Genomic DNA, 57,671 nt, shown 5'->3' with positions numbered 1-57,671 from the left:
TGCTCGTCGTGAACAAGAGCGAGGGCATGAAGTACACGTCCGTCACCGCCGAGTTCTACGAGCTGGGCATGGGCGACCCGTACGTGATCTCCGCCGCCCACGGCGATGGCGTGCTGGACCTCGTCAACGAGGCCATCGACGAAGCCGTGCAGCAGCGTCCGGAGGAAGCCGAGGAGCTGGAGCCGGCCGACCACGGCGTGAAGATCGCCCTCGTGGGCCGTCCGAACGTGGGCAAGTCGACCCTCATCAACACCTTGGTCGGCGAGCAGCGCGTGATCGCGTTCGACATGCCGGGCACCACGCGCGATTCGATCGAGGTCCCGTTCGAGAAGGGCGGCAAGGCCTACACGCTGATCGACACGGCCGGCATCCGCCGCCGCGGCAAGGTGTTCGAGGCCATCGAAAAATTCTCGGTCGTGAAGACGCTGCAGTCGATCTCGGAAGCGAACGTCGTCGTGCTGATGCTGGACGCGCAGCAGGACATCTCCGAGCAGGACGCGCACATCGCCGGCTTCATCCTGGAGACGGGCCGCGCGCTCGTCGTCGCCGTCAACAAGTGGGACGGCCTGACGTCCGACCAGCGCGACCAGGTGAAGAACGACATCGACCGCAAGCTGAACTTCCTCGATTTCGCGGAGACCAAGTTCATCTCGGCGCTGAAGGGTACCGGCATCAACCACCTGATGAAGTCGATCGACACGGCATATGCCGCGGCGACCGCGAAGCTGTCGACGCCGCGCCTGACGCGCGCGCTGCAGGAAGCCGTCGAGAAGCAGGAACCGAAGCGCAAGGGCAGCACACGTCCGAAAATGCGCTACGCCCACCAGGGCGGCCAGAACCCGCCCATCATCGTCATCCACGGCAATGCGCTGGATGGCATCACGGAACCGTACAAGCGTTACCTGGAAAAGCATTTCCGCGATACGTTCGACCTCATCGGCACGCCGTTGCGGATCGAGCTCAAGAGCGGCAAGAACCCGTTCGACAAGAGTCGCGAATGACCGTAAGGATGCGTGCCCGTTTACCGTAGGGTGGGCACCCCCGTGCCCACCAAATGCATGCGTCACGTCGATGCATGGTGGGCACGGGGTGCCCACCCTACGAATGCATTTGAGGTAAATGTTTTTCGTGCGCCGCAGGACACTTTTTAAGCCAGGTTTAACCATAGCAGTACGACAAAAAAGAGCAAAACAGGTTACAGTTAGCTTGGGCGAACATTCACAGCTTGAGAATGTTGGCGCAGCCACTTGAAATCCGGCATCCCGCCACAATTTTTATACGACAACAACATCACGGAGCTGTCATGAGCAACAAAGGGCAACTGTTACAAGACCCATTCCTCAACGCCTTGCGCAAAGAGCACGTCCCAGTCTCGATCTACCTGGTCAACGGGATCAAGCTCCAGGGCCATATCGAATCCTTCGACCAGTACGTGGTCCTGCTGCGTAACACGGTCACCCAGATGGTTTACAAGCACGCCATTTCCACCGTCGTCCCGGCCCGCGCCGTCAACCTCAACCTCGAACAAGACGCCGAGTGAGGTCGATGGCTGACGTTTCCGGCAACTCCATGCGCGCCGCGTTGGTCGGTATCGATTTCGGCGCTGGCGACTTCAAAGCCAGCCTGGAAGAACTGGCCCTGCTGGCACGCTCGGCAGGGGCCGAACCGATCACCACGATCACCGCGAAGCGCAACAGTCCCGATCCTGCGCATTTCGTCGGCAGCGGCAAGGCCGACGAGATCGCGCAGGCCGTTCTCGCCGACAAGGTCGAGATCGTCATTTTCAACCACGCCCTGTCGCCCGCCCAGCAGCGCAACCTGGAGCGGCGGCTCAATGTGCGCGTGGTCGACCGCACCAGCCTGATCCTCGACATCTTCGCCCAGCGCGCCCAGAGCCACGAGGGCAAGTTGCAGGTCGAGCTGGCCCAGCTGCAGCACCTGGCCACGCGCCTGATCCGCGGCTGGACCCACCTCGAGCGCCAGAAGGGCGGTATCGGCCTGCGCGGTCCCGGCGAAACCCAGCTCGAGACCGACCGCCGCCTCATCGGCGAGCGCGTCAAGATGCTGCGCACCCGCCTGACCAAGCTGCGCAAGCAGCACGAGACCCAGCGCCGTTCGCGCGGGCGCAACCAGACGTTTTCCGTGTCGCTCGTCGGCTATACCAACGCCGGCAAGTCGACCTTGTTCAATACCCTGACGAAGGCGGGCGTGTACGTCGCGAACCAGCTGTTCGCGACGCTGGACACCACGTCGCGCCGCCTGTACCTCGGTGCGGACGTCGGCAACGTGGTCGTGTCCGACACCGTCGGCTTCGTGCGCGAACTGCCGCACCAACTGGTCGCCGCGTTCCGCGCCACCCTCGAAGAAACCATCCACGCCGACTTGCTGCTGCACGTCGTCGACGGCGCGTCGTCCGTGCGGATGGAGCAGATCGAGCAGGTCAACGACGTCCTGCGCGAGATCGGCGCCGACCATATTCCCCAGATCCTGGTCTGGAACAAGATCGATGCGGCGGGCCTCGAGCCCGGGATCGAGCGTGACGAATATGGTAAGATCAGCCGCGTTTTCATCAGCGCCAGGAGCGGAGCCGGTCTCGACCTGCTGCGCGACGCGATCGTCGAGGCGGCCGGCAGCCGGACCGCCGCGCCCGACGCCGTCGAGCTCGAAGGCGAGGAAGCCGGCTTCGCGCATGCCGACCTCGTGCCCGCGACTCCCCATCCCGGACCACACTAGTCTATGCTTGTTTCTCTGATCAAACGGATCGGCGCGCGGCTGGCGCCGGCCGGTCGTCCCGTCTTGTCCCTCAACGATCCACGCTGGGGCCACAAGCCGAAATCGAACGAAGGCCGCCGCCCGAACAACAAGAACGACGGCGACGGCCCGCCCGACCTCGACCAGTTGTGGCGCGATTTCAATCAACGCCTGAACCGCCTGTTCGGCGGCAAGCGCGGCGGCGACGGCGGCTCGTTCCGTCCGGACGCGCGCGGCATCGGGCTGACGGCCACCGTCGTCGGCGCCATCGTTGCCCTCATCTGGCTGGCCAGCGGCGCGTTCATCGTGCAGGAAGGGCAGGTCGGCATCGTGACGACGTTCGGCAAGCTGTCGCACGTGACGGGTGCCGGCTTCAACTGGCGCTGGCCGGCGCCGTTCCAGTCGCACGAGATCGTCAACACGGCCCAGGTGCAGGTCGCCGAGATCGGCTACCGCGCCAACATCCGCAACAAGCAGCCGAGCGAGGCGCTGATGCTGACGGGCGACGAGAACATTCTCGACGTCCAGTTCTCCGTGCAGTACAAGATCAAGGACCCGGTCGCCTGGGTGTTCAACAACCGCGACCAGGTCGAGACCGTCCGCGACGCCGCCGAGACCGTCGTGCGTGAACTCGTCGGCCAGAACCGCATGGAGACCGTCCTGTACGACGGCCGCGACAAGCTGGCGGCCGAGGCCCGCGAATCGATCCAGCGCATGGTCGACCGCTACAAGCTGGGTGCGTCCATCGTCGGCGTGACGATGCAATCCGTGCAGCCGCCGGACCAGGTCGCCGCCGCGTTCGAGGATGCCGGCAAGGCGCAGGAAGAGCGGGCCCGCGCGCGCAGCGAAGCGCAGGCCTTCGCCGACGACATCCTCCCGCAGGCCAAGGGCCGCGCCGCCCAGATGCTGCAGGATGCGCAGGCGTACCGCGCCAGCGTCGTCAGCGTCGCGACCGGCCACGCCGCCCGCTTCGACAAGATCGTGGCCGAGTACGCCAAAGCCCCGGCCGTCACGCGCGACCGCATGTATATCGAGACGATGCAGCAAATCCTTTCCAGCACCAGCAAGGTCATGATCGACGCCAAGACCGGCACCAACCAGATCTACCTGCCGCTCGACCGCCTGCTGGCCCAGTCGACGGCCAACGAGGCGGCGCGCGGCGCCAATTCCGGCCCGGTGATGGTGCCGCCGCAGGCCCCGGCCCAGCCGGCGCAGCAAACGCAGCCGCAGCCGCAGCAGCCGGCCGCCCAGGCCCAGCCGGATGCGTCGGGCGAGTCCGCGCGCACGCGCGACCTGCGCAGCCGCGACACCGGCCGCGAACGGGAGAGCCGCTGATGGGCCGCCTGCTCGCCACCCTGATCGGGGCCGCCGTCGTCGTCGCGCTCGCGTCGTCGTCCGTGTTCGTCGTCGACCAGCACCGTTACGCCGTCGTGTACGCGCTCGGCGAACTGCGCGAGGTCATCCAGCAACCGGGCCTGAACTTCAAGGCGCCGCCGCCGTTCCAGAACGTCGTCTACCTCGACAAGCGCATGCAGACGCTCGACACGCCGGACGGCGAGCGCTTCATGACGGCGGAAAAGAAGGATCTTCTCGTCGACGCCTTCGTCAAATGGCGCATCGTGAATCCGCGCCAGTACGTGATCGCCATCGGCCGCAACGCCGACCGCGGCGGCGAACGCCTGGACCAGCTCGTGCACACCGCCCTCACGGACGAGATCGGCAAACGCAACCTGGCGGACGTGCTCACCGGCGGCAAGCGCGCGGACGTCGCCGCCGCCGTGCGGTCCGACCTGGCCGGCGAGGCGCGCGACCTGGGCGTGGAGATCGTCGACGTGCACCTGAAGCGCATCGGCTTCGTCGACCAGGTCAACAATGCCGTGTACGAACGCATGAAGGCCGACCGCGTGCGCGTGGCGAACGAATTGCGCGCGACGGGCGTGGCCGAGGCGGAAACGATCCGCGCCGACGCCGAGCGCCAGCGCAGCGTGCTCCTGGCCGACGCCCAGCGCGACGCCGAGACGATCAAGGGCGAGGGCGACGCCAAGGCGGCGCAGATCTATGCCCAGTCGTTCGGCAAGAATCCGGAGTTCTACCGGTTCTATCGCTCGATGGAAGCCTACAAGGCCACGTTCAAGGGGCGCAACGACGTGCTCGTGCTGGACTCGAATTCCGAGTTCTTCAAGTATTTCAAGGGGCCCGGCGCCGGCAAATAATCGGCGCTGCGGTTGGTGGGCGGAGGCCGCCCACCCTACGGTAGGGTGGGCACCCCGTGCCCACCATCGCCCACCGACGGCGCATCTTACGTGGAATATCGACAACGTCGGCACCCGTTTCATCGCCAACCGACCCGCGTTTTCGGTTAAAATCGTCGATTCGGCGCAGTGGACGCGTGCAAAGCCGCGTTCATGCCGCCCGAATGTTGTCCGACCTTTAACAACCCGACCCGCTTTGCCCATGCCCACCTGGCTCCTGCCCGAGAATATCGCCGACGTCCTGCCGTCCGAAGCGCGCAAGATCGAAGAGCTGCGCCGCCTGATGCTCGACACCTTCCGAACCTACGGCTACGAACTCGTGATGCCGCCGCTGCTCGAATACGTCGATTCGCTGCTGGCCGGCGCCGGACAGGACACCGACCTGAAGACCTTCAAGCTGGTCGACTCGATGAGCGGCCGCCTGCTCGGCCTGCGCGCCGACATGACGACGCAGGTCGCCCGCATCGACGCCCACCTGCTGAACCGCGACACCGTCACCCGCCTGTGCTATGCCGGCAGCGTGCTGCACACGCAGCCCTCCGGCCTGCACGCCACGCGCGAGCCGCTGCAGATCGGCGCCGAGATCTACGGCCACGCCGGCCTCGAGGCGGACGCCGAGATCCAGGAATTGGCCCTCGCGTCGCTCGCGCTGGCCGGCTTCGACCAGCCGCGCCTCGACCTGTCGCACGTGGGCGTGCTGCGCGCCATCCTGGCGGAGGATGCCGTCGCCAAGCGCGACGAGCAGCTGCTGTATGGCCTGCTGCGCTCGAAGGACGTGCCGGGCCTGGAGGAAGCGACGGCGAACTACGCGGCGCAGACCCGCGCCGCGCTGCTGGCGCTGCCCAATCTGTACGGCGACATCGACGTGCTGGCCCGCGCGAAGGACGTGCTGCCGGCGCTGCCGGGCATCGCCCGCGCGCTGGCGGAACTGGCCGCGCTGGCCGGGTCCGCGCTGGGCCGCGCGCAGATCGCCATCGACCTGGCCGACCTGCGCGGCTACCAGTACGAAAGCGGCGCCATGTTCGCGCTGTACGTGCCGGGCCTGCCGAACGCCGTCGCGCGCGGCGGGCGCTACGACCACGTGGGCGAAGCCTTCGGGCGCGCGCGTCCGGCGACCGGGTTCTCGCTCGACCTGCGCGAGCTGGCCCGCCTGCTGCCGACGGCCGAACGCAAGCATTCCATTCGGGCCCCCTGGGGCAACGCGCCCGAGCTGCGCGAAAAAATCGCCGAACTGCGCAAGAGCGGCGAAACGGTGATCCAGTCCATGCCGGGTCACGACAATGTACAGGACGAGTTCGAGTGCGACCGCGTGCTCGTCCTCGAACAAGGAAATTGGATTCTCAAAAACTTAGGTTAATGATGTCAAATACTGCAAAGAACGTCGTTGTCATCGGCACCCAGTGGGGCGATGAGGGCAAGGGTAAGATCGTCGACTGGCTGACCGACCATGCCGCCGGCGTGGTGCGTTTCCAGGGCGGCCACAACGCCGGCCACACGCTGGTGATCAAGGGCCAGAAGACGGCACTCCAACTGATCCCGTCGGGCATCATGCGCGCGGGCGTGGCCTGCTACATCGGCAACGGAGTCGTCGTCTCCGTGCCGGACGTCATGCGCGAGATCGACAAGCTGGAAGCGGCCGGCATCGAAGTCGCGTCGCGCCTCAAGATTTCGGAAGCCTGCCCGGTCATCCTGCCTTACCACGTCGCCATCGACGTCGCCCGCGAAGCGAAGCGCGGCGTCAACAAGATCGGCACGACGGGCAAGGGCATCGGCCCGGCCTACGAAGACAAGGTCGCGCGCCGCGCGATCCGCATCGCCGACCTGTTGAATGAAGCTCGATTTGCCGAGAAACTGCGCGAGAACCTGGAGTACCACAACTTCGTGCTGACCGGCTTCCTCGGCGGCCAGGCGCTGGACTTCCAGAAGGTGTACGACGACGCGATGGCCCTCGTGCCGCGCCTGCGTCCGATGGTGGGCGACGTGTCGTCCGCGCTGTACGCGACGCACAAGGCCGGCGGCCACCTGCTGTTCGAAGGCGCGCAAGGCTCGCTGCTGGACGTCGACCACGGCACCTACCCGTTCGTCACCTCGTCGAACTGCGTGGCCGGCAACGCCGCCGCCGGTTCGGGCGTCGGCCCTGGCATGCTGCACTACGTCATGGGCATCACCAAGGCCTACACGACCCGCGTGGGTTCGGGCCCGTTCCCGTCCGAGCTACCGACGGATGCCGGCGTCGGCGAACACCTGTCGCGCATCGGCCACGAGTTCGGCACCGTGACGGGCCGCGCCCGCCGCTGCGGCTGGTTCGACGCCGCGCTGCTGCGCCGCTCCGTGCAGATCAACGGCGTGACCGGCATGTGCCTGACCAAGCTGGACGTGCTGGACGGCCTGGAGTCGCTCAAGCTGTGCACGGGCTACAAGATCGACGGCCGCGACGTGGACATCTTCCCGGTCGGCGCGGAAGAAGCGGCGGCCTGCGTGCCGGTGTACGAAGAGATGCCGGGCTGGAAGGACAGCACCGTCGGCGCCAAGTCGATGGACGACCTGCCGGCCAATGCGCGCGCCTACATCAAGCGCATCGAAGAACTGGTCGGCATTCCGGTGGACATGGTGTCGACCGGTCCGGACCGCGAAGAAACCATCGTGCTGCGCCACCCGTTCGCAGCCTGATATCGAAGTCGAAGCACACAGTCCCTGCCGCGCCACCCGCAAGGCAGGGACGTCAGCCACAAGCAGAAACTAGGAACAATCCAAAATGACGACGCCTCCATCGACCGACAAGGACCTGTGGGTCTCCTGGGATGAATACAACCGCCTGATCGAGCGCCTGGCGCTCGAGGTGTACGAATCGAACTGGAAGTTCGACATGGTGCTGTGCCTCGCGCGCGGCGGCGTGCGCCCGGGCGACGCGATCTCGCGCATCTTCGACGTGCCGCTGGCGATCCTGTCGACCAGCTCGTACCGCGAAGAGGCGGGCACCAAGCAGGGCGACCTGGACATCGCCAAGTACATGACGATGACCAAGGGCCCGCTGGCCGGCCGCATCCTGCTGGTCGACGACCTGGCCGATTCGGGCGTCACCCTGATGCGCGTGCGCGCGCACCTCCAGGAAAACTACCCGGACGTGACGGAAGTGCGTTCGGCCGTCCTGTGGGTCAAGGGCACGTCGTCGATCAAGCCGGATTACCACCTGGTCGACCTGCCGCATAATCCGTGGATCCACCAGCCGTTCGAGGATTACGATGGGCTACGTCCGCATCAGTTGCAGGCGTGGCTGAAGAAGTTCGAATAGAACTAAGTTAGCTAACTTTGCATCACATAAATCGGGGCATGCGCCCCGATTTTTTTATCTATAAATTTGGTTTTAACTTATCAAAATTCAGCGGGGTGCCTCATTCAAGAATCTTCACAAACCTTGTTGAAAGCAATGCGTGGCAGGAAGCAAAGGCCAAAGGTGGGCGTAGCGCAAAAAAATGAGGGTGGCATTTCAGCTATTTTCGCGCTGATCTGTTTAAGCAAGAATTAAGACTGACTTTTCCTTTGCTGCTGTCTCACTTTCTTTTGTTTGTAATAATCTTAACGGTATGGCTACATACTGCTCGCAATATAACATGACTTCATTTCCTGATGAAAAAGCGTCCGCTAGGTCTGTTTCAATGTAATCGCTATCATTTAAATATCCCTCGATCGTTATTTTATTTTCTGAGGCTTTAAAGAAGAGCAGATCGCTGCACTTTTTGGACCAGCAATAACGATAGGGGCCGATTGGTATAACGCGCACAACATTCTCTGGTGTTGTTGCGTAATTAGTCGCAATAAACATCGAGCTTGTGACAAAAAGAGCTTGGCTGCGATATCTAACGCCAAATTTTTCATTAAACCATGCGTCGGCGCGATCATGTATTTCTTGCGGCATATTGCGCGGAATTCGGTCTTTTCTAACATTCCGCACACTCGGATGCTCGATGCTAGTTTGCGAAGAAATCCCTCTGTAAAACGCCAGAGTTTCAAAAGAATTAATCATTTAATTTGCTTCGCGATATATTTAGTATTCTCGAGACTTCTTGCGGCTACGTTTGGCGACGTTGCTATTTTCATCAGAATTTAAATCGATATTAAAAAAGCGCGCGAGTTCATTTGCAGTTGAAACCAGTCGTTTAAATTTCTCAGTCTGCACTTCGTCCAGTGTGCTCGGTCTCTGCGGTGTATCGTAAATTGTGGTGTCAAATAGTGAAACCTGTTTTGCTTGCGAAGGTTGAAATCGGAAGCTACATGTCACCAAGGGAATGACCTCAACTTCGATTTCATTCGAATGCCCGAGGCGTTTGGAAATTCCTTCTAACCCTGCTCGAGCAAGCACACGCAATTCTCGCAACGATATATCGCCCACTGGGCCGTCTAAAAGACTTTCGATTCTATTTACGTCTCGTAGCAAACGACTTCCCAAGCCACCATTAAAACCTAGTAAACCGCGCGGCTGTTGTAGCCCGGCCATAAACATATACCATATGGCGAGTTGCCGGTCGCGCGAGCTCAATATGGAAAAATGTTCAAATGAACTGGGTGATATTTGAGTTGCGAGGAAGGCACTAAGGGCGGAACTATAGCCTGTTAAGTCTAAATTTGCACTCAGCCGGTTTAGCGAATTTTGAAATAGCGCCATGCGTTCTTCTCTAGTTGAAGCCTCAAATTCTTTTAGAGAGAACTGCTGCGACCAATCTCTGGTAAGCCGATCCCAAGAATTTTCCGTAAGCATCGGTTTGTCTTCTATTAACGCTTCACTAAGCGAGGAAATGGGATTTGACGAATGCGTCCCGTAGAATAGATGGCTCGCAAGATGTAATAGTTCAGTAAGTAGCCCTTTTTGCTGGCGCATTAAATCCAGTCGAGCACCAGAGTTCGTTAACGAAACAGTTTCTAGCCAAGAGTCTACAAAATTTTGTACATGCTCAACGGGAACGCCGTTTGCTAAAGCTTTTGCCCACCCATACGCCAAGGTACGTTTACATATTGCTGGGGTAAGCTCGGTAGGCTGAATTCTGCCGCCAGCATAATGTATTGCCTCTGCAAAAGATAATGAGATTAGGCCTTGTAAAGCCTTTTGCTCCCCTTTTTCCCGCCGAACTTGAGAGTAAAGTCTTGCTTCAGCCGTTGTAATAACCCGTGAGAACGCAGTAAATGGAGATGGCCCATTTGTGCCCGAGTTTATCGCGGCCAAAAAATTCGTTACTTCATCGTCATGTATGATAATTAGCGCAGGTAGTAACTGTTCTTTTGATGGGTCGGTTTTCCAGCAGACCAAACTAGAGAGGTGATCTTGTGGAATGTGATAAAGAATATCTTTATCATTTGCCCTTGCGCACGCCGGCGTACGACCGGTAAGAATAAGATCAAAAAGCTCGCGCCGAAGCAGCTCCGAATGCCACATATTAGTCCTTCCCGAAAATGTTTGCTTTTGTCACAGCTTTTGGCGGCGCAATCTTTCGCAAGGCCGATTCAAGATATCCTGGAATTGATTTCTCGTAATATATCGAGAGCGCCGTCTTGGCGCGTGTAATCGAGGTAAATGCTAACCGTCGTTGAGCGCCTCCGGTGCGGTGTAGCATATCAAGCCCTGCAATATGCGCTGCTCGGAACTCTAAACCTTTCGCGGACGAGATAGTAGTGAGCCATACCGGACGACTTGGATCAAACGTTTTCGAGTTACAATGGGTGATTTCCGAACCTAACGGCGTTAGCTTAAGGTATTCCAGTATGGAAGCGACCTCCTCATTGCGCGGACACATTATACCGATAAGCTCGTCAGGATAGGTCAAACGTTGTGTTGTTATCTGGTCAGCAATGGCTGCGGCTTGTTGTTCTATGGTAAGGCCACGACGTTCAGTGACACGCGATGGATATGCTTTTTCGTCGTAACTTGAATACGTTATTAACGGAACATGATCAGGTTTTCCCTGCATCACACCATCAGCTAATCGGCAAATCTCACGCCCATTCCTGAAGTGATAATTCAGTTCGTAAATATTGTCCACAGATTTTTGTAGTTCGGAGGAGCAGTCATCAACCGTAAATACCTTTTGTCTTAGATCCGCCGCGGCTATTAACGTTTTAGAAATCGCTTTAAATACCCGAATCTCGTCGGGGAAATAATCTTGTGCTTCGTCAAGCAAAAGTGCATCGTAAATAGCACCTAGTTCATTGTCATGGGCGAGGTGTAGAAGAGCAGAGGCTTTGACCTTGCGTGCATCCATAAGCGACATGCCATTGGTATCTAGTTCTACATCGTATTCGTTCAAAATCTGATTAAAAAGCTGCGTATGCGTGATAATTTTATTCGACGGGAATTTATATTGTCCACCGCCTATCTTTATAAAATTCCGCAAAACAGAACCAAAAACGACAACATAAAGGTTCGGTTTGTCACCAAGAAAAAGATGATTGGCTCGCAGTAATAATAGATTTGTTTTGCCGCTACCCGGTGGCCCTTTGATTAGTAGGTTTTCGTCAACTGGTAGATCTAAGATTTTGGTTTGCTCACCAATTAACTCAGAGGGGTCTTTCCACCAAGTATTCGACATTGTTGTTCCTTATTTAATTGTATCTAAAACTACCTGCGAACTTTCGATCTCACTTCCGGATTTGTCTAGCTGTTGGTAAGCTGCTTCAAGACATTTCAAAAAAAATGCCTCAAGCAGAGAATGATTAATTACCTCATTGGCATCTCCGGTGATTAGTTTTTTGCTAATATCAAATTGGTGAAGACTTAATTCATCTTTGGCTAGACTTGAGCATGCCTTTAATGTGTAGATGGGTTTTCCATTATTTTGATCTTCTAGAGTCAGACTGAAGCCAACATGCAGGTGCTGGTGTAAACCGATTTCGCTGGACTTCTCAAAAAATATTAGTAGCCTGCAACTGCACCCGTCATAGCTTGATTCTTCAAGGGATTTTCTAAGCGGGAAACATTGAAGATCGTTTAACGCAATGGCTATTGCCGCGCCCAGTCGACTGCATAGATCTTGAAGTTCCTTCCGCTGTAATCTCAGTAATTCGGCGGCGCCAATTGATGCTGTAACAGATGTGTCATTGAAATGAAGCTGACGTCCTTTAATTCTATTGCGCAGAATTTCCACGGTAAGATTCGCGTCTGTACTTGTCGTAAAATCGTTCCATGACACAAGCTCAAGTCTAGTGCCTGGATTTTTTGTTAAACAATGACGGCAAAGCCGGACTAGGTCTGGGTCCTCACCGTAAACGTCCGGTGTTTCTTTTAAAACTGCTTCTACCAATACTGAATACGGAGAGGAGAACTCTGAGAAAATTTCTCTCTTCATAAGTAAATCATACAGGACTGCGCCAATCTGATAAACTGTTAATGCCCTCCATCCCTCTAATGAATGTTCTTCTTTTCTTTGCAAAAACTCTGGGGAGCTGTACCGTAGCGTGCCGATGAATGGGCGTTGATCGATATCAGTTAAATTTGATTCCGCGAACGGGCGCAAAACTCCTAGGTCTAGAAGTTTGATGGACTCGTAATTCTCTGAAATTGCTATATTTTCCGGTTTGATATCACGATGCACAAGGCCTCGTTCTTCAAGAAATATTGCTGCGGAAGCTAGTTGTTCTATAATGGAGCGTATCGATGTGGTTGGTATATCCTTGATCGACGATTTTAGATTGCGATAAGGAACGAGCTCCATTACTACAAATAGATGTCCCGTTTCTGAACATTTTCCGCCTGCATATATTTCCACAAGATTTGGATGTTTTGAGCCAATTAAACCGGTCTCACGTGAAATACGCGCAATCTGTTTTTCCTCCCCATATCGTTCAACGAGTTCGGGATGAAAGACCTTCAGGGCGCCCGTACGTTCGCCGGAGGTTGCGCGCATCACCACAGCAGACTTTCCGTAGCCCAACTCCTCCTCGACCAACCATCCTCCGACAGATTTGCCTAGAAGGCTAACGATTAACATCTTTGCTTGTGTAGAGTCCATTAAGCCGTCCGCAAGTTTGCTGCCTGAAAGCAAGCGTTGTCTATGAGTAATGAAAGAGTAGCACCAACGGAGGATTCTTACAAAGAAAAACGATGTCCCTGTGGCAATAGTCGAAAACTCTCGGTTGGGATCGTCAAAGCGCAGTGCCAATCACTCAGCGACAGTCGCCTTATGGCACGCGTCATATTGGTGTGGCTTCATCTCCACTCATCTTCTTAGTGTGCCAATCGCGCACGCATTTTCCGTACGGACGGAGTGCTGTGTTATCGGTCAGGACGCGCACTCCCCTTGATAGATCGGATCGGTTAAGATCACACCTGCCATAACAATAACAACACCAAATGACCCAGAGCTTCTTCCAGACCTTCATCCTGCTGCTGCTGGTCACGGACCCCTTCGGCAACGTCCCCCTGTTCGTGACGGCGCTGAAGGAGGTCGACCCGGCCCGCCGCCCGCGCATCGTCGTGCGCGAATGCGCCATCGCCTTTCTCCTGCTGCTCCTGTTCATGTTCTTCGGCCGCCACTTCCTGGCCGCGCTGAACCTCACCGACATCTCGCTGCGCATCGGCGGCAGCGTCATCCTCCTGATCATCGCCATCCGCATGATCTTCCCGCACCCGGACGGCGTGCTCGGTCGCAGCGAGGGCGGTGAGCCGTTCATCGTGCCGCTGGCGATTCCCGCGCTGGCCGGACCGTCCGCGCTGGCCACCGTGCTGCTGTTCACGGCCGGCTCGGTCGAGGAGGTGATGGTGCACGTGGCGGCGCTGGCGGCGGTCGCCGCGGTCTGGCTGGCCGTGTTCCTCGGCGCCGAGCGCCTGCAGAAGGTGCTCGGGCCCCAGGTCATGACGGCGTTCGAACGCCTGATGGGCCTGATCCTCACCGCGATGTCGATCGAGATGCTGCTGGGCGGCGTGCGCGCCTTCGTCAAGACCCTCTGAACCCACAAGGAATCCCCATGAACATGCTCCGTCTCGCCTCCATCGGCCTCGCCCTCACGCTGACGCTCGCGCTGGCCGCCTGCAAGCGTTCCAGCGACACGGCCGCGCCCGCGCCGGCCGAGGTCAAGGTCGACACGTCCCCCGTCGCGTTCCAGAAAATCGATACGACGGTGGGCACGGGCGCCGTCGCCACGGCCGGCAAGATCGTCACCGTCAATTACACCGGCTGGTTCTACCTGCCGGACGCGCCCCAGCGCCACGGTGCCCAGTTCGACAGCTCCGTCGGCCGCAAGCCGTTCACGTTCCGCCTCGGCAGCGGCGGCGTCATCCCCGGCTGGGATCAGGGCGTCGAGGGCATGAAGGTGGGCGGCAAGCGCACGCTCGTCATTCCCGCGTCGCTGGGCTATGGCGCGGACGGCGCCGGCCCGATTCCGCCCAACGCCAACCTGATCTTCGACGTCGAACTGCTCGACGTGCAATAAGCGCCGCGCCGGCCATGCAAGCCTGGATGCACACGCCGCGGGGCGAGCTGGCCGAGGCCGTGCATGGCATCGGCTTCATCTCGACCGTGGACGACCCGTGGCCGCCGGCGCAGCCGCAGCTGAACCGCTTTCCGGCGATGGTGTACTGCAGCCTGAACTTCTTCACGGCCGGCGCCGTCGCGCTACCCGGCGACGACGGCGCGCTGCACGCGTTGCCGGACTGGGTCGTCGCCGGACCGCGCACGCGGCCCATCGCGTCGCTGACCCTGGCGCCGCTGCGCACGCTCGGCGTCGTGCTGTATCCAGACGCCTTCGCCCTGTTGACGGGGCTCGCACCGGCCGCGCTGCAGGACCGCAACGACCCGGCGGCGCACCTGCTCGATGCCTCCTGGGCCGACTGGCCGCGGGCGCTGCGCGCCTGCGCCGACGAGGCCGCGCAACTGGTCTGGATCGAGGCGCGGCTGGGCGAGCGCTGGCAGGCCGTGCGCCATCGCTGGGATGCGGAGCTGGGCGCCAGCCTGCGCCGCATCGCCGCGCCGGACGGCGCCGCCACCGTGCCGGAACTGGGCGCCGCGCTGGGCGTCGGCGAACGCCAGGCGCAGCGCCAGTACCGGGCCCGCGTCGGCCTCTCTCCCGCGCAGGCGCGCCGGCTGCAGCGCATGAATGCGGCCGTGTACGCGCTGCGCGATCCCGCCGCGCCGGCGCGCACCCTGGCCGACCTCGCGGCCGAGCTGGGCTACGCCGACCAGGCCCATATGGCGCGCGAGCTGCGCCAGCTCGCCGGCCTGCCGCCGTCGCGGCTGGAAACGCACATCGACACCGATCGCGAGTACTGGCCGTACCGGTTGTGATGTCGGGTTTATTCAAGCCGCCGCACGCCCCGGCGGCCACAATCGTGCCTTCTCGAACGAGGCACGACCATGAAGATCACGTTTCTCACCTACGGCACCGACGGCGATACCCGCCCGCTGCTGGCGCTCGCCCGTGAAGTCGGCGCGCGCGGCCACGCGGCGCACGTGCTGGCCGACGTGGCGGGCGCGCCGCTCGCTCACGCGTTCGGCATTCCCTTCACGCTACTTTCCGGCGACATGCGCGCCGCGTTCCAACCCGGCGGCGCGTTCGGCGCGCTGCTGAAGGACGGCGCCAGCATGACGCGCCTCATGCGCGCCTGTGCGGCCCTCGCGCGCGACAACACGCGGCCGTGGATGGAAGCGGCGCGCGCCGCCGCGCAGGGGAGCGACGCGCTGGTGTATTCGGGCCTGGCCGGCTTCGTCGGCCTGGCGGTGGCGGACGCGCTCGGCATCCCGTGCATCGGCGCCGCGATGTGGCCGATGACGCCCACGCGCGCCTTCGCGCCGCCGTTCCTGCCGGTGCATCGCCTGCCGGGCTGGGCGAATCTGCTGGCCCACCGCGCGTTCGATCGCATGGCCTGGTCCATGTTCGGTCCCGAGTTGAACCGTGCGCGCCGGGAGGTATTCGGCGCGCCGCCGCGGCGCCGGCCATGGCGCGACGTGCCCATGCTGTACGGCTGCTCGCCCACGCTGCTGGCGCGTCCGGTCGACTGGCCGGCGAACGTCGAGCTCACCGGCGCCTGGGCGTTGCCGGTGCGGCCCGATTGGCGGCCGTCCCCGGCCCTGTCGGCGTTCCTGGAGGCCGGTCCCGCACCCGTCTATATCGGCTTCGGCAGCATGGCGGGCATAGCCCAGGCGAGCTTGATCGATGCCGTCCAGGCCGTCGCGGCGCGGCGGCGCGTGCTGTTCCATCCGGGCTGGAGCGGCATCGATCCGGCCCGCCTGCCGCCCGATGTGTTCGTGCTGGGCGACACGCCGCACGACTGGCTGTTCCCGCGCACGGCCCTCGTCGTGCACCATGGCGGCGCCGGCACCAGCCACGCCGTCGCGCGCGCGGGCGTGCCGTCCGTCGTGGTGCCGTTTGCCGGCGACCAGTTCTTCTGGGCGCGGCGCATGGCGCAGCAGGGGATCGCCGTGACCTGTCCGGCGGCCGGGTTCGACGGCACCAGCCTGGCGCAGGCCGTGTCTGCCGCGTCGGCGCCCGCGCTGCGCGACAACGCGCGCCGCGTGGGGCAGGCGATGGCGGCCGAAGACGGCGTGCGCACGGCCGTCGATCGGTTGCTGGGCGGCGCCGCGCGCCGGCTGGACGATTGAATCGGGCGCCTGCGGGCGGACCAGGCGCGGAGTTCTCGGGTATATACTGGGCCATCGTTGCCCCATGCCCAGTCCAGGAATCCTTGCGTCCACCCATGAACCAGTCGCTCTCCCGCCCGACGACGATCAGCTATGCCCTTCTCATCTTCTTGCTGCTGGCGACGCCCGCCCTGCTGGTCTGGCAGCGCTACGGGATGATCCGCACCATCGAGATCTCGCCCAGCCAGCCTCACGGCGCGCGGATCACGGACGACCGCTTGGAGTTGCACGGGAATTCGGTGGGCACGCTGGTGCGCACGCGGGACGCCATCACCATGCGGTGCGCGCTGGGCACCGCCGCGACTTACCGGTTCTGCAAGATGCAATTCCTGCTGGGCAGGCCGGGCACCGGCATCGACTTGTCCCGGTTCGACAGGATCGAGTTCGACCTGCGCTATTCGGGCCGGCCCCCGCGCCTGGTCAAGCTGCACCTGATGAACTTCGAACCGGAGTTCTCCAAACCCGGCGACTGGAACTCGCAGCGCTTCAACGAAGCCGTGATCGACCTGCCGCCGCAGAGCCCCTTCACGATTCCGATGAACGTACTGCGCACGGCGGACTGGTGGAGCAGCACGCACAACATCCCGCTGTCCAAGAGCTATGCCCGGCTCGACCGCGTGACGGCCGTGGAACTGTCGACGGGGCCCGTGTCGCCGGGGCAAACGATCACAGTCGAGGTGCGCTCGATCCGGTTCCGCGGCAAATGGATGTCGAAGACGACGCTGCTGATGGGACTCGTGTCGGCGTGGATCGGGTGCGGCATCCTCGGCCTGTCGCTGGGGCTGCGGCACTACCGCGCCAGCCTGTCGGCCACCCATTCGCGCCTGGAACGCCTGGCCGCCGTCGACCGTGAACGCAAGACGGCCGAGGCGGCGCGCGAGGCGGCGCTGGCCGAGGCTATCGGCCTCGCGCGCCAGCGCAGCAATTTTCTCGCGCAGATGAGCCATGAATTGCGCACCCCGCTCAACGCCATCATCGGCTATGCCCAGCTGCTGAAGCGCGACCGGCACCAGCTGACCGAACGGCAGGCCGCCGGCCTGGCCACCATCCACGAGAGCGGCCAGCACCTGCTCACGCTCATCAACGACATCCTCGACCTGGCGCGGGTCGAGGCCGGCAGGATGGTGCTGTATCCGGCCGCCGTCCACCTCGGCGCTTTCCTGCAGGTGGTCGTCGACATCATGCGCGTGAAGGCCGAGGAGAAAGGCCTGGCGTTCCACTACGCGCTCGCGCCCGACCTGCCGGCCGCCGTGACGGTCGACGAGACGCGCCTGCGCCAGGTGCTGCTCAACCTGCTGGGCAACGCGGTGAAATTCACCGACCGCGGCACGGTCTCGCTGCGGGTGCTGAAGGCGGCGGGCGGCGCGGACGGCGCGTCCGTCACGCTGCGCTTCGAGGTGGCCGACACCGGCATCGGCATGAGCGCGCAACAACTCGGGCGCATCTTCCGGCCGTTCGAACAGGTGGCCGACATGCCGTGGCGCGAGGGCGGCACCGGCCTGGGCCTGGCCATCAGCCAGCAACTGGCGCGCCTGATGGGCGGCAGCATCGCCGTCGCCAGCGAACCGGGGCAGGGCAGCACGTTCTCGTGCGAACTCGCGGTGCCGGTCGCCGACAGCCCGGCCAACCGGCCGCCCGCGCCCGCCATCGTCGGCTATACAGGCGAGCGCAAGCGCTTGCTGATCGTCGACGACGTGCCGCAGAACCGCGCGATGCTCGTGGATGCGCTGCAGGCGGTCGGCTTCGTCGTGGCCGCGGCCGAGGACGGCCTGGCATGCATGGCCCTGCTCGACACCTTCAAGCCCGACCTGATCGTGATGGACGTCATGATGCCGGTCATCGACGGCAACGAGACGACCCGGCGCATTCGCCGCACGCCGGCCTGGAGCGGGGTTCCGGTCATCGCCGTCACCGCCAGTGCCAGCCAGGAGGACGAAGCGCGCTGCCGCGCCGCGGGCGCCGACGCCTTTCTCGCCAAGCCGGTCGAACTCGATGGCCTGCTGCGCGCCGTCGGCACGCAGCTGTCGCTCGACTGGATCACCGCCGAACCGGCGGCGGAGGCGGCGCAACCGGACGACGGGGAAGCGGCCGCCCTGGTCGCGCCGCCGGCGGCGGAGATCGAGGTGCTCTGGCAACTGGCACGGATCGGGGACATGCGCAAGATCCGGGAACGCGCCACCTACCTGCGGGCGCTCGATCCGGCGTACGCCCCGTTCGCAGCACACCTGGACTCGCTGGCGCAGGGCTACCACTCGAAGGGGCTGACGGCCTTCGTTGCGCGCTACCGGACCGAAAGCGCGGTACCGCCCGCTTGAATCGGTAGCACAGGCCAGACCAGGTATTTTGATTGTAATCAAGAAACTATGTGTCGAAAAAATTTACATTAAGACAAAAAATCAGACACAAACTTTATGACGAGGTGATGACAAGTTTTTGATTAATTGGGGAAATAACTCTTGGTTAAAGAAAATGGCATACGGCTTGCTTGCGTGACAAATGCTCTGCCGCGAATCGGCAGGTCCCTCAACAATCATCAGGGAGTCCGCATTGAAAACGCTCACCGCAATTACCGTTGCCATCGGGGTGTTGACTACGTCGCTGGCTTACGGTGCCACGACCTCCACCCAGTTCCACATCGAGAAGGATGCGCGCATCGCCGATCTCGGCCTCGCGCCCCAGACGGAAGTCCGGCAGATCACGCTGTCGCTGGCCGTCAAGAACCGCGCCGCCATGGAAACCCATGCGGCCGCCGTCGTCGACCCGGCCAGTCCGAACTACCGTAAATTCCTGACGCCGGCGCAGTTCGGCAGCCTGTACGGCCAGGACGCGACGGCCATCGCCCAGGTGGTCAATTTCCTCCAGGCGCAGGGGCTGACGGTGACGAAGGTCTATGCGAACAACCTGCTGATTTCCGCGAAGGGCACGAATGCGCAGCTCGCGGCCGTGTTCGGCAGCCCGATCCACGCGTACCGGATGCTGGGCCGCACCTACGAGGCCCCGGCGGGCGCCACCGCGATTCCCGCCAACCTGGCCGGCATCGTGACGTCCGTGCATGGCCTGAGCGGCCGCCCCCTGTTCCACAGCAATATCGTGCGCCAGCCGGCATCGGGCGTGGCGACGGGCGAATCGAAGCTGCAGCCGAGCCGCATCCCGACCCCGAACGCCGCGGCCGCATCGCTGCCGGGCGAGTACACGGTGCTGGACCTCGCCGCCAAATACGACGTCACGCCGCTGTACGCGGCCGGCGTGACGGGCGCCGGCAAGACCATCGGCATCGCCACGCTGGCCGGCTATCGCCAGTCCGACGCGTACGGCTACTGGAATGCGCTGGGCCTCTCCGTCGCGCCGAACCGCATCACCGACGTGCTCGTGGACGGCGGCCCGCTGCCGGCCGACGGTCCGGGCAGCGGCGGCGCGGGCGAGACGACCCTCGACGTCGAACAGTCGGGTGGCGTGGCGCCGGGCGCCAATGTCCGCGTCTACCTGGCGCCCAATCAGGGCAATGGCTTCCTGGACATGTTCGCCACGGCCGTCGACGAGAACATCGTCGACACGCTGTCCGTGAGCTGGGGCGCGGCCGAGGTCTTCAATGGCCCCGAAGACCTGGACGCCTTCCACGCCGTGTTCGTCCAGGCCGCGCTGCAGGGCATCCCCGTGATCGCCGCCGCAGGCGATGCCGGCGCCTTCGACATCAACAGCGTGTTCCCGTATCCGAGCTGCACGACGCTGCTGACGGCCGACCACCCGGCGTCCGACTCGGCCGTCCTGGCCGCCGGCGGCACGACCTTGCCGCATACGCAGGTCCACAAATACGGCAGCATCACGATCCCGACCGAGCGCGCCTGGGCGTGGGACTACCTGCGCGGCTACATCGTGAAGTATTACGGCCAGACCCTGTACTACACGGATTACTTCCCGGTGGGCGGCGGCGGCGGCGTCAGCGTGGACTTCCCCCGGCCGTCGTACCAGGACAATCTGGCCGGCGCGGCAACGAGCGCGGCGGCGCAGAGCCTGTACTGCAAGGCGTCCGTGGTGGGCGATCCGGGCACGGGCTACGAAGACCTGATCGACCTGCCGCCGGCGGTTGCCGGCCGCAACCTGCCGGACGTGTCGCTCAACGCCGACCCGTACAGCGGCTACCTCATCTATTTCGAAGGGCAGTGGGGCGCGGGCAGCGGCGGCACGAGCTTCGTGGCGCCGCAGCTGAACGGCATCTTCACCCTGATCGCGGCCGGCAAGAACAGCCGCCTGGGCGCGCTGCATCCGCAGCTGTACGGCGCCTTCAAGAACTATGGCTACGGCGCGAACTCGCCGTTCCGCGCGGTCACGGCCGGCACGAACCTCTACTACAAGAGCACGAACCGGTTCAATCCGGCGACGGGCCTCGGCTCGCTCGACGTGGCGAACCTCGCGCGCGCCCTCGGCGTGACCCTGTGAATCCGATACGAAAGACGACGATGAAATCGATCAAACACATCCTGCTCGGCCTCGTGCTTGCCACCTGCGCCGTCTTCAACGCCTCCGCCACGCCGACGTTCAACGACATGTTCTTCGTCGTGCCCGAGTTCGGCCCGACCACGACGCAGACCTGGAACTTCGGCATCACCGAGCCGACCGCCCAGTCGGGCGACACGTTCGTCTACGACTTCCTGTTCAACACGCCGCCCGAACCGGCCTGGTTCGATTTCACCGTGTTCCCGGACCTGGCCGGCTCGCTGGCCTTCACGGACCTCGGCTTCTTCGGCGGCGACCTCGTGACCCCGATCGACGCGCTGGCCCTGTCGCTGACGAGCGAGTTCGCCGAAGGCATGGGCACCATCACGAGCGGCACGTACGACGTGCGGCTGGCCGGCACCTTCCTGGCCGACGGCGCCGGCTTCACGGGACAGGCATTCTCCGATATCCCGGAGCCCGTGAGCCTGGCGTTGCTCGGCGTCGGCCTGGCCGGCATGGTGGGCGCGCGGCGCCGCAAGGCGGCCGCTTAGTCGACGCCGCTGCCCGACCCCTCGACGAGCACCGGCGCGCGATAGCCCGCCGGCTTGTCGCCGACCCGGGCGCCGCCGTACATCATGCCCTGCATCGCGTTCGTGAAGAAGTAGTAGGGGAACGGCGTCGCGGGCCGGCTTGCCTCGTCCAGGCGGTTGGCGAGCTCGGCCGGCAGTTCGAAATCGAGCGCGCCGAGATTCGTCGTCAGCTGTTCCGGCCGCGACGCGCCGACGATCACGCTGGCGACACCAGGACGGCTCGCGACCCAGTTCAAGGCCACCTGCGCCATCGGCCGGCCGATCTCGTCCGCCACTTTTTCCAGCTCGTCGACGATCTGGAAATTGCGCTCCGTCAGATGCTGGAAGGCCGGATTGCCATTCCCCTGCATGGCCGCCAGACGGCCTTCGGTCGCAGAGTCGCGCCGATAACGGCCGGCCAACAGGCCGCTCGCCAGCGGGCTCCAGACGGTAATGCCCATGCCGAGCTCGGTGGCCAGGCGCTGGTATTCGTGTTCGATATTGCGCTCGACGAGCGAATACTGCAGTTGCAGCGCCGACACCGGTTCGAAGCCGCGCCACTCGGCCAGCGTCTGGGCGCGCGCCGCGTACCAGGCGGGCACGTCCGACAAGCCGATGTGACGGATCTTGCCCGCACGTACGAGATCGTCCAGGGTGCGCATCACTTCTTCCACCGGGGTCAATTGATCCCACGCGTGCACGTAAAACACGTCCAGGTAATCCGTCTGCAGCCGCTTGAGCGATCCTTCGACGGCGCGCATCAGGTTCTTGCGGCCATTGCCGCCGCCGTTCGGATTGGCGGCCGCCAGGTTGAACGTGTATTTGCTGGCGAGGACCAATTGATCGCGCGAACCGCTCGCCTGGATGAATTCGCCCAGCCACGTCTCGCTCGTGCCGTTCGTGTACACGTCGGCCGTGTCGATGAAATTGCCGCCGTGGTCGCGATAGAGGTTGAACACGCGCTCGGCGGCCGTCTTGTCGGAACCCCAGCCCCATTCCGTGCCGAACGTCATCGCGCCCAAAGACAGGCGGCTGACGCGCAGGCCGGTGCGACCGAGGGTGTAGTAGACGGGTTGTTGCATGATGTTTCTCCTTGTCGGGTTGAATGAACGTCAGCATAATCGCCTCGATAAGAAAGAAAAACAGCCATAATCTTCAGTCCTTATTAAGAGCTGCTTCATAATGAAATTGACGCAACTGGACGGCCTGCTGGCGTTCGCAACCGTTGCCCAGCGCGGCAACTTCACGGCCGCCGCCGCGCAGCTGGAAGTGACGCCGTCGGCCGTCAGCCAGACGGTCCGGCAACTGGAGGAGCGGTTGGGCGTGCGCCTGCTGCACCGGACGACGCGCAGCGTGCGCCTGACGGAAGCCGGCGAGCAATTTCTTGCGCGCGTCGCGCCGGCCGTGGCCGAGCTCACGCAGGCCGCCGCCGAGCTGGACGAATTCAGGAGCGGCGTCAGCGGCGTGCTCAAGCTGAACATGGCGCACATCGCCTACGCCGCCTGCCTGCGCCCGCTGGTGCCCGGATTCCTCGCGCGCCATCCCGGCATCAAGCTCGAACTGGACCTGGACGACGGCTTCGTGGACATCGTGGCCGGCGGATTCGACGCGGGCGTGCGCCTGGGCGAATCGGTCCAGGTCGACATGGTGACCGTGCCGCTGACCCGTCAGGAGCGCATCTGCATGGTGGCATCGCCGGAGTATGCGGCGCGCCGGGGCCTGCCGCGCTCCATCGAAGAATTGCAGCGGCACGACTGCATCCGCTATCGCTTCCGCAAAAGCCAGACGATCTACCGCTGGGAATTAATGAGAGAGGGGCAATTGGTCGAGGTGGAGGTAAGCGGCCCGCTGACGGTCACGAGCAGCGCCGACATGGCGGGCACCGCGCTCGACGGCATCGGCATTGCCCACGTCTTCGTCCGGCAGGTGGAGGCCGACCTGGCGGCGGGCAGGCTGGTGCCCGTGCTGCCGGATTGCTGGCCGACGTTCACGGGTTTTCATTTGTATTATCCGACGCGGCGGCAAATGCCGGCGAAGCTGCGGGCGTTCATTGATTACTGCGGCGAAAAGCTGGGCGGCGCGGCGGCCGGCAACCGCGAATAGGACAGCATCCGCTTGGCAGGACCCCTTTCGGCGGTGTGGATTTAAATATGCATTTGATTTGCATATTTATGGGCGGCAGGCTACACTGGCATCTAAGTATTTCCTAATGGCATTACCAAGTTGTGGTCTTTCAGGAGTTCCAGCATGAATATCGACAAGTTCAAGCACCAGCACGTGGCCATCCTCGACGGCATCGAGCGTTTGCGCCAATCCGTCCGCGCGGGGATCGCGGCCAACGCCGACGACATCGCCACGGGCATCATCAAGATCAGCGGCGTGATCAAACTGCATCTTGCCATCGAGGACACGGTGCTGTATCCCGCCATCGCCGACAGCGCCGACCGCAAGCTCGCGCGGCTGGGCGAGGCCTACCAGCGCGAGATGAACGGCATCGCCGGCGAGTATTTCGCGTTCGCGTCGCGCTGGAATTTACCCGCGCGACTGACGGCCGATCCCGAAGGTTTCCGTGCCGACGCGAACCGCGTCCTGCGCGTGCTGTTCGACCGCATGCGGCGCGAGGACACCGAGTTCTATCCGGCGATCGACGCGGCCGCGGCGGCCGTCTGAGGGTAGGGGAGGGCGTGAACGTCCTTCTGTCGCGCGGAAGTGGGCGCTGGAGAAGTTTTACGTCACGCCTCAAGTCGGGCATATCGCCGGGACAATTGCTCCCGAATCCATGCGCGCAATGCGCTCCACTCTAGCGAAGTGGTTGGATCTTTAGCTTCATCCTTCACCTTCTTCCACAGTACGCCACTCCAGGCTGATAGGGCTGCGGACACCGCGATCAGATTGCCGATCATGGCCGACATGGAGAAAGTCCGGATATCGTGTGAGGCATCCTGGACATTGTCGAAGATCGCGGCCGCAACGGACACCATACCGATGAGGGTAATGAGGCCGATGACTGATGCCAAGCCGTTGATTGTTTTAGCTCGCAAAGCGTTGCCTTGTCATCGATTACAGTAGAACGTCGGAGCTCGAACATTGAAGTAGCATAACAGGTTGTCGAAGCAGAGAAAATTACACACTTTCGCGACCGACAGCATTCGACCCGAAGCGCTCCTTCATTTCGATTGTTCAATAGGCAGGGCAGCTCAAATCGCCTTCTTTACATTCCATAAGTTTAGTTATTTCCCGCAGCCGAGCTACAGTTTTCTCAGTAAGACATTCGTAGCGAACCATTCGATGGGCACTACCGTCTGCTACGGCTGAACTTTCGAAATCGCACGCCAGGTCTCGGTACCTTATCCACGCTACTTGTGCCTCTTTGAGCTGGTTTTTCTGTGACTCGCTAAGACGAGTTCGATACCGAGAGTATGCCGCGTTCAGCTTCTGATCTTGTGATGCATACTCCTGCCCCGCGCATGTCGTCATTTCCAACTGGCTTTTCGGATCGGTACAGTTGGCGGCGACTGCGTGCGCAGATATGTAGAGTAGAACAACAATGATATGTTTTTTCATCAAATCACTTGAAGACGTAAGCAAGAGAACGGGGCTGTTCGAACGACCGTTCCTGGCCGACCTCGGCCGTTCGATTCAGAATAACAGGTTGCAGAGTTGAAAAAGTCACGAACGGTCACGGCGGTCAGCACCCGGTCCAGGCTGGGTAAAAAACCAGATTCGACGACATGTCGATTTGGCTCGGCGCTGTAGAACGCTCGTTGTGGCCCTTTCTCGTCGAGTGGACTTCAAAGGTAGTTACTTGCGTAGCCCCTGTATTGAAGATGAAACGGCTGGCCGGCGCTGTCATTACGCTACGGGCGCTACAGTTGCCGCTGGCCGCTCAGCTTGAGAGCGCCCTGTTCAAACGTCAGGATCATGCGTCCGTCAGCTTGCTTTTCGAAGCGCAACTGGACGTCATGGTCGGCGTCCAGGAACAGGTTTTGCGCCAGCGCGGCCATGCTCACCGCAGGCTGGCCCACCGGCCCGGCGTGCATGGCGTCGCCAACGCGCGTAATTTCGATCACAAAGCCAGGGGCGAGCGAGTAGCGGCCGAGATACTGGTCCAGTACAGCCGACGCTACCTGCACCGTTTGAGGATCCACCACCGTCGTGACAGCACGGCGGTGCACGCTGTGGTGCAACTCATCGTCGATGGTCATGCCCGTGACGAACCCTGCGTTGCGCTGGAACTGTACCGTCACCAAGCTGTCACCGATCAGGAAACCATCCTGCTTGTAGTAGTGCAGCGGCGCACGCGGCATGCCTGTTCCCTGGATCGTCAGGCCGCCGTGCTCGAGGCGAACCGTGTGGGCGCGCTTGTCGTCTATCGGATAGACGCCCACGTAGTCGGCAAGCGTGACCGCATCGAGTTTGGTATCGGACGGCGCCGGCAACGGCTTGCCTGCCACCTGCATCGCAATCTTACGTGTCAAGTTCGCCAAGGGTGCGTCGATGCCGTCCGCATCGCGATTGGCTAGCATCGCCACGTAGACGCGCTCCTTCGGCAACCACACGGCATCCGATGTGAAGCCGGTGATATTCCCGCCATGGAAGACCTCATCGACACCATTCAGCCGTCCGACGAACCATCCATACCCGTAAGGTCCTGTCTTGCCGTCGGCGAGTGGGTGCGCCGTCCAGGCTTGGCGTAGTGTCTGCGGGCGCAGCAGCTTGCCGTCGGCGAGCGCAGTCTGCCAGCGCGCCAAGTCATCCACGGTCGACACGAGCGCCCCGGCGGCATAAGGCCACGTCATGCTGATGCTTTCCACCTTGTTCGCCTTGCTGTCATAGCCCGATACGGGCCTGAAACGGGCGTCCTCGTAGCCCGTGTGCGTCATGCCCATGGGTTTGAAGATGCGTTCATCGAGGAAGCGTGCATATGGCTGGCCCGACGCTTTTTCGATGATGGCGCCGAGCAGGAAGTAGCCGGAATTGTCGTATCTGAACTGGGTCCCAGGAGTAAATTCCAAGGCGTCGTCCTTGAAGAAATCAATTCCTTGCGCCACGGTCACGTCCTTGCGCATGACGTCCACGAAGTTGCGCTTGCCCGTGTAGCTCGGGATGCCGGAGGTATGCGAGAGCAGATGTTCGATCGTGATCTTGGCGCCATGGGTCGGGTAGCCGGGCAGGAAGCGCGTGATGTCGTCCGACAGTGCCAGCTTGCCGTCGTCCGCCAGCATCAGGATGGCGACGGCCGTGAACTGCTTCGTCATCGAACCGAGCCGCGCTGGCGAATCAATGCTCATTGCCTGCTTTAATGCCACATCCGCGAGGCCGTAGGCCTTGCGGAATACCGTCTTGCCATCCCGCGTGGCGATCACAACGGCCCCCGGGCCATCTGCCTTGAAATGGGGCGCGACCAAGGCGTCGATCGCCGCCTCGGGCATTTGCTGGGCGGCCTGCGGCAGGGCAGGCGCTGCGTAGGCGAAATGCAATGGTGCCAGCAATAAAGGCAGGGTGGCGAGGACGATAGCTGAATATCGGCGCATGATTTTCCTAAAATGGTAAAAGAAACCGAATGGTATTCATCAATCCCAATCTGCATGGCACCTACGCGACAAAGTGCACTGCAAGGCGACGAATTGCCGGAATAGACTGATGGACGAATTGAAGTATCCAGATCCCCAACCTTGGACAACCTCCTGCTGTGGCAAGACTATGTGCGCTGACAAGAGCAGGCGATCGTGCTCGGCACATTCGTCGCAGTGCTCGAAATTAGTGAAATGAACGGGGCGCGGACAGTTCCTGAACACCCGATAAAAATCATCAAGCACAGCGATATCCTGCTGAGTGAATGCCATGGTTTGTGCTGCCTCCTTATGCCACCTCAGCCCCCCGTGATGAAGGCTAAAAAAAACGGCCCCGCAGAGCCGTTTCGCATGATGTCGAGAGTCAGCGCTTACTTGCCAAGAATCGACACCACATTGTCCGCCCCCGGCGCCCCGAACGCCTGCTGCTTGAGGACATGCAACTGATCGCGCACCTGGGCCGCTTTTTCGAACTCGAGGTTCTTGGCGTGGTCGACCATGAGCTTTTCGAGGCGCTTGATTTCCTTCGAAATCTGCTTCTCGCTCATGCCCTCGACCTTGGCCGCTTCCTCCGACAAACCATTGTCGTTCAGCATGGCCTTCTGCGCGGCCGCGCTGTACACGCCGTCGATCATTTCCTTGATCTTCTTCTGCACGCCCTTCGGGGTGATGCCGTTCGCTTCGTTGAACGCGATCTGCTTGGCGCGGCGGCGCTCCGTTTCGTCGATCGCGCGCTTCATCGAATCCGTGATCTGGTCCGCGTACAGGATCGCGACGCCGTTCAGGTTACGCGCCGCGCGGCCAATGGTCTGGATCAGCGAGCGTTCCGAACGGAGGAAACCTTCCTTGTCGGCGTCCAGCACGGCCACCAGCGACACTTCCGGCAAGTCCAGGCCCTCGCGCAGCAGGTTGATGCCGACGACGACGTCGAACGTGCCTAGCCGCAGGTCGCGCAGGATTTCCACGCGTTCCACCGTGTCGATGTCGCTGTGCAGGTAGCGCACCTTGATGCCGTGGTCGGACAGGTATTCCGTCAGCTGCTCGGCCATGCGCTTGGTCAGCGTGGTGACCAGCACGCGCTCGTCCTTCTTGACGCGGTCGGTGATCTCGCCCATCAGGTCGTCCACCTGGGAACGCGCGGGTTTCACGATGACCTGCGGGTCGACGAGGCCGGTCGGGCGCACGACCTGCTCGACGACGTTGTCGGCGTGCTCCTTCTCGTAGTCAGCTGGCGTCGCGGACACGAAGATGCACTGGCGCATCTTGCTCTCGAATTCCGAGAATTTCAGCGGGCGGTTGTCGAGCGCGGACGGCAGGCGGAAGCCGTAGTCGACGAGGTTCACCTTGCGCGAACGGTCGCCGTTGTACATGGCGTTCAGCTGGCCGATCATCACGTGCGACTCGTCCATGAACATCAGCGCGTCCTTCGGCAGGTAGTCGATGAGGGTCGGCGGCGGTTCGCCCGGCATCGAGCCGGACAGGTGGCGCGAATAGTTCTCGATGCCCTTCGTGAAACCGACTTCGGCCAGCATCTCGAGGTCGAAGCGCGTGCGCTGTTCGAGGCGTTGTTCCTCCAGCAGCTTGCCCTGCTGGCGGAATTCCTCGAGGCGGTCGCGCAGCTCGGCCTTGATGGAGTCGACCGCCTTCAGCACGGTGGCACGGCCGGTGACGTAGTGCGAGCCCGGGTACACGGTGAAGCGGGGGATCTTCTGGCGCACCTTGCCGGTCAGCGGGTCGAACAATTGCAGCGATTCGATTTCGTCGTCGAACATTTCGACGCGGATCGCGAGTTCCGCGTGTTCGGCCGGGAAGATGTCGATCGTGTCGCCGCGCACGCGGAACGTGCCGCGCGCAAAGTCCATTTCGTTGCGCGTGTACTGCATCTGGATCAGGCGCGCGATGACGTCGCGCTGCGCCACCTTGTCGCCCGTGCGCAACGTGAGGATCATCTTGTGGTACTCGTTCGGATTACCGATACCGTAGATGGCCGAGACCGTCGCGACGATGACGACGTCGCGCCGCTCCATCAGCGATTTGGTGCACGACAGGCGCATCTGCTCGATGTGCTCGTTGATCGACGAGTCCTTTTCGATGAACAGGTCGCGCTGCGGCACGTACGCTTCCGGCTGGTAATAGTCGTAGTACGAGACGAAGTACTCGACGGCATTCTGCGGGAAGAATTCGCGGAACTCCGCGTACAACTGGGCCGCAAGGGTCTTGTTCGGGGCGAACACGATGGCGGGACGGCCGGCGCGGGCGATCACGTTGGCCATCGTATACGTCTTGCCGGAACCGGTCACGCCGAGCAGCGTCTGGTACATCAAGCCGTCCTCGATGCCCTCGATGAGGCCCTGGATCGCGGTCGGCTGGTCACCGGCCGGCGGGAAGGGCTGGTGCAGCTTGAACGGCGAATCGGGGAACGTGATGACGGTGGGTGCTGGTGAATTTGCAACCGATAAATCTGCCATTGGATCAGACCTTTGCTAGAATGAGAATCCGCCTGCGGCCCAGCATCTATCAAGGCCGCTGTCTATACAACCGCTGCGAAACCCAGCCGACAAACCAAGTTTATCACGATGAATTCCCCAGCTCCTGCCAGCATCTTCAGCGCCATCGCCATGGCTCCCCGCGATCCGATCCTCGGCATCACCGAGGCCTTCAATGCAGACACCAATCCCGCCAAGATCAACCTGGGCGTGGGCGTCTACTACGATGACAACGGGAAAGTGCCGCTGCTGGAATGCGTTCAGAAAGCGGAAGCGAAGTTGATGGAACAGCCCACGCCGCGCACCTATCTGCCGATCGAAGGCCTGGGCGCGTACGACAAGGCTGTGCAAGAACTCGTATTTGGTGCCGACAGCGCCGTTATTCAAGAGAAGCGTGCCGTCACGGTGCAAGCCCTGGGCGGCACCGGCGCGCTGAAAATCGGCGCCGACTTCCTGAAGCGCTTCTCGCCGGATTCGCAAGTCTACATCAGCGACCCGAGCTGGGAAAACCACCGCGCCCTGTTCGAGAGCGCCGGCTTCACCGTCAACAACTACGCCTACTACGACCCGGCCACGCACGGCGTCAACTTCCCGGGCATGCTGGCCGCGCTCAAGGCCATGCCGGAAGGTTCGATCGTCGTCCTGCACGCCTGCTGCCACAACCCGACCGGCGCCGAACTGAACGCCGACCAGTGGGGCCAGGTGATCCAGGTGGTGCGTGAAAACAACCTGATCCCGTTCCTCGACATGGCCTACCAGGGCTTCGGCGACGGCATTGCCGAGGACGGCGCCGTCGTCCGCCGCTTCACCGAGACGGCCGGCCCGCTGCTGGTGTCGAACTCGTTCTCGAAGTCGTTCTCGCTGTACGGCGAGCGCGTCGGCGCGCTGTCCGTCGTGGCCGCCACCGCGGAAGAGGCTGCCCGCCTGCTGTCGCAGCTGAAGCGCATCGTCCGCACCAACTACTCGAACCCGCCGACGCACGGCGGCAAGGTCGTCGCGACCGTCCTGTCCACGCCGGAACTGCGCCAGCTGTGGGAAGACGAGCTGGCCGGCATGCGCGTGCGCATCAAGCAGATGCGCGACGAGCTGGTGAAAAAGCTGGCCGAACAGGCCCCGGGCAAGGACTTCGACTTCGTGCGCAAGCAAGTCGGCATGTTCTCGTACTCGGGCCTGACCAAGGACCAGGTCGAGAAGCTGCGCGCCGAATCGATCTACGCCGTGGACACCGGCCGCATCTGCGTGGCCGCGCTGAACTCGAAGAACATCGATCGCGTCGTTGACGCCATCGCGAAAGTTCTCTAAACTCTTGCTTCTTTCGCTGCGGCATCAGTCGTAGCGAAAGATCTTTTCCCTGATAGCTCAGTCGGTAGAGCGACGGACTGTTAATCCGCAGGTCCCTGGTTCGAGTCCAGGTCGGGGAGCCAGATTTCCGCACGGTTGCGTCCAGCCTGTGCAAGCCGCGGGTGAGCGGCTATAATGACAACACCTATTCCCTGATAGCTCAGTCGGTAGAGCGACGGACTGTTAATCCGCAGGTCCCTGGTTCGAGTCCAGGTCGGGGAGCCAGAATAATCAAAGGGTTACGCGCTTGCGTAGCCCTTTGTCATTTTGGGCCGTGACACAAACGTGACAGCCGTATCACGTTGGCCCCCTGCTTGCTGCTCTCGATCCTTGCCGCCGCGACCGTCAGGTTCTCGGTCGCAAACTTCGCGTACCGGTCCACCATGTTGCACGACTTCCATCCCCCCAGGTCCTTCAGCTCGTCGCAGCTCGTCCCAGCCTGCCGATGCCATGACGCCCAGGTGTGGCGCAGATCGTGAAAGCGCACATCGCTCAAGCCTGCCTTCTCTAGCGCGTTGTGCCAGGCCGTATTGGTGACGTCCCAGCGGATCGGCGCGCCGCGATAGGTAAAGCAGAACTGAGAATGCTTGCCGACTTGCTCCTCCAGTACCGCTACTGCGTCTCTGTTGAGCGGTACGCCGCGTGACGTGCCGTTCTTGGTGCGATTCAGCCATGCGGTCTGCCGGGTCAAATCCACACGCTCCCATTCCAGCCCCGTAATCTCGCTGGCGCGGCAGCCGGTCGATAAGGCAAACCGGATCAGCGCCGCCAGATGCGGGCAGACCTTGATCAGCCTGTCCGCTTCCTCCCGCGTCAGCCACCGGTCGCGTTCGACTTCCCCCGGCAGCAGGCGGATCAATGGAATGCCTCCCATCCCCCACAGCATGAAGAGGATATGTACCCAAAAAGGTAATGATGCACCTGACTTGCTCCGCATCTTTGCGAGAGCGAAAGAAGACAAACTTGCTCGCCCTCCGGATATCTCGGCAGCATTTAAACGGGCGGCGCCGGATCGTGGGGAAGAGACGGAAGGGGAGCGTTCCGGTGGTGGCGGCTTAAAACAGACGTGGATGCCTGACTTTGATCCTTCCAAGAAGCGAGACGGGCGCGGCTAGAACGGAAGCTCATCAGGACAGATGATTCTACACTGGTATGGCCCGTGATGATGGTAAGATGAAAACGGATATGTAAGAGTAATTTATATAAGATTATTTATGAATGCGAAAACGATGTCTCCGACAGCGAAGTTGATCGAGTCACACCTGAGGTTGCAGTTTAAGGATATTGAAAAGTACCTCGATTTTTTTGGCAAGAGTATTGAGGTAGAAAAGAATCGGGCGGCAACGTCACCCTTATGGATCGATGACGACATGCTTAAGAACATAAGGAAATACCATTCCCACATTTCTTATCCGGCAATACATAGCAAAGCATTGTTCATTTTTATGTACTCTACTTTTGAACACATGTTTTGTTGGGCGGCATGCTGGATCTCGATAGGCGAAGATGGTGGCAGTAAAATTAAATCACTGAGAGATTATAAAGAATCTGAAGCTTATATCAGGAGGATTTTTTCAGCCGGAAGTCCATTTGAATCTGCAGAGTGGAAATCAGTTGATGATCTTCGGCTAATAAGAAATTATATTGCGCACGGCGGAGCCGAGAACATAATGGGCGTTAGTAACCGGAGTAAATATTTGGTGGCCGCGCGTCGAGTCAACACAAGATTCAAAGATACATTTGATGTTGCTACATCGAATGATCGGCATGTTATTGGAATAGGCCCAAACGCGGTACGTGTCGCCATGAGTTGCTATAGAGATTTCCTGTTTTTGTTAGCGAAAGGCCTGAGAGAATTATAACGACTCGGAGCATTGTGCATAAACTCTCAGTTCTGACCTTCTGAATCTCCCGTTACGAAAGCCTGCCCACTGGGCTTGCTGGATTTTTAGAAAAGCTGATTGTCATCGCGTTGTTAAGAATGAAATTCGTCAGCGCAACGACGCGCGTGTACTGGAAACTTATCCGGGAACAGGTAGCATTCAGAACAAAACAACATGCAGAGGAGAAGGCGTTCAGGTTTCGCTTGAGGGGGGGCAGATGCAAGCCTTGACCAGCGTGCTCGCACGTTGGAGCGCGTCTAGACGCACGAATTTGCTGCACTTGACTGCGCCCGTAGGCGTTGTGCGCATGCTCCTGCTAGGGGAGGAAGGATGACCCGGGAGAGTAGAATCGCGCCGGACTAGCTACAAGCGTGCGAGAAGGCGGTGCAAGCGGGGGGGGCATCTGATCTTACCGCTGCATTGAGCGAGCGTTGACGTTCCGGGCAACGCTCGCGCAGACGAAACTTGTCCTAGCCCAGGAAGTGTGTCCGAGATCGATGAGCGCGCAGCAGTGCCAAAATTGCGTACTTCTTCCCGAAAAAACTGCATTTCACTTGTATTTTTGGCCATATTTTTCTCAAAATACGCTGTCCGAATGGTAGCGAACGTCTCATATTTTCTCGCCTCAACCACGGTCCGTGCGCATGCCGATGCGTTATAATTCAAGGTTTCACAAGAAATATGTTGCACCTTGGAACTGATGTTGCGTCGCGCGTCCGTCTATGCAACATTATTGAATTCGGAAGTTCAAGTCCTTCGCGGTGAACTTCGCGTTTCGTGTCGTTTTAGGAGTTTTTATGTCTGGCCAGAAGTACAACGAAATGAGTCGCGAAGATCTCATTCGGCTGTTGAGCGAGTTTGATAGTCAGACCAAGGGTGGCATCCGGCTTTCCTACCCTGGGCAGACACCGCCTTGGCATATAATCAAGAAAGTACAGCCGCGTCGACAAAAAATTGATGCAAGATTATCAGTGGGTGAAGACGGGAAGAGCGCGGGAAGTGTACTTTTGGAAGGAGAAAACCTCCAGGCGATGGTTTCCCTTTATAAGTACCGTGGCCAAGTTGACCTGATCCTGACGGACCCTCCTTATAATACGGGCTTGGATTTTCGTTATAACGACAAATGGGATATCGACCCTAATGATCCGGACCTAGGAGATGTCGTTCCCGCAGACGACGGTTCGCGTCATTCTAAATGGCTTCGATTCATGACGCCTCGTCTCTGGATGATGAAAGAGATGCTTCGCCCAGGCGGGGTATTGGCGATTTGTATTGACCACCGCGAACTCTACCGTCTCGGTATGCAGTTGGACGCTATTTTTGGTGAAGAAAACCGCATTGCGATTATTAATTGGCAAAAAACGTACAGCCCCAAGAGCGCAAAGCACGTGTCTACAGCGACGGAGTATGTATTAGTCTATGCGAAAGATCTGGCAAAAGCCCGTACGGGCCTACTAAGCCGTATCGAGGACGGCGACGATAAATTTAAGAATCCGGACAACGATCCAAAATTGCGATGGCGTGGAGGTGATCCGACCGCAAAAGAAAGCCGTGCTGCAACAATTTATGGTATCCAATCTCCCTTCACAGGATATCTTCACTATCCAGAAGCGGAATACCGATATGATGGTGCCATTACTCAGGCAACGCGTCACTGGAGCGGTTTTACCAAGGACGAAATGAAGGCATCATTGGAGGCTTGGGGGACTGCGTACACGTGGAAAGATATTGGTGATGGGCGCGGAAAGGCCCTCGTCATCGAAGGGTCGAAAATTGGCTTTGAGAACTACGACCCCTTAAGTGATAAGATTGTTCAAAAAGCGAAAAAGCTAGCCTTAAAAAATTACGATAAAATCGTTTTCCCTAGATTTGTGTTCCTTGATACCAAGGATGGCCGAAAAGGAGAAGGTCGTCCGGCAGTTAAGCGCTATCTTGATCAGCTTAGCAAAGGAAGGATACCTTGGACGTATTGGGCGGATGAGGACTATAGTCCAATCGATATCGGTACGCAGTCCTGGGGTCATGAAGAAAGCGGCCATAGCCAGACGGGGATCAACGAATTAGATCAGATTATTGGAAAAGGTCATAAATTCGAAACAGTAAAACCACTGAAGCTGTTTAAAAAGATCATTCATTTGTGGTCTCCAAAGAACGGGATTGTCCTTGATCCTTTTGCAGGCTCGGGCACGACCGGCCACGCCGTATTGGAATTGAACAAAGAAGCTGAGGCCAATCGGCGGTTTATTCTGATCGAACAGGGCCGTCCCGAACGGGGCGATCCATATGCTCGGGGCTTGACTGCTGAGCGTTTAAGAAGAGCCATTTTGGGCCTTCGCCCGAATCGCTTTGGAAATACCGAAGCGACGGCTGCACCGCTCCCAGGTGGATTTCGGTTTGTTAAGCTTGAGAAGACAGTGGATGCGGAAGGCGTGCTCGCGCTAGAGCGTGAGGAAATGATTGATCTTTTGATAACGAGTCATTGGGATCAGCGCGACCGCGCCGCGAGCTCGCTGGTGCGGATTCCAGTGGGAGATTCCAAACATCTATTCGCAATTGGCAGCAAAGGCGAGGGGTTCTTTTTGACGTGGACTGGGCCGGACGGCGATTCTACGCTGAATCGAGCGAGCTTTAGAGAGATCGCTGAAGAAGCAAAACGCGCCGGGGTCAGCACTCCCTATCATGTATATGCACGAAGGTGCACATACTCTGGTCCGAACGTCGAATTTTATCAAATTCCGAACCGGATTCTGGAGAAGTTGGGATTCAATGAGGCACTGCAGCCGTATTCATCGGCAGATGATGAGCAAGAAGCTTTCGGAGAAACAATTTTATGAGTATTGATCTCTTTCCTTATCAACAAAGAGCTGCGGACCAGATTGCAAACCGGTTTCAGAAGCTACTTGGAGACGACGATAGGCCATACATTAAAGCGAATGTGCCGGTTCCGTTCTATCAGGCCCTTTCAGCCATAACGGGAGCTGGCAAAACTCCGATATTGGCCGACGCGGTCGCTCAAATGCGTGCATTACTGCCGCTGGAGCCCGTTGTGCTTTGGATTTCGAAAAGCAAGGTCGTAGTCGATCAGACTTTCGCGAATTTTGAAGCGGGCGGTAAGTATTGCAAACTCGTTGAGGAATTTGGTGTTTGCGAGTTTCGCGAGCTGAATGGCGAAAAGATATCTGATTCCGAAACTGCGTGGATTTCCCTTGCCACTGTCGGCTCTTTTAATGATAAGGAAAAAACCGGACGATTGAAAGTTCATCGTCAGGAAGACGATACAGATGATATTGCCAGATGGCCGCTGCTTGCCGCCAGGAAGGATCATAATAATAAAAAGCGTCCACTTATCCTAGTCTATGATGAGGGGCAAAACCTTACCGATGCCCAAACTGATCTTTTGATCGAGCTCGAACCGGACGCAATTCTAGTTGCGTCCGCGACCATGGCCACTCCGGGAAAACTTGGCAAGATTATCGACAGGCTTGTCGATGGCGGCTGGACAAAAGAGCGTTTAGATGATGAGGGAGATGTGCAATGCGGGCTCATCACAACTGTCAATTCCGCAAAGGTCGTGGACGCGCAGCTGATCAAACGTCAGATCGTACTAGCCGGATACCACACCGAAATGGAAACCTGTCTCGGGGAAATGCTCGCCGAGATGAAAGAAGTCACAAAAAAGGCGGCGTCAAACAATGCCTCCTTTAAACCCAAGGCTATCTACGTTTCCAAGACGAATATCTCTCAAAATGATGGGAGCACGGATAACCATGTCCGCCCGTTTTCCGACCGTAGTGCACCGCCAATCCTCATTTGGCGATATTTAGTAGAACAAGGGGGAATCGATCCTGCTGAAATCGCTGTTTATTGCAGCCTAAAGTTTGATAAGCAGTTTCCGCCGCCAGTTGGTTTCAATCATTTTTCCGGCGGCGACGATGATTTCTCGGAATTTACGAGAGGCGAGTTCGCGCATATTATTTTCAATTTATCTCTGCAAGAAGGGTGGGACGATCCAGCCTGCTCTTTTGCATATGTAGATAAATCGATGAAGTCGCCAGTTCAGATTGAGCAGGTTATCGGTCGCGTCTTGCGACAGCCCGACGCGAAGCATTTCCCTGATCCTGATCTAAACACGGCAAATTTTTACGTTCGTGTGGATAACAAGCAGGAATTCCCTGCGATTATCAATTCGGTTCGAAAGAAAATCGCTGCGGAATATCCTGAGGTGCGACTCGAAAGCTACTCGGATCAGAGGGACCGGAAGAGAAGTAAATTGGAGCCAAAAATCGTGCTCACGGTTCCCGAAATTCACATTATGTCGGAAGCGTCTGTGGAGCCGATTGATGAAATCATTGCGAAAATGCATGATTACCGCAATGATTGCGTGAACACGGTCGGCAAAGGGTTCATGCATAAAGCGACCCAGACCATTGGTCGTAATGAAGCTGTCGTCGAGGAAATCGTCGAAAAAGAACATTCAAACCGTGTTACGGCGCGGTGGGTGTTGAGGCGGGCAATACAAGCGTTGCATCCTGAGCCAGTCAAGACGATTGATTGGGCCGATAAGAGGTTTGATGCAACTATTGAGATTACGAGTGCTGCTGCCAACGCGCAGAGGCAGTTGGCAGAAGTTCTGGTTAACGAATGGCTTAGTTACTCTGATCTAACATTCGAAGACTCTAATCGATATAGCGTCGGGCCAGTCTTTATTCGAACGGACGATTTTGTCTCATTCACTCATTCTGCGCATGAAGGGTATAGTGGTCTTAACTCTGATGAGTTGGAATTTGCCAGTGAGCTTGATGCTGTCGGCCTCCCTTGGGTACGCAATCCACCAAATGGCGGGTTTTCGATTCCGCTGCTGACGCGTGGAGATACACGCAACTTCTTCCCGGATTTTTTAGTTTGGAAAGGTGATGTTGTATATGCGCTTGACCCAAAAAACCATCTTCTTATTGGAACGGATGCTGGACGGAAGTTGCTGGACATTCATGACGAGTACGGCAAGAAGAAAGTGGTCGTTCGGCTGATTACAAAAGGCAAATGGGATGAAGTGACAATGCGTTGTATAAGTGATAATGGATACTCCGTATGGTCATTGCGCAGCGGCGTTGTTCGTGCAGTTTACTGCGCAACAATCAAGAAAGTAATTGAGGTGTGCTTGAAGTGATTTCATGTCGAGCGATCCCGACTCAAAAAGCCGGGCGTCTCGTCGAGAAAAATCCGACTAGTTAAAACTGCTTAGCTCGGCAGAAAAAGAAGGTCGGCTCAGAGAGATTGAATTGGCCAACAAGAATTAGACAATATCGCCGCGTATAAATTGCACGCATCAACTCATGGCTCTGTTCCTAAAGTTTGGGCTTTGAGTCCAGAGCTTAGATAAAAATATACGTCGCTTTAAATCTAATAGCGACGGTGCATTTCTATCAAGGGGACAAAGTTTAGGTCGTCAGCCAATACGGACCTCGTCACGGTTCTGACCGGCGGGGCGGCATCGCCGCCGCCGAACGGCGCCCCGTACGCGGTCACGGGCCTGGTCGCGACGGGCGGCGCGGGCAAGGTGGCCCTGTCGTGGAACGCCGTGTCCGGCGCCACCAGCTACCGGCTCTACCGCACGGCGAAGTCAGGTTCCGAGCCTGCCACGCCGTCGGTCAGCGGCATCACCGGCACGTCGTACACCGATACCGGCTTGAACGACGGCACGACCTATTATTACCGGGTGGTCGCCGTAAGCGCCGGCGGGGCGTCCGGATTCTCGGCCGAGGCGCACGCGGCCACGCCCGGCACCAACCCCGACCCGACGCAGTTCCACTTCGAGACCGATACCCAGCCCTGGGCGGCCAGCGGCGCGCAGATCGGCGGCATCGCCACGTCCACCGCCCAGCATTTCGCCGGCAAGCAGTCGATGGCGGTGAATTTCAACGGCACGTCCGCCGGCGCCTCGTCGGTGGAAATGAGTTATGCCGTCGTTCCGGCTGGCGCGACGATCACGTTCCACGTCTGGATTCCGGGCGGCAGCCAGATCACGGCGATCGAGCCCTATTTGGCGGACTACAACTGGACCTGGACGTCGAACCCGATCGCCAGTTTCACGGCCGGCGCGTGGAACACGGTGACGCTCAAGGTGCCGGCGACGGCGACCACGCCGTTGAACCGGCTCGGCCTGAAGATGACGACCGGCGCGGCGTGGACCGGCACCGTCTATGTCGACTCGATCGACTGGACGGTCCAGTAGGCGGCGGCAACCGTCAGCGGCCCGATACCGGTTTCACCTTCGCGGCTGCCTCCAGCGCCCGCGCCCGCGCCGTCTCGACGTCATCCGCCGTCGCCAGCGCCACGCCCATGCGGCGGCGCGCGAACGATTCCGGCTTGCCGAACAGGCGGATGTCGCAGCCCGGCACGCGCAGCGCGTCGGCCACGCCTTCGAACGCGATGCCCGCTTCTTCCAGTTGACCGTAAATGACGGCCGACGCGCCCGGCGCGCGCAACGCCGTGTTCACGGGCAGGCCGAGGATGGCCTTGGCGTGCAGCTCGAATTCGCTCTGCACCTGCGTGGCCATCGTCACCATGCCCGTGTCGTGCGGGCGCGGGCTCACTTCCGAGAACCACACCATGTCGCCTTTCACGAACAGTTCGACGCCGAACACGCCCTGGCCGCCCAGGTTCGCCGTCACTTTTTCCGCGATCTCCTGCGCACGCTGCAGGGCCAGCGGCGCCATCGGCTGCGGCTGCCAGGATTCGACGTAGTCGCCATGCACCTGCTTGTGGCCGATCGGTTCGCAGAACCGTGTCTCGATGTCGCCGTTCGCGCCGAGCGCGCGCACGGTCAGCAGGGTGATCTCGTAATCGAAGTCGATGAAGCCTTCGACGATCACGCGGCCCGCGTCCACGCGCCCGCCGGACGCGGCGTAGCGCCATGCGGGTTCGACGTCCTGCGGGCCGTCCAGCTTCGACTGGCCCTTGCCCGACGACGACATCACGGGCTTCACGATGTTCGGAAAACCGATCTCGGAGCACGCTGCCTGCAGTTCGTCGAGGCTGGACGCGAAGCGGTACGGCGACGTCGCCAGGCCCAGTTCCTCGGCGGCGAGGCGGCGGATGCCTTCGCGATTCATCGTCAGCTGCGCGGCGCGCGCGGTCGGGATGCAGGTGATGCGGCCCGCCGCTTCCAGCTCGGCCAGCTTGGCGGTGGCGATCGCCTCGATCTCGGGCACGACGAGGTCCGGCTGCTCGCGCTCGATCAGCGCGGCCAGCGCGTCGCCGTCCGTCATGTCGATCACGTGCGCGCGGTGGGCGACCTGTTGGCCTGGGGCGTTCGGGTAGCGGTCGACGGCGATCACTTCGATGCCGAGGCGTTGCAGGGAGATGATGACTTCCTTGCCGAGTTCGCCGGAGCCGAGCAGCATGACTTTCGTTGCGGAAGGGGAGAGGGGTGTGCCGAGGGTGCGTGCAGTGGTCATTGAGAAATCGAGAAAAAGTGTAAGTCGTGCAGAGTGGCGACTATAGCAAACCGCGTCGCCGTGCGCTCGCCGGGCGGCTCCTCGGGCGGCATTTGGCAATCCCCGATTTCCTGCTATAATATTGCCTCAATTCCCTGATAGCTCAGTCGGTAGAGCGACGGACTGTTAATCCGCAGGTCCCTGGTTCGAGTCCAGGTCGGGGAGCCAGAATATTCAAAAGGCCGCGTTCTCCACGCGGCCTTTTTCGTTCCAGCCGCCCGATGACCGATCCATTTCCACTCGCGGCGCGCGACGCCGCCCGTATCGACCGTTACGCTGCCGCCGCCGACGCAGACGGCTGGCTGCACCCGGTCCACCAGGCCCTGATCCACCGCCGCAACTGGCTGCGCATGCTGGCCCCGCGCGCCGTCGGCGGGGAGGAGCGTCCGCTGCCGGACGTCGTGCGGCTGGAGGAGGCCATCGCGCGGGTCGACGGCAGCGTCGGCTGGACCGTCACCCTGTGCGCCGGCGCCGGCTGGTTCGCCGGTTTCCTGCCGCCGCACCTGGCCCGCGCCATCCTCGCCACGCCGCGCGCCTGCCTGGCGGGCAGCGGCGCCCCGACCGGCCACGCGGACCGCGAGGGCGACGGCTGGCGCGTCGACGGCGAATGGGATTACGCGAGCGGCGCGCCGATGGCGACCCATTTCACGTTCAATGCCTGGCTGCGCGAGAACGGCGCGCCGCTGTTGGACGCGGACGGCCAGCCGCGCATGCAGGCGTTCGTCGTCCCGAGAGAGATCGTCGAGATCGTGCCGCGCTGGCGCAGCATTGGCCTCACGGCGACGGCCTCGCACGCCTACCGCGTCGCGGGCGCGTGGATCCACGCCGACCACGGCTTCGTCATCGACCCGGCCGCCGCGAGCGCGCAGGGACCGTTGTACCGTTTCCCGTTCCTGCCGTTCGCGTTCGTCACGCTGGCGGCCAACGTGGCCGGGATGGCCGCTCACTTCGTCGACCTGGCCGAGGCGTGCATCGCGCGCCGGCGCAACCGCTTCGGCGGGCAGGACGAGCCGCTGATCGAGGTGCCGGCCGTGCGCGCCGTGCTGGAGGGTGTCCGCGGTCGCCTGGACGAGGTGCGCGGCCGTTTCTATGCGCTGCTCGACGCCTGCTGGGCGCACGCGGCGGCCGGCGGCGAGGTCGAGGATGCCCAAGCCGCGCAGATGCAGGCGCTGGCGCAGGAATGGGTGGCGGCGTCGCGCCATGCCGTCGACACGCTGTACCCGTACTGCGGCCTCGTCGCCGCGCGCCTGGACACCGACATCAACCGCGTCTGGCGCGACTTCCACACGGCGTCGCAACACGCGCTCTTGCTGCCGCAGGGTTGACCCGCTATAATTCGGCCTCCTTTCCCTGATAGCTCAGTCGGTAGAGCGACGGACTGTTAATCCGCAGGTCCCTGGTTCGAGTCCAGGTCGGGGAGCCAGAATGCGAAGGCCGTGTATTGTTCTACAGTACACGGCCTTTTTCGTTTGCGATTCACGGTCAGGGAAGGTGGCGATGAGCCTCCTGCAGGCTTCGCCCAACACGCCTACAATCGATCCTTTGCCGTCAGGATCGAGCATGCAAGCAACAGTCAATACAACACCTCTCGAACCGGACGGACTTCCCCCAGGGCCCCGCATCTGGGCCATCGTCGCCCTCGCGCTCGGCGTGGGCATGTCGGCCCTCGATACCGCGATCGCCAACACGGCGTTGCCCGCGATGGCGCAGCAATTGCACGCCACGCCGGCCGATTCGGTATGGATCGTGAACGCCTACCAACTGGCGATGGTCGCCACCTTGCTGCCGATCGCGGCGCTGGGCGAAACCATTGGCTACCGCCGCGTCTACGTCGCCGGGATGGCGTTGTTCACGCTCGCCTCGCTCGCGTGCGCGCTCGCGCGGTCGCTGCCCGCGTTGATCGTCGCGCGGCTGTTCCAGGGGCTCGGCGCGAGCGCCATCATGGGCGTCAACACGGCGCTGCTGCGCGCCACCTATCCGGCCCGGCTGCAAGGACGCGGCTTCGGCAACAATGCGCTCGTCGTCGCGATCGGCTTCGCGGTCGGGCCGAGCCTCGCGTCCGTCATCCTCGCTGCGTCATCGTGGCAATGGTTGTTCGGCATTAACGTGTTGCCGGGCATCGTCGCGTTCTTCATGGCGCGCAAGGTCTTGCCGGAAACGCGGCGCGCCAGCCACCGCGTGGACCGCGTCGCGGGCCTCTACAACGTCGTCGCGTTCGCGCTGGCCGTGCTGGCGCTGGGCGACGCCGCGCACCGTGTGGACATCAAGATGCTGCTGCCGGAAGCGCTCGCCGCGCTCCTGTTCTTCGGCCTGCTGCTGCGCCGCGAGCGCGGCCATCCGGCGCCGCTGTTGCCGGTGGACCTGTTCCGCCGTCCGTTGTTCGCACTGTCGACCATCACCGCCATCTGCACCTTCGCCGCGCAGGCGCTCGCGTTCGTCGCGCTGCCGTTCTACTTCGAGGCCACACTGGGCCGCTCGCCCGTCGAGACGGGCTTCCTGATGACGCCGTGGCCCGTGCTCGTGGGCGTGATGGCGCCGGTGGCCGGGCGCTTGTGCGACCGCTACTCGCCGGGCCTGCTGGGCGGCATCGGCCTGATGATCCTCGCGGCCGGCCTCGTGACGATGATGAGCTTGCCGGCCGCGCCGTCCGCCCTCGACATCGGCTGGCGCATGGCCGTGTGCGGCATGGGCTTCGGCTTCTTCCAGGCGCCCAACGTGAAGGCGATCATGGGCAGCGCGCCGGCATCGCGCAGCAGCAGCGCCAGCGGCATGGTCGCCACCGCGCGCCTGACCGGCCAGGCGACGGGCGCCGCCCTCGTGGCGTTCTGCCTTACCATCTCCCACGTGCGCGGACCGTGGCTCGCGCTGGGCATCGCCGCCGCGTTCTCGTTCGCGGCCAGCGTGGCCAGTTTTTCGCGCCTCGTCGTCGCGGCGCCCGCCGTGTGAACCGGATTCCATTGAATGAAAGAAAACAGATGACACGACGTTTCAAGATCGCCGCCATCGCGGGCGACGGCATCGGCAAGGAAGTCCTGCCCGAAGGCCTGAAGGTATTGGCGGCCGCGGCCGAGCGCTTCAACCTGCACCTGGATTTCGCCCATTTTCCGTGGGCCAGCTGCGACTGGTACATCCAGCACGGCGAGATGATGCCGCCCGACTGGAAGGAACAATTGGCCGACATGGACGCCATCTATTTCGGCGCCGTCGGCTGGCCCGCGCTGGTGCCGGACCATATCTCCTTGTGGGGCTCGCTGCTCAAGTTCCGGCGCGAATTCGACCAGTACATCAACCTGCGTCCCGTGCGCCTGTTCGAAGGCGTGCCGTGCCCGCTGGCGGGCCGCAAGCCGGGCGACATCGACTTTTTCGTCGTGCGCGAAAACACGGAGGGCGAGTACACGAACCTCGGCGGCGTGATGTTTTCGGGCACGGAGCGCGAGATGGTGATCCAGGAATCCGTGTTCACCCGCCACGGCACCGACCGCGTGCTGCGCTACGCCTTCGAACTGGCCAACGCGCGCCGCCGCCGTCATCTCACCGTGGCGACGAAATCGAACGGCATCGCCATCAGCATGCCGTGGTGGGACGGCCGCGCGGACGCCATCCACGCCGACTATCCGCACGTGAAGGTCGACAAGCAGCACATCGACATCCTGACCGCCCGCTTCGTGCTGCAGCCCGACCGCTTCGACGTCGTCGTGGCGTCGAACCTGTTCGGCGACATCCTGTCCGACCTCGGCCCGGCCTGCACCGGGACGATCGGCCTGGCGCCGTCCGGCAACCTCAACCCGGACCGCACGTTCCCGTCGCTGTTCGAACCCGTGCATGGCTCCGCGCCGGACATCGCCGGCCAGGGCATCGCCAACCCCATCGCGATGATCTGGTCGGGCGCGATGATGCTGGCGTTCCTCGCGGCCGGCCCGCACCCCGACCCGCGCTGCGGCGAGGCGCACGACACGATCGTGGCCGCCATCGAAGACGTATTGAAGACGGGCCCGCGCACGGCCGACCTGGGCGGGACGGCGACGACGGTCGAAGTCGGCGACGCGATCGCGGCGCGCGTGCGCGGCTGAGACGGCTCTTTTAAACGGGGACGGGCGCCGCGATATGGGGACCATGGCGCGCCGTTCCTTTCTTCCCGATCTCCCTGATCCGCCCGCGGCGGACAGCCCCTGTCCGCTGTGCGGCCGGCCGCTCGGCACGGTCAACATCGACCGCCACCACCTGATCCCGAAATCGCTGAAGGGTAGGGAGCAATTCCCCATCCACAAGATCTGCCATCGTAAGATCCACGCGACGTTTTCTGAACGCGAATTGCTGCGTGTTTATCACACGTGGGAAGCACTGCGTGGGGATGACGATATGCGCGCGTTCATCGAGTGGGTGACGAAGAAGCCGCCGGGGTTTTATGCGAGGACGTTCGCGTCGAATAAAAAGAAGAGCCGTCATTGAGCGGGGATAAACAGGCTGAATGGCGTCATTCCATACAATCGCGCAGGCAGAGACGATCCGCATTGGTCGGATAACGGAGCTTGAATGATGAAAAAGGCGATGCTTTGTCTGTTGTTGTCGATGCCGTTTCTCTCGTCGCTTGCGACCGAAACGCTCCCCCCGGACGTACGAAATTACGTGGATAAGCGCGAGGGTTGCGACCACATGCGAGGGGAAATACCTGATCCAAGCGACAAACAACGCATGCGGGAGGTGAATCGCGAGATACGGAAGCTGTGCAAAGTTTGACCTGGTCAGCTGGAATTTCGCTGCAGGTGGCTTTTTGCAGCGCGACTAGGTCGAATATTGTTCGGTATCTAACCGTTCTTTCTTGCCTGTTGCGGTCCGCCAATTTGCTCCGGTCTACATAGAGCAAGATTGGGCGCTCCATCACTATCATCAGGAGCACGAACATGATTGATGCATACCTGCAAATTGAGGGCATCAAGGGCGAATCGACCGACGACAAGCATAAGGATTGGCTCGAGGTGTCGCATGTGCTCTGGGGCGTATCAGCCCAGGGCGGCTACCGTTTCGACGGCCGGCGGACATACCAGCGGAAGGGCGGAGCTGCGCAACATCACGTTCCAGAAGTTGGCCGACCTCTCGTCACCGATCCTGCTCCAGACCTGCGCGGCCGGCAAGACGATCCCGAAAGCGGTATTCGAATTCATGCGGGCCGACGGCGACGGCAAGCCCATCCCCTACTTCAAGATTGAGCTGGAGAACGTCATGCTCGCGGAAGTGTTGCCGGACAGCGGCGAGAGCGGCACCATCACTGAACACGTCCAACTGGCCTACTCGAAAATAAAGTGGTCGTACGTCAAGCAGAGCATCCGGGGCGGGGCTCAGGGCAATACCTCCGGCGGCTGGGACCTGGCGGCCAACAAAGTGGCTTGATGAGGGCCGGCCATGTCCGACTTCTACAAATATTTCAAAGAGAACATGGAGGCTCTTGGCCTTCTCCCACCACCCGACAGCCTCTTTGGAACGCAGCAACTGGCGATTGGGACGATAAGCACGATCCTCCGTTGTATCGACCAATTCGGGACGCAAGTGACCGTGATGGAGGTGATCGGCGCGGCCACCAGGTTGGAGCAAATGACCGTGCTGGGCGCCATGGGCGCCGCCGGCTACACAGGAGCATTAATCGGCAGTCTTGCAGTTGCGACAGGCCGAACGCTAAGCGGCGGAACTTCGTTGGCCGATGTTCTCTATGAGGCGTCCAAATGGAAGCTCAACCGGCCATGGGTCACGACTGTTCTACATCGACACCCAGGTATCTATGACCCGAGTGTTCCAGGCCGAAAATACTACAGAACCTACAGGTTCATGAGATGAAAGACGCTCTATTGCTGCTCGTGACGGGTGTCGCATGTTCCTTGGCGGTTTGGACCTTCTGGCACTACCTCGGGAACGATGCGTTTGGCGTGCTAAATACTCTCTTTCTCGTTGCCGCAGTGGTAGATAACTTCCGGCTTCGTCGCCAGTTACGAGCACGATCCAAGTAGTCCGCTTCTCTCCCCATCGTCTTGTTGAATGCCATCTTGCATGGTCTGCACATAGGCAGCAGGGGGGCAATCGGCACGATGGGGACGAGCGAAGGCGACGAGCTATCGGTATGGCCGACGATTTCGCCGTGGCGAAATCGCCCCTGCGCATCGCAAGCGTCCCTCAAGGACGCGGCTATAAAAGCTGGCGCAACTGAAGAAGAAATATGCAAAGAACGCATATGTGATGCGGCGCCTGGCGGAGTTTGATCCCGGCATAGAAGAGGCGTCGCCTCCGGCGGCGTCCGGCCGCGCGGCACGCAAAGCGGGCCACTGAGTGCCAATCGCAGACATCGTCAGGATGTCATCCCCGTGACGCGCGCCCGAATCGAACAACCCCACCGCTGGGCTTGGTGTAAAATCAAACCTTACTTTTTTGCAATTCTGGTTCCGTTTTCAATGCCGCCCGCCTCCGCTTTGCAATGAACCAAGAAGACACCAGCGCCTGCTCGGTTCTCCTGATCGACGACGAACCCTTTGCCGAGGACATCATTTCCCACGGCCTGAAAGGTTGCGCCTCGTTTGCATTGCGATATGCCCGCGACCCCGGCATGGCGGTCGAGCTGGCCAAGGAGCTCGGGGCGACGGTCGTCCTCGTCGACTTGCGCATGCCGGAAATCGACGGGTTCGAGGTCACGCGCCGCCTGCGCGCCGACAAGGACACGGAGCACATTCCCGTCGTCTTGCTGTCGTCCGAAGAAGATCCCGAGATCAAGGCGAAGGCCTTCGCCGTCGGCGCCAACGATTATCTCGTCAAGTGGCCGGATCCGCGCGAGCTCGTCGCGCGCGTGCGCTACCACAGCGATGCGTGCATCGCCCGGCGCCAGCGCGACGCCGCGTTCGTGTCGTTAAGGCTTAGCCAGGAGCAATTGGCGGCCAGTCAGTCGGCGCTGCACCAGGCGCAGAAGATGGAGGCGATCGGCCAGTTGACGGGCGGCGTCGCCCACGACTTCAACAATGTGCTGCAGATCATCGGCGGCAATCTGCAATTGCTCAAGCTGGTGGGCAACCTGAATGATGCCGGCAAGGCGCGCGTCGACATGGCGCTGGCGGGTGTCGAGCGGGGCGCCAAGCTGTCGTCGCACCTCCTCGCCTTTGCGCGCCGCCAGCCGCTGCAGGCGGTCGTGATCAATCCCGGTCACCTGCTGCGCGAGATGGACGACATGATGCGCCGCGTGCTCGGTCCCCGTGCACGCGTCGTGACCGACGTCGCGCCCGGCCTCGGCTGCACCCTCGTCGATCCCAGCCAGCTCAACAACGTGCTGCTGAATCTCGCGATCAATGCGCGCGACGCGATGGTCGGCGGCGGCACGCTGACGATCCGCGCCGCCAATGTCGGGCCCGAGGGTCCGTTGCTGCCGGAAGTGCCGCTCGGGCACTACGTGCTGATCGAAGTGACCGATACCGGCAAGGGCATGCCGCCCGAAGTGCTGGAACGCGCGTTCGAGCCGTTCTTCACGACCAAGCCGACGGGGCAGGGAACGGGCCTGGGGCTGTCGATGGCGTACGGGTTCGTCAAGCAGTCCGGCGGCGAGATCGTGCTGAAGAGCGAGTCGGGCAAGGGCACCAGCGTGCGCATCTACCTGCCGCGCACCGAGGCCGAACCCGTACGCGCGGAGCAGGTGTCCGCGGGGCCTTTGCTGGGCGGGATCGAAACGATCCTCGTCGTCGAGGACGAGGAAGACGTGCGCGCCACGACGTGCGGTATCCTGTCCGCGCTCGGCTACCGGGTGCTGGAGGCGCCGGATGCGGCGAAGGCCGTCGAGATCGTCGAAAGCGGCAAGCACATCGATCTCGTGTTCACGGACGTGATCATGCCGGGGCCGGTGAGCAGCCTGCGGCTGGGCGAGGTGGTGCGGGAGCGGTTGCCGCAGGCGCAGGTCCTGTACACGTCCGGCTATGCCGAGGGCGTGCTGGCGCACGAGGGCAAGCTGGCGGCGTCCGTGAACCTGCTGCAGAAACCGTACCATCCGGATGCGCTCAGCGCGCGCATCCGGCACCTGCTGCGGCGCCGGCACGGCGCGTTGCAGGCGTAGGATTATTTGTTGGGCTTGACGTAGCGCTGCGACCCCGGCGGCGGTTCGTTCAGCACGGCCCAGAAGATGCCCAGGTCCGCGATCGCGCGCACGAATTCCGCGAAATCGACGGGCTTCACCACGTAGGCGTTCACGCCCAGTTCATAGCTGCGGATCAGGTCCTGCTCTTCCTTCGACGACGTCAGCATCACGACCGGCAGGGGCTTGAGGCCGTCCGTGGCGCGGATCACGCGCAGCACTTCGAGGCCATCCACTTTCGGCAGTTTCAGGTCGAGCAGGACGACGGCCGGGTTGCCGGCCGGACGTGAGGCGTATTCGCCGCGGCGGTGCAGATAGTCCAGCGCCTCGGCGCCGTCGCGCACGATGATGACCTGGTTGGCGAGCTGGCTCTTGGACAGTGCGATCAGCGTCAGCTCGAGATCGTTCGGATTGTCTTCGACCAGCAGGATCGGTTTGAGCATGAGTACCTGTCAATGACGTTCAATGTTGGAAATGCTGTTTCGGGAGCGCGAACGAGAACGTGGCGCCTTCGCCCTGCACGGACTGGGCCCAGACGCGGCCGTTGTGGCGCTCGACGATGCGGCGCACGTTCGCCAGGCCGATGCCCGTGCCCTGGAAGTCTTCCATCCGGTGCAGGCGCTGGAATACGCCGAACAGCTTGTGCACGTATTCCATGTTGAAGCCGGCGCCGTTGTCCGCGACGTGGAAGACCGATTCGGCCGGATCGTCTTCGGCAAAGACGCGGATCACGGCCGGATCGCGCTGGCCCGTGAACTTGACGGCGTTCGACAGCAGGTTGAACACGGCCAGGTGGAGGAACGTCGGATCGGCCCAGGTCGTGGGCAGCGGGCCGATGTCCCATTCGATGTTGCGGTCGCGCGTTTCCAGCACCAGCTTGTCGAGGCAGGCCGCCACCAGCTCGTTCATGTCCACGGTCGTGGGGTGCAGCGAGGCGCGGCCCATCTGCGAGAACGACAGCAGGTCGTCGACGAGCTTGCCCGCCAGGCGCGCCGCTTCCTTGATGTTCTGGAGGAAGCGCTGGCGCTGCCGGGCGTCTTCGCTGCCGGCCGATTCGAGCAACAGGTCGGCGAAGCCGACGATGTGGCGCAGCGGCGCGCGCAGGTCGTGCGACACGGAGTACGAGAACGCTTCCAGTTCCTTGTTGGCGCGGCCCAGTTCCTCGGCCAGTTCGGCCATCTGCTCGGCGCGTTCGAGCGCGATGCCCAGCAAGGCGGTGCGGAATTCCAGCGCCATCTCGATCTCGCCGCCGTGCCATGGCTGGCTCGTGCCGAGGATCGTTTCGCGCCACGCCTCGAAGCTCGTGCGCGGCGACAGCTGCGCCGGCGGGGCGCCGGACACGGCGCCCGGCGCAGCGTCCTTGGCATGCGGGTTGCCGGCCCACTCGATCGTGTGCACGTATTCGGGGCGGAACCACAGCAGGTAGTGCTTGTGGATGCGCGAGATCGGTATCGCGAGCAGGCCGCTGGCGTTGCGGGTCAGGTGCCCGGCCGGCGGGTAGTGCGCGGACAGCTTGTCCGTGTGGAACACGTCGCCGTGGTCGTGCAAGGTGAGCCAGTCGACGAGGGCCCGGATGTCGTCCTCGTCCGGCGTGTCGCCGTAGGTCAGGACGCGGTCGTCGACCATGATCGCCACGCCCGATGCGCGCGCGAAGCGCAGCATGTCGGGGAACACGTTGGCCAGGTTTTCGAAGAAGTCGCTGCCCTGCGTGAGGCCGGCCAGCATCGACACCATCGTGCGCCGCACTTCGAGGCGGAATTGCAGGTCGGCCGCGTCCTCGCGCGACTCGATGCACAGCGCGAGGATCTGGCCCAGCTGCTCGCACGCCGTGCGCTTCTCGAACGACACCGGCCGCGGGTCCTCGTCGTGGCACGAGATCAGGCCCCACAGCTTGCCCTTGACCATCAGCGACACCGACATCGAGGCCAGCGTGTTCATGTTGCGCATGTACTGCAGGTGCACGGGCGAGACGCTGCGCAGCGCGGCGAACGACAGGTCGTTGGCCTTGCCCGTGACGGGGTTCAGCGGCGGCACGAGGACGGCCGGCGTGTAGGCGGCGTCCCGGATCAGGCGGATGCGCGACAGCTTGTACAGCTCGCGCGCCTGCACCGGGATGTCGGACGCCGGGAAGTGCTGCCCCAGGTACGAGTGATAGCGTTCGTCGCGCGCTTCCGCCATCACGTGGCCGTGGCCGTCGGCGTCGAAGCGGTACACGAGCACGCGCCCGAAGCCCGTCACCGAGCGCACGTGCTGGCACGCCAGCCGGGCCGGCGATTCGATGCTGCCGGCGTCGTTCACCTTGAGCAGGAAGTCGCCGATGAGCGGATACAGGTGGCGGAAATCGGCCGGTTCCGCGCGGTCGGCCGCTTCGAATTCGACGATCAGGACGCCGTCCCATCGGTGCGCGAGCACGTCGAAGTGGCGCCCGTTGGCCGTCGTGACCGTGCCCACGTACAGCGGGCGCGGCCCCAGTTCGGCCGCGAGCTCGGACGCGAGCCGCTGCGTGGCCGCGTCCCCGATCGCGTGCGCCAGCGGACGGCCGACGGCATCCGGCGCCGCGACGCCCGTCCAGTCGCCCAGGTTGGCGCTGGCCTGCAGCACGGCCAGGTCGGCGGCCAGGGTCAGCAGGAATCCATGCGGCTGGATGCTGCCCGGCGTGCGGATCGGCTCCTTGTCGCAGGTCGACAGGTCGAGGTCGGGGGCGGTGGCGGCCTGGATCATGGAAGGTGGACGGGATCGAAACGTCGGGTTGCAAGTCAGGCATTTTACAATGAAACGCCAAACGTCAATTTTGCGCAGGGCGTGCCTATGCAGTGTGAATGCCGCAAAATTGCAACGATACCTCATCGATCGGGACGCGAATCCGGCGAATATCCGGCGAATTGCGCCGATGAATGATGTGATGGTCGTTCCCGAAATGGGCAATTTGACGCCCGCGTCATTACCTGGGAGGTAATCGCCGCGCCGCGCGGCGGCAGGCACACTGGCTCCATCGTCAACCACCGAAGGAGAGCATCATGAACCAAGCCACCCGCATCGCCGAACGTTACCTGGCCGCCTGGAACGAACGCGAACCGGCCGCCCGCCGCGCGCAAGTCGCGCAAGTGTTCGCCCCGGACGCCAGCTACCTCGACCCGATGATGCGCGGCAGCGGCGTGGACGGCATCGACGGCATGATCGGCGCCGCCCAGCAGCAATTCCCCGGCTGCCGCTTCGCGCTGCACGGCACGCCGTCCGGCCACAACGACGTCGTGCGCTTTTCCTGGTCGCTGGCCGCGGAGGCCGCACCGGAGGCCCCGCTCGCCATCGGCACCGACTTCGCCACGATCGACGCCGACGGACGCCTCGTGCGCGTCACCGGCTTCCTGGACGCCGCCTGAGGAGACGACCATGACCGCCATCAACACCACCAACACCACCAACACCATCCGCCATACCCGGGCCTATACGAGCGCGCCGAACACCATCGTCGCCGGCGACGTCAACCTGTACTACCGCGACTGGGGCAAAGGCCGCCCCGTGCTGTTCGTGTCCGGCTGGTCGATGAGCTCGGATTCCTGGGGCTACCAGATGATGGCCCTGGTGCGCCAGGGGCTGCGCTGCATCGCCTTCGACCGGCGCGGCCACGGCCGCTCGTCCGACCCGGGCGGCGGCTACGACCTCGACACGCTGGCCGACGACATCGCGGCCGTCGTCGAGGCCCTCGACCTGCGCGACGTCGTGCTGGTCGGCCACTCGATGGGCTGCAACGAGATCGTGCGCTACCTGTCGCGCCACGGCAGCGCTCGCGTGCGGCGGGTGGCGCTGCTCGGGCCGATGACGCCGGGCATCGCGCTCTCCCCATCGAATCCGAACGGGGTCGACCCGGCGCTGCTGGCGCAGTTCCGCAACAGCGAGCTGCTGCACGACTTCCCGCGCTGGATCGAGGACAACGTGGAGCCGTTCGTCCCCGGCGCCGGCCCGCGCATGCGCGACTGGCTCGCGCAGATGGCCCTGCAATGCTCGCTGCAGGCCCTGCACGACTGCCACGTCGTCGTGCAGGAATCCGACATGGAGGCGGAAGTGCGGGCCGTCGACGTGCCCGTGCTGCTGATCGCCGGCGCCCTCGACGTCTCGGCGCCACTCGACCTGACGGCGCGCCGCACGGCCGCGCTCGTGCCGGACTGCCGCCTCGTCATCTACGAGGATGCGGCCCACGGCATGTTCCTCACCCACGTGCAGCAGGTCAATGGCGAATTGCTTGAGTTCGTGCGCGCCGGAGACTAAATTGATGCTTTTTCATCAAGGAGGCGTGATGGACGCACAGGTGCAGGCGGTGGACGCGGCGCAGGCGCGCAGCGACGGCTACTTCAGCGACTTCGGCTCGGCGCTGCGCTACTGGCGCACGCGGCGCGGCTACAGCCAGCTCAAGCTGGCCGTGGACGGCGGCGTGTCGCAGCGCCACCTGAGTTTCCTGGAAAGCGGGCGCGCGCAGCCCAGCCGCGACCTGGTCCTCAAGCTCGGCATCGTCCTCGACGTGCCGCTGCGCCAGCGCAACGCGATGCTTCTGGCGGCCGGCTTCGCCCCCGCCTACCAGGAGCGCAACCTGTCCGATCCGGAACTCGGCAGCGTGATGCAGGCGCTCGACTTCATGCTGCGCCAGCAGGCGCCGTTCCCGGCCCTCGTCGTGGACCGGCTGTGGAATCTCGTGTTGTTCAACGAGCCCGCCGCCGGCTTCATGCGGTGGCTGCTCGGCATGCCGTCCGACGCGGCCATCCCGCGCGACGGTTCCATCAACGTGCTGCGCCTGATGCTCGACCCGAACGGGCTGCGGCCGCGCCTCGTCAACTGGCAGGCCGTGTGCGCCGACAGCCTGCTGTGGATCCAGCGCGAAGCCATGGCCGACGGTCCGGGCAGCGAGGCGACGGCCTTGCTGGCCGAATTGTCCACCTTGCCGGGCATGGCGGCGGCGGGGAGCGCGGAGGGGCAGGTGCCGAACCTCGACCGGCGCGCGCTGCCGTTCCTGCCGCTGACCATCGCGCACGAGGGCGTGGAGCTGAATCTGTTCACGACGATCACGACCTTGGGCACGCCGCACGACGTCACCGTGCACGAACTGCGCCTGGAGTCGTTCTTTCCAGCCGATGGCGCGACGGCGGACTGGTTCCGCACACGGTTTGGCGCGGCGAAATAAGCATCCCTGACGATGTCGTTCGACGTACCGCCGGCCCGGTGCGCCTGTGAGTGAGATATGACAGGCTGAGCCTTCTATTTTGATGATTTTTTGTTATTATTAATCATTGAAACGTCTTTTGGCGACCATGGCCTTCGCTACTCACCCTGATCGACGCTCGGGAGATCGACGTACCGATGGCGTCACCGCAAAAATCCTGCGCACCATGTTCGCCATGCGGCGCGGTTTCGGCAAAGCCGCAGCGAAAAATCTACTCTTGCGCAATGGCCTCGATGAGGAGTTGGTCGAGCGTGTGCTGGCCATTCCGGAGGAACGCCGCGCCCAGCGACGTCGTATCGATGAGGCGCCGTCTACGTCCGTGGACCGGCAGCAAACGTCGACTGACGACGACGGGCCCGTCACGCTCGACGCGGCAGGGATGGCGATCCTGCACCGTCTTCGCTTTGAGGCGGACACTGGCATGCACAGGATGACGATCGCCGAGTGTCCCGTTGAATTGCAACGGTTTGCCCTGATTCAGCTGGATGACGACGGCACGCCCGTGATCACTGTGAAAGGCCGGCAAGCGCTCAAGCATTATGCCTGCGTGCATGCGCTCAACAGCATACAGTGCGGCCTGGATGCGCCCATGATGAGCGAGGAGATTCGGATCTGGCTTGAATCGAATATGTTTTTGCAGCGTATCGGCAATGATTACAGGATCACGGAGCTCGGCAATAGTTGGCTCGAATTTAACCGGTCAATTTCGCAGAATCGGGCAATGCGCTAGCGCATGCTTGGATATCGGACTCATCGCGCCAAAACCGTCGATCGCGGGAAAAAGTCGTCGCGGTGGCAGGCAAGTGAAATGGCAGTCAAAACATAAACGTCAGCCGTGTTGGCTGACGTTGTGGTTCCGAAGCGCGGGCGCGGGAGGATCAGAAATAGAAGTTTCCGGACACTCCGACGTGATTGCCTCTCACATCCTGTCCGTACGCTTTCAGGGGTTCGTTCACGTAGCGGACCTTCATGCCGAAGTTCGTGGTCCAGAAATATTCTACTTCGACGACGGCGCTGGTCGAGTTGTCGAATTTGTAGTCACCGGCTCCGGCGGCCCCGCTGCTCGTCAATTTCGCATTGGTCACATAGCGCACGCCACCGCCCACGCGCCATTGGGGACCTGCATGGTAATACCCCATGAGTTCAAACGGAAACCGCTGGAACCTGACGCTGCCGTTGCGCGCATGCGTATCGTCGACGTGGAAATTGGCTGTCGCCTGCAGTGAAAATTCAGGGGCGACGCGGTAGTCCAGGCCGCCGGTGAAATAAACGCCGCTGCCGGCACGGATCGTCTGCGTATCACCGTTCGTGTAGCGGACATGCGCAAGTTTCTCGCCGCCGGCGCTGACGCCGAGGCCGGCCACGAAATGCAGCGGGTTGGATGGTGGCGAGTCGGTTTGCGCCTGAGCGGATCCCAGCGCCGCGATCATAGCTGCTAAAAAAACAATAGTTTTTTTCATGAGATATTTAATGATAACAAAATGGAACTTCTGAAAGGCCGAGGAGAATAACACACGGAAGACTGCGTAAAACTATCGAATTGTTGTGCGCAAACAATTTCATTACCATAAATAATCTTTTACTTCTATTGATCGAACGAACTTTTCGGCGGTGAACGACCGCTTGTGGCCGAACACGGAAGTTCATCTTGTTGCTCTGAAGGCAAGTACGGTTTTTTGATCGACGCACGCAATCGGTGTGGCGGCCTCGCCAATCAAATCCGGCATTTTTTGATGAATATGCGTGGCGGATGCACATTTTTTGACGATGCGGGTGCGAAAATTTGAGAATGTGAAATACGTGACATGCGTCGCGCGCGAGCATTTTTACTGCAGTGTATGATGGGTTCGTTGAACATTTCCTCGGCCCACGATATCCCGCAGTAATGAATGACCTGACCCTCACGCAACCCTGGCCCGACGAGCGGCGCTACCAGTACTTGATCTCCGGGATCAGCGACTACGCCATCTACATGCTCGACCCGAACGGCTACGTCAGCAGCTGGAATGCCGGCGCCAACCGTTTCAAGGGGTATGTCGCGCAGGAGATCCTGGGCGAGCATTTTTCGCGCTTCTACACGCCCGAGGACCGGGAAGCGGGCAAGCCCGCGCGGGCGCTGGCGACCGCCCTGGCGGAGGGCAAGTACGAGTCCGAGGGCTGGCGCGTGCGCAAGGACGGTTCGCGCTTCTGGGCCCACGTCGTCGTCGACCCGATCTACAACGAGGACGGCGTCCTGCTGGGCTTTGCGAAAGTCACGCGCGACGTCACCGAGCGCAAGCGTGCCGAGGACGCGCTGCGCGAAAGCGAACAGCGCTTCCGCCTCTTGGTGAACGGCGTTACCGACTACGCGCTGTTCATGCTGTCGCCGGAAGGCACCGTCACCAACTGGAACCCGGGCGCCGAGCGCATCAAGGGCTATACCCAGGCCGAGATCATCGGCAGCCATTTTTCGCGCTTCTACACGCCGGAAGACCAGGCCGCGGACGTGCCCCGGCACGCGCTGGAGACGGCCGCGGCGGCGGGGCGCTTCGAGTCCGAGGGCTGGCGCGTGCGCAAGGACGGTTCGCGCTTCTGGGCCCATGCCGTGCTCGACGCCGTGCGCGACGACGATGGCGTCCTGCTCGGCTTCGCCAAGATCACGCGCGACCTGACGGAAAAGAAGCGGGCCGACGAGGCGCTGGAAAAAGCCAATATCGCGCTGTACCAGGCGCAGAAGATGGAATCGATCGGCCAGCTCACGGGCGGCGTCGCGCACGACTTCAACAACCTGCTGTCCGTGCTGTCGTCCGGCCTGGAAGTGCTGACCATGCAGCGGGGCGAGGGCGATGCGCGCACCCTGGAATCGATGCGCCGCGCGATCGACCGCGGCGCGCGCCTGACGCAGCAACTGCTCGCGTTCGCCCGCCAGCAGCCGCTGCAGGCGGAAACGCGCAACGTCAACGGCATCATCCGCGGCTTCGAGACCGTGTTGCGCCGCGCCGGCAATCCGTCCATCGACTTCGTGATCGACCTGGACCGCAAGGCCCACAGCGCCGTGATCGACAGCGCCCGGTTCGAGTCGGCGCTGCTGAACCTCGTCGTCAACGCGCGCGACGCGATGCCGGATGGCGGCCGCCTGACGATCGCGACCGGCAACGTCGTCGCGGACGGCCAGCAGCCGGCCGGCCTGGCGCCGGGCGAATACGTGTGCGTGACGGTCGCCGACACGGGCACCGGCATGCCACCCGACGTGGTGGCGCGCGCGTTCGAGCCGTTCTTCACGACCAAGGAAGTGGGCAAGGGGACAGGCCTGGGCCTGTCCCAGGTGTATGGCTTCATCAAGCAGTCCGGGGGCGACGTCGCCATCGACAGCCGGCAGGGAGAAGGCACGACGATCTCGATCTACCTGCCGGCGGCCGTGAACTCCGTCGAGGAGCGGCGCCCCGACCATACGGAGCGCGTGCTGATCGTCGAGGACGAACCGGACCTGATGGACGTGGCCGCGTCGCTGTTCACCAGCATGGGCTACGAGGTCGTCACGGCGGCCAGCGGCCAGGAAGCGATCGACGCGATGGAGCAGGGCGACATCGACATCCTGTTCACGGACGTCGTGATGCCGCAGGGGATGAACGGCATCGAGTTGGCCAGCTTTACGCGCGAGCACTATCCGACCACCAAGATCATGCTGGCGTCCGGCTATCCGCTGCCGGCCCTCAAGCAGCGGCACGGCGTCGACCTCAGCGAGTTCGCGTTCGTCAACAAGCCGTATCGCCTGTCGGACCTGGCGCGCACGTTGCGAACGGCGATGTGATCGTTCACGCAAAGGTGGGCGGAGGCCGCCCACCCTACGGCGAGATCGTAGATACCGTCTCGCCCGTCAAGCATCACATAGCGTAATTTGGGTCGTATGGCCTGCCTGTGTGTACAACGCCAAAACACAGGTGGGCCAGTTTGCGCATGCAGGCGCCAATAACTGCCATCT

The 57,671-nt window shown here is 61.6% G+C and carries 47 protein-coding genes, 4 tRNA genes and 1 pseudogene (1 of these 52 running past the window's edge); 38 read left to right on the top strand and 14 right to left on the bottom strand.

What is annotated here, in order from left to right; genetic code table 11:
- The 8 genes from der to ISF28_RS27360 form a co-directional block, all read left to right on the top strand.
- Positions 1 to 1,001: the 3' portion of a ribosome biogenesis GTPase Der gene (gene der / locus ISF28_RS27395; RefSeq protein ID WP_198120349.1), read on the top strand. Its footprint begins 343 nt before the window's first position; only the last 1,001 of its 1,344 coding nucleotides appear in the window; the start codon falls outside the window, past its left edge; the stop codon is at positions 999 to 1,001.
- Positions 1,002 to 1,303: 302 nt separating this feature from the next.
- Positions 1,304 to 1,540, top strand: coding sequence for an RNA chaperone Hfq (hfq, locus tag ISF28_RS27390; protein WP_036168820.1), 237 nt, complete (start codon positions 1,304 to 1,306; stop codon positions 1,538 to 1,540).
- A gap of 29 nt (positions 1,541 to 1,569) precedes the next feature.
- The gene (hflX, locus tag ISF28_RS27385) at positions 1,570 to 2,733 is read left to right on the top strand and encodes a GTPase HflX (protein WP_229519431.1); all 1,164 of its coding nucleotides are present in this window, start codon (positions 1,570 to 1,572) and stop codon (positions 2,731 to 2,733) included.
- 3 nt (positions 2,734 to 2,736) lie between these two features.
- Positions 2,737 to 4,086: an FtsH protease activity modulator HflK gene (gene hflK, locus ISF28_RS27380; RefSeq protein WP_198120348.1), complete on the top strand. Its 1,350-nt coding sequence runs from the start codon at positions 2,737 to 2,739 to the stop codon at positions 4,084 to 4,086.
- Entirely contained in the window at positions 4,086 to 4,964 is an 879-nt protein-coding gene (gene hflC, locus ISF28_RS27375) for a protease modulator HflC (protein ID WP_198120347.1), read from the top strand. Before hflK ends, hflC begins: the two co-directional genes overlap by 1 nt.
- Positions 4,965 to 5,205: 241 nt before the next feature.
- Complete coding sequence (locus tag ISF28_RS27370) at positions 5,206 to 6,360, top strand: ATP phosphoribosyltransferase regulatory subunit (RefSeq protein WP_198120346.1); 1,155 nt, start codon at positions 5,206 to 5,208, stop codon at positions 6,358 to 6,360.
- Entirely contained in the window at positions 6,360 to 7,673 is a 1,314-nt protein-coding gene (locus ISF28_RS27365) for an adenylosuccinate synthase (RefSeq protein WP_370663506.1), read from the top strand. The genes ISF28_RS27370 and ISF28_RS27365 overlap by 1 nt, the downstream gene beginning before the upstream one ends.
- An 85-nt stretch (positions 7,674 to 7,758) precedes the next feature.
- The gene (locus tag ISF28_RS27360) at positions 7,759 to 8,295 is read left to right on the top strand and encodes a phosphoribosyltransferase (RefSeq protein WP_198120344.1); all 537 of its coding nucleotides are present in this window, start codon (positions 7,759 to 7,761) and stop codon (positions 8,293 to 8,295) included.
- Positions 8,296 to 8,514: 219 nt separating this feature from the next.
- Here the strand turns inward: ISF28_RS27360 and ISF28_RS27355 are convergent, their stop codons facing one another.
- The 4 genes from ISF28_RS27355 to ISF28_RS27340 are packed head-to-tail and all read right to left on the bottom strand — an operon-like array spanning position 8,515 to position 13,000.
- Complete coding sequence (locus tag ISF28_RS27355) at positions 8,515 to 9,027, bottom strand: hypothetical protein (protein ID WP_198120343.1); 513 nt, start codon at positions 9,025 to 9,027, stop codon at positions 8,515 to 8,517.
- Between the two features lie 21 nt (positions 9,028 to 9,048).
- Positions 9,049 to 10,431 (bottom strand): hypothetical protein, encoded by a 1,383-nt coding sequence (locus tag ISF28_RS27350; RefSeq protein ID WP_198120342.1) that lies wholly within the window; start codon positions 10,429 to 10,431, stop codon positions 9,049 to 9,051.
- A 1-nt stretch (position 10,432) separates the two neighbouring features.
- Positions 10,433 to 11,581, bottom strand: coding sequence for an ATP-binding domain-containing protein (locus tag ISF28_RS27345; RefSeq protein ID WP_198120341.1), 1,149 nt, complete (start codon positions 11,579 to 11,581; stop codon positions 10,433 to 10,435).
- Between the two features lie 9 nt (positions 11,582 to 11,590).
- The gene (locus ISF28_RS27340; RefSeq protein ID WP_198120340.1) at positions 11,591 to 13,000 is read right to left on the bottom strand and encodes a serine/threonine protein kinase; all 1,410 of its coding nucleotides are present in this window, start codon (positions 12,998 to 13,000) and stop codon (positions 11,591 to 11,593) included.
- 341 nt (positions 13,001 to 13,341) lie between these two features.
- Here ISF28_RS27340 and ISF28_RS27335 point away from each other — a divergent pair, with 341 nt between their 5' ends.
- The 7 genes from ISF28_RS27335 (at position 13,342) to ISF28_RS27305 (ending at position 21,609) form a co-directional block, all read left to right on the top strand.
- Positions 13,342 to 13,938: a MarC family protein gene (locus tag ISF28_RS27335; RefSeq protein ID WP_198120339.1), complete on the top strand. Its 597-nt coding sequence runs from the start codon at positions 13,342 to 13,344 to the stop codon at positions 13,936 to 13,938.
- Positions 13,939 to 13,961: 23 nt separating this feature from the next.
- Positions 13,962 to 14,420, top strand: coding sequence for an FKBP-type peptidyl-prolyl cis-trans isomerase (locus ISF28_RS27330; protein WP_370663509.1), 459 nt, complete (start codon positions 13,962 to 13,964; stop codon positions 14,418 to 14,420).
- 14 nt (positions 14,421 to 14,434) lie between these two features.
- A complete protein-coding gene (locus ISF28_RS27325; protein ID WP_198120337.1) occupies positions 14,435 to 15,271 on the top strand; it encodes an AraC family transcriptional regulator in 837 nt (278 codons plus the stop codon).
- A gap of 69 nt (positions 15,272 to 15,340) precedes the next feature.
- Positions 15,341 to 16,585 (top strand): glycosyltransferase, encoded by a 1,245-nt coding sequence (locus tag ISF28_RS27320; protein WP_198120336.1) that lies wholly within the window; start codon positions 15,341 to 15,343, stop codon positions 16,583 to 16,585.
- 95 nt (positions 16,586 to 16,680) lie between these two features.
- On the top strand, positions 16,681 to 18,939 hold the full coding sequence (locus tag ISF28_RS27315; RefSeq protein ID WP_198120335.1) for an ATP-binding protein: 2,259 nt from the start codon (positions 16,681 to 16,683) through the stop codon (positions 18,937 to 18,939).
- Positions 18,940 to 19,171: 232 nt separating this feature from the next.
- Positions 19,172 to 21,061, top strand: a complete 1,890-nt coding sequence (locus tag ISF28_RS27310) for a S53 family peptidase (protein WP_198120334.1) — start codon at positions 19,172 to 19,174, stop codon at positions 21,059 to 21,061.
- A 20-nt stretch (positions 21,062 to 21,081) separates the two neighbouring features.
- Positions 21,082 to 21,609, top strand: a complete 528-nt coding sequence (locus tag ISF28_RS27305; RefSeq protein ID WP_198120333.1) for a PEP-CTERM sorting domain-containing protein — start codon at positions 21,082 to 21,084, stop codon at positions 21,607 to 21,609.
- Here ISF28_RS27305 and ISF28_RS27300 read toward each other — a convergent pair.
- Positions 21,606 to 22,709, bottom strand: a complete 1,104-nt coding sequence (locus ISF28_RS27300; RefSeq protein WP_198120332.1) for an aldo/keto reductase — start codon at positions 22,707 to 22,709, stop codon at positions 21,606 to 21,608. The genes ISF28_RS27305 and ISF28_RS27300 overlap by 4 nt on opposite strands.
- Positions 22,710 to 22,809: 100 nt before the next feature.
- Between ISF28_RS27300 and ISF28_RS27295 the strand changes: the two genes are divergently transcribed.
- Positions 22,810 to 23,730 carry a LysR family transcriptional regulator gene (locus ISF28_RS27295; RefSeq protein WP_198120331.1) on the top strand — a complete coding sequence of 307 codons (921 nt, stop codon included), beginning with the start codon at positions 22,810 to 22,812 and terminating at the stop codon, positions 23,728 to 23,730.
- Positions 23,731 to 23,874: 144 nt separating this feature from the next.
- Entirely contained in the window at positions 23,875 to 24,297 is a 423-nt protein-coding gene (locus ISF28_RS27290; protein WP_198120330.1) for a hemerythrin domain-containing protein, read from the top strand.
- 62 nt (positions 24,298 to 24,359) lie between these two features.
- Here the strand turns inward: ISF28_RS27290 and ISF28_RS27285 are convergent, their stop codons facing one another.
- The 4 genes from ISF28_RS27285 to uvrB all read right to left on the bottom strand — a co-directional run bounded on the left by ISF28_RS27285 (position 24,360) and on the right by uvrB (position 29,668).
- On the bottom strand, positions 24,360 to 24,644 hold the full coding sequence (locus ISF28_RS27285; RefSeq protein ID WP_198120329.1) for a hypothetical protein: 285 nt from the start codon (positions 24,642 to 24,644) through the stop codon (positions 24,360 to 24,362).
- Between the two features lie 163 nt (positions 24,645 to 24,807).
- A complete protein-coding gene (locus tag ISF28_RS31330) occupies positions 24,808 to 25,191 on the bottom strand; it encodes a lysozyme inhibitor LprI family protein (protein WP_198120328.1) in 384 nt (127 codons plus the stop codon).
- A gap of 302 nt (positions 25,192 to 25,493) precedes the next feature.
- On the bottom strand, positions 25,494 to 27,161 hold the full coding sequence (locus ISF28_RS27275) for a serine hydrolase domain-containing protein (protein WP_198120327.1): 1,668 nt from the start codon (positions 27,159 to 27,161) through the stop codon (positions 25,494 to 25,496).
- 410 nt (positions 27,162 to 27,571) lie between these two features.
- Positions 27,572 to 29,668, bottom strand: a complete 2,097-nt coding sequence (gene uvrB, locus ISF28_RS27270) for an excinuclease ABC subunit UvrB (protein WP_229519423.1) — start codon at positions 29,666 to 29,668, stop codon at positions 27,572 to 27,574.
- A gap of 108 nt (positions 29,669 to 29,776) precedes the next feature.
- Between uvrB and ISF28_RS27265 the strand changes: the two genes are divergently transcribed.
- The 3 genes from ISF28_RS27265 to ISF28_RS27255 all read left to right on the top strand — a co-directional run bounded on the left by ISF28_RS27265 (position 29,777) and on the right by ISF28_RS27255 (position 31,252).
- Entirely contained in the window at positions 29,777 to 30,988 is a 1,212-nt protein-coding gene (locus ISF28_RS27265; protein ID WP_198120326.1) for an amino acid aminotransferase, read from the top strand.
- A gap of 46 nt (positions 30,989 to 31,034) precedes the next feature.
- A tRNA-Asn gene (locus ISF28_RS27260) sits at positions 31,035 to 31,110 on the top strand.
- 66 nt (positions 31,111 to 31,176) lie between these two features.
- Positions 31,177 to 31,252 (top strand) — tRNA-Asn (locus ISF28_RS27255).
- Positions 31,253 to 31,289: 37 nt separating this feature from the next.
- Here the strand turns inward: ISF28_RS27255 and ISF28_RS27250 are convergent.
- Entirely contained in the window at positions 31,290 to 31,886 is a 597-nt protein-coding gene (locus ISF28_RS27250) for a site-specific integrase (RefSeq protein ID WP_229519422.1), read from the bottom strand.
- Positions 31,887 to 32,241: 355 nt separating this feature from the next.
- On the opposite strand from ISF28_RS27250, the gene ISF28_RS27245 reads away from it, so the two are divergent.
- From ISF28_RS27245 to ISF28_RS27230, 4 genes are all read left to right on the top strand, one after another.
- A complete protein-coding gene (locus tag ISF28_RS27245) occupies positions 32,242 to 32,889 on the top strand; it encodes a hypothetical protein (protein ID WP_198120325.1) in 648 nt (215 codons plus the stop codon).
- 818 nt (positions 32,890 to 33,707) lie between these two features.
- Positions 33,708 to 35,744 (top strand): site-specific DNA-methyltransferase, encoded by a 2,037-nt coding sequence (locus ISF28_RS27240; protein WP_198120324.1) that lies wholly within the window; start codon positions 33,708 to 33,710, stop codon positions 35,742 to 35,744.
- Entirely contained in the window at positions 35,741 to 38,077 is a 2,337-nt protein-coding gene (locus ISF28_RS27235; protein WP_198120323.1) for a DEAD/DEAH box helicase family protein, read from the top strand. Before ISF28_RS27240 ends, ISF28_RS27235 begins: the two co-directional genes overlap by 4 nt.
- 249 nt (positions 38,078 to 38,326) lie before the next feature.
- Positions 38,327 to 39,142: a fibronectin type III domain-containing protein gene (locus ISF28_RS27230; protein WP_370663508.1), complete on the top strand. Its 816-nt coding sequence runs from the start codon at positions 38,327 to 38,329 to the stop codon at positions 39,140 to 39,142.
- Positions 39,143 to 39,155: 13 nt separating this feature from the next.
- Here ISF28_RS27230 and purT read toward each other — a convergent pair whose 3' ends face one another.
- The gene (purT, locus tag ISF28_RS27225) at positions 39,156 to 40,367 is read right to left on the bottom strand and encodes a formate-dependent phosphoribosylglycinamide formyltransferase (RefSeq protein ID WP_198120321.1); all 1,212 of its coding nucleotides are present in this window, start codon (positions 40,365 to 40,367) and stop codon (positions 39,156 to 39,158) included.
- 131 nt (positions 40,368 to 40,498) lie between these two features.
- On the opposite strand from purT, the gene ISF28_RS27220 reads away from it, so the two are divergent.
- From ISF28_RS27220 to ISF28_RS27180, 9 genes and pseudogenes are all read left to right on the top strand, one after another.
- Positions 40,499 to 40,574: transfer RNA gene (locus tag ISF28_RS27220), tRNA-Asn, on the top strand.
- A gap of 53 nt (positions 40,575 to 40,627) precedes the next feature.
- The gene (locus ISF28_RS27215; RefSeq protein ID WP_198120320.1) at positions 40,628 to 41,731 is read left to right on the top strand and encodes an acyl-CoA dehydrogenase family protein; all 1,104 of its coding nucleotides are present in this window, start codon (positions 40,628 to 40,630) and stop codon (positions 41,729 to 41,731) included.
- A gap of 22 nt (positions 41,732 to 41,753) precedes the next feature.
- Positions 41,754 to 41,829, top strand: a tRNA-Asn gene (locus ISF28_RS27210).
- 137 nt (positions 41,830 to 41,966) lie between these two features.
- Positions 41,967 to 43,352: an MFS transporter gene (locus tag ISF28_RS27205; protein ID WP_198120319.1), complete on the top strand. Its 1,386-nt coding sequence runs from the start codon at positions 41,967 to 41,969 to the stop codon at positions 43,350 to 43,352.
- A gap of 29 nt (positions 43,353 to 43,381) precedes the next feature.
- Positions 43,382 to 44,476, top strand: coding sequence for a tartrate dehydrogenase (locus ISF28_RS27200; RefSeq protein ID WP_198120318.1), 1,095 nt, complete (start codon positions 43,382 to 43,384; stop codon positions 44,474 to 44,476).
- 43 nt (positions 44,477 to 44,519) lie between these two features.
- Complete coding sequence (locus tag ISF28_RS27195) at positions 44,520 to 44,855, top strand: HNH endonuclease (RefSeq protein ID WP_229519421.1); 336 nt, start codon at positions 44,520 to 44,522, stop codon at positions 44,853 to 44,855.
- 452 nt (positions 44,856 to 45,307) lie between these two features.
- Positions 45,308 to 45,794, top strand: a pseudogene (locus ISF28_RS27190) (Hcp family type VI secretion system effector).
- Positions 45,795 to 45,806: 12 nt separating this feature from the next.
- A complete protein-coding gene (locus ISF28_RS27185; protein WP_198120317.1) occupies positions 45,807 to 46,235 on the top strand; it encodes a hypothetical protein in 429 nt (142 codons plus the stop codon).
- A 631-nt stretch (positions 46,236 to 46,866) separates the two neighbouring features.
- Positions 46,867 to 48,480, top strand: a complete 1,614-nt coding sequence (locus ISF28_RS27180; RefSeq protein WP_198120316.1) for a response regulator — start codon at positions 46,867 to 46,869, stop codon at positions 48,478 to 48,480.
- A 2-nt stretch (positions 48,481 to 48,482) separates the two neighbouring features.
- Here the strand turns inward: ISF28_RS27180 and ISF28_RS27175 are convergent, their stop codons facing one another.
- Positions 48,483 to 48,941 (bottom strand): response regulator, encoded by a 459-nt coding sequence (locus ISF28_RS27175; protein ID WP_198120315.1) that lies wholly within the window; start codon positions 48,939 to 48,941, stop codon positions 48,483 to 48,485.
- A gap of 19 nt (positions 48,942 to 48,960) precedes the next feature.
- A complete protein-coding gene (locus ISF28_RS27170) occupies positions 48,961 to 51,219 on the bottom strand; it encodes an ATP-binding protein (RefSeq protein WP_198120314.1) in 2,259 nt (752 codons plus the stop codon).
- Positions 51,220 to 51,515: 296 nt separating this feature from the next.
- Here ISF28_RS27170 and ISF28_RS27165 point away from each other — a divergent pair, with 296 nt between their 5' ends.
- The 4 genes from ISF28_RS27165 to ISF28_RS27150 all read left to right on the top strand — a co-directional run bounded on the left by ISF28_RS27165 (position 51,516) and on the right by ISF28_RS27150 (position 54,440).
- Positions 51,516 to 51,878 carry a nuclear transport factor 2 family protein gene (locus ISF28_RS27165; RefSeq protein WP_198120313.1) on the top strand — a complete coding sequence of 121 codons (363 nt, stop codon included), beginning with the start codon at positions 51,516 to 51,518 and terminating at the stop codon, positions 51,876 to 51,878.
- 10 nt (positions 51,879 to 51,888) lie between these two features.
- A complete protein-coding gene (locus ISF28_RS27160) occupies positions 51,889 to 52,764 on the top strand; it encodes an alpha/beta fold hydrolase (RefSeq protein WP_198120312.1) in 876 nt (291 codons plus the stop codon).
- 28 nt (positions 52,765 to 52,792) lie between these two features.
- Positions 52,793 to 53,671 (top strand): helix-turn-helix domain-containing protein, encoded by an 879-nt coding sequence (locus ISF28_RS27155; RefSeq protein WP_198120311.1) that lies wholly within the window; start codon positions 52,793 to 52,795, stop codon positions 53,669 to 53,671.
- A gap of 127 nt (positions 53,672 to 53,798) precedes the next feature.
- Positions 53,799 to 54,440: a hypothetical protein gene (locus tag ISF28_RS27150; RefSeq protein WP_198120310.1), complete on the top strand. Its 642-nt coding sequence runs from the start codon at positions 53,799 to 53,801 to the stop codon at positions 54,438 to 54,440.
- Between the two features lie 148 nt (positions 54,441 to 54,588).
- Here ISF28_RS27150 and ISF28_RS27145 read toward each other — a convergent pair whose 3' ends face one another.
- On the bottom strand, positions 54,589 to 55,170 hold the full coding sequence (locus tag ISF28_RS27145) for an outer membrane beta-barrel protein (RefSeq protein ID WP_198120309.1): 582 nt from the start codon (positions 55,168 to 55,170) through the stop codon (positions 54,589 to 54,591).
- Positions 55,171 to 55,595: 425 nt separating this feature from the next.
- Here ISF28_RS27145 and ISF28_RS27140 point away from each other — a divergent pair, with 425 nt between their 5' ends.
- A complete protein-coding gene (locus ISF28_RS27140; protein WP_198120308.1) occupies positions 55,596 to 57,500 on the top strand; it encodes a hybrid sensor histidine kinase/response regulator in 1,905 nt (634 codons plus the stop codon).
- Positions 57,501 to 57,671: the final 171 nt, after the last annotated feature.

This window comes from Massilia rhizosphaerae (assembly GCF_016093545.1).
Classification (GTDB): domain Bacteria; phylum Pseudomonadota; class Gammaproteobacteria; order Burkholderiales; family Burkholderiaceae_D; genus Telluria; species Telluria rhizosphaerae.
Note: the sequence above shows the minus strand (reverse complement) of the source record. Positions and strands in the feature narration are given on the sequence as shown.

Excerpts from the sequence above, each read along its gene's own strand:
- ISF28_RS27275 (WP_198120327.1), bottom strand. The coding sequence starts at position 27,161 with ATGCGCCGATATTCAGCTATCGTCCTCGCCACCCTGCCTTTATTGCTG.
- ISF28_RS27330 (WP_370663509.1), top strand. The coding sequence starts at position 13,962 with ATGCTCCGTCTCGCCTCCATCGGCCTCGCCCTCACGCTGACGCTCGCG.
- ISF28_RS27320 (WP_198120336.1), top strand. The coding sequence starts at position 15,341 with ATGAAGATCACGTTTCTCACCTACGGCACCGACGGCGATACCCGCCCG.
- ISF28_RS27305 (WP_198120333.1), top strand. The coding sequence starts at position 21,082 with ATGAAATCGATCAAACACATCCTGCTCGGCCTCGTGCTTGCCACCTGC.
- ISF28_RS27300 (WP_198120332.1), bottom strand. The coding sequence starts at position 22,709 with ATGCAACAACCCGTCTACTACACCCTCGGTCGCACCGGCCTGCGCGTC.
- ISF28_RS27325 (WP_198120337.1), top strand. The coding sequence starts at position 14,435 with ATGCAAGCCTGGATGCACACGCCGCGGGGCGAGCTGGCCGAGGCCGTG.
- ISF28_RS27350 (WP_198120342.1), bottom strand. The coding sequence starts at position 10,431 with ATGTGGCATTCGGAGCTGCTTCGGCGCGAGCTTTTTGATCTTATTCTT.
- ISF28_RS27160 (WP_198120312.1), top strand. The coding sequence starts at position 51,889 with ATGACCGCCATCAACACCACCAACACCACCAACACCATCCGCCATACC.
- ISF28_RS27335 (WP_198120339.1), top strand. The coding sequence starts at position 13,342 with ATGACCCAGAGCTTCTTCCAGACCTTCATCCTGCTGCTGCTGGTCACG.
- ISF28_RS27265 (WP_198120326.1), top strand. The coding sequence starts at position 29,777 with ATGAATTCCCCAGCTCCTGCCAGCATCTTCAGCGCCATCGCCATGGCT.
- ISF28_RS27290 (WP_198120330.1), top strand. The coding sequence starts at position 23,875 with ATGAATATCGACAAGTTCAAGCACCAGCACGTGGCCATCCTCGACGGC.
- ISF28_RS27360 (WP_198120344.1), top strand. The coding sequence starts at position 7,759 with ATGACGACGCCTCCATCGACCGACAAGGACCTGTGGGTCTCCTGGGAT.
- ISF28_RS27345 (WP_198120341.1), bottom strand. The coding sequence starts at position 11,581 with ATGTCGAATACTTGGTGGAAAGACCCCTCTGAGTTAATTGGTGAGCAA.
- ISF28_RS27340 (WP_198120340.1), bottom strand. The coding sequence starts at position 13,000 with ATGGACTCTACACAAGCAAAGATGTTAATCGTTAGCCTTCTAGGCAAA.
- ISF28_RS27200 (WP_198120318.1), top strand. The coding sequence starts at position 43,382 with ATGACACGACGTTTCAAGATCGCCGCCATCGCGGGCGACGGCATCGGC.
- ISF28_RS27195 (WP_229519421.1), top strand. The coding sequence starts at position 44,520 with ATGGCGCGCCGTTCCTTTCTTCCCGATCTCCCTGATCCGCCCGCGGCG.
- hflX (WP_229519431.1), top strand. The coding sequence starts at position 1,570 with ATGCGCGCCGCGTTGGTCGGTATCGATTTCGGCGCTGGCGACTTCAAA.
- ISF28_RS27245 (WP_198120325.1), top strand. The coding sequence starts at position 32,242 with ATGAATGCGAAAACGATGTCTCCGACAGCGAAGTTGATCGAGTCACAC.
- ISF28_RS27205 (WP_198120319.1), top strand. The coding sequence starts at position 41,967 with ATGCAAGCAACAGTCAATACAACACCTCTCGAACCGGACGGACTTCCC.
- hflK (WP_198120348.1), top strand. The coding sequence starts at position 2,737 with ATGCTTGTTTCTCTGATCAAACGGATCGGCGCGCGGCTGGCGCCGGCC.
- ISF28_RS27145 (WP_198120309.1), bottom strand. The coding sequence starts at position 55,170 with ATGAAAAAAACTATTGTTTTTTTAGCAGCTATGATCGCGGCGCTGGGA.
- ISF28_RS27165 (WP_198120313.1), top strand. The coding sequence starts at position 51,516 with ATGAACCAAGCCACCCGCATCGCCGAACGTTACCTGGCCGCCTGGAAC.
- ISF28_RS27295 (WP_198120331.1), top strand. The coding sequence starts at position 22,810 with ATGAAATTGACGCAACTGGACGGCCTGCTGGCGTTCGCAACCGTTGCC.
- ISF28_RS31330 (WP_198120328.1), bottom strand. The coding sequence starts at position 25,191 with ATGAAAAAACATATCATTGTTGTTCTACTCTACATATCTGCGCACGCA.
- ISF28_RS27240 (WP_198120324.1), top strand. The coding sequence starts at position 33,708 with ATGTCTGGCCAGAAGTACAACGAAATGAGTCGCGAAGATCTCATTCGG.
- ISF28_RS27175 (WP_198120315.1), bottom strand. The coding sequence starts at position 48,941 with ATGCTCAAACCGATCCTGCTGGTCGAAGACAATCCGAACGATCTCGAG.
- ISF28_RS27170 (WP_198120314.1), bottom strand. The coding sequence starts at position 51,219 with ATGATCCAGGCCGCCACCGCCCCCGACCTCGACCTGTCGACCTGCGAC.
- ISF28_RS27150 (WP_198120310.1), top strand. The coding sequence starts at position 53,799 with ATGGCCTTCGCTACTCACCCTGATCGACGCTCGGGAGATCGACGTACC.
- ISF28_RS27155 (WP_198120311.1), top strand. The coding sequence starts at position 52,793 with ATGGACGCACAGGTGCAGGCGGTGGACGCGGCGCAGGCGCGCAGCGAC.
- ISF28_RS27215 (WP_198120320.1), top strand. The coding sequence starts at position 40,628 with ATGACCGATCCATTTCCACTCGCGGCGCGCGACGCCGCCCGTATCGAC.
- ISF28_RS27140 (WP_198120308.1), top strand. The coding sequence starts at position 55,596 with ATGAATGACCTGACCCTCACGCAACCCTGGCCCGACGAGCGGCGCTAC.
- hflC (WP_198120347.1), top strand. The coding sequence starts at position 4,086 with ATGGGCCGCCTGCTCGCCACCCTGATCGGGGCCGCCGTCGTCGTCGCG.
- ISF28_RS27180 (WP_198120316.1), top strand. The coding sequence starts at position 46,867 with ATGAACCAAGAAGACACCAGCGCCTGCTCGGTTCTCCTGATCGACGAC.
- ISF28_RS27235 (WP_198120323.1), top strand. The coding sequence starts at position 35,741 with ATGAGTATTGATCTCTTTCCTTATCAACAAAGAGCTGCGGACCAGATT.
- ISF28_RS27370 (WP_198120346.1), top strand. The coding sequence starts at position 5,206 with ATGCCCACCTGGCTCCTGCCCGAGAATATCGCCGACGTCCTGCCGTCC.
- ISF28_RS27315 (WP_198120335.1), top strand. The coding sequence starts at position 16,681 with ATGAACCAGTCGCTCTCCCGCCCGACGACGATCAGCTATGCCCTTCTC.
- ISF28_RS27365 (WP_370663506.1), top strand. The coding sequence starts at position 6,360 with ATGATGTCAAATACTGCAAAGAACGTCGTTGTCATCGGCACCCAGTGG.
- ISF28_RS27355 (WP_198120343.1), bottom strand. The coding sequence starts at position 9,027 with ATGATTAATTCTTTTGAAACTCTGGCGTTTTACAGAGGGATTTCTTCG.
- ISF28_RS27185 (WP_198120317.1), top strand. The coding sequence starts at position 45,807 with ATGTCCGACTTCTACAAATATTTCAAAGAGAACATGGAGGCTCTTGGC.
- uvrB (WP_229519423.1), bottom strand. The coding sequence starts at position 29,668 with ATGGCAGATTTATCGGTTGCAAATTCACCAGCACCCACCGTCATCACG.
- purT (WP_198120321.1), bottom strand. The coding sequence starts at position 40,367 with ATGACCACTGCACGCACCCTCGGCACACCCCTCTCCCCTTCCGCAACG.
- hfq (WP_036168820.1), top strand. The coding sequence starts at position 1,304 with ATGAGCAACAAAGGGCAACTGTTACAAGACCCATTCCTCAACGCCTTG.